Origin of the sequence: Desulfobacter sp., assembly GCA_028768545.1 — a bacterium.
Taxonomy (GTDB): Bacteria; Desulfobacterota; Desulfobacteria; order Desulfobacterales; family Desulfobacteraceae; genus Desulfobacter.
Map to the genome: position 1 here is coordinate 2,638,913 of CP054838.1, position 55,814 is coordinate 2,694,726.

The 55,814-nt window shown below is 47.2% G+C and carries 66 protein-coding genes, 1 tRNA gene and 4 pseudogenes (2 of these 71 running past the window's edge); 42 read left to right on the top strand and 29 right to left on the bottom strand.

Annotated features, from left to right (window positions below):
• The 10 genes and pseudogenes from HUN05_12670 to HUN05_12715 form a co-directional block, all read right to left on the bottom strand.
• Positions 1 to 25, bottom strand: the start of a protein-coding gene (locus HUN05_12670) for an ABC transporter ATP-binding protein (protein ID WDP85881.1). The gene continues 959 nt to the left of window position 1, outside the view; the window shows 25 of its 984 coding nt (coding positions 1–25); it begins with the start codon at positions 23 to 25; the stop codon falls past the left edge of the window.
• Positions 25 to 885: an ABC transporter permease gene (locus tag HUN05_12675; protein WDP85882.1), complete on the bottom strand. Its 861-nt coding sequence runs from the start codon at positions 883 to 885 to the stop codon at positions 25 to 27. The genes HUN05_12670 and HUN05_12675 overlap by 1 nt, the downstream gene beginning before the upstream one ends.
• Before the next feature lies 1 nt (position 886).
• Positions 887 to 1,807: an ABC transporter permease gene (locus HUN05_12680; GenBank protein ID WDP85883.1), complete on the bottom strand. Its 921-nt coding sequence runs from the start codon at positions 1,805 to 1,807 to the stop codon at positions 887 to 889.
• Between the two features lie 27 nt (positions 1,808 to 1,834).
• Complete coding sequence (locus HUN05_12685; GenBank protein WDP85884.1) at positions 1,835 to 2,809, bottom strand: hypothetical protein; 975 nt, start codon at positions 2,807 to 2,809, stop codon at positions 1,835 to 1,837.
• Between the two features lie 24 nt (positions 2,810 to 2,833).
• Complete coding sequence (locus HUN05_12690; protein WDP85885.1) at positions 2,834 to 3,400, bottom strand: hypothetical protein; 567 nt, start codon at positions 3,398 to 3,400, stop codon at positions 2,834 to 2,836.
• A gap of 80 nt (positions 3,401 to 3,480) precedes the next feature.
• Positions 3,481 to 4,418: pseudogene (locus tag HUN05_12695) on the bottom strand (isoaspartyl peptidase/L-asparaginase).
• 53 nt (positions 4,419 to 4,471) lie between these two features.
• A complete protein-coding gene (locus HUN05_12700) occupies positions 4,472 to 5,329 on the bottom strand; it encodes a MurR/RpiR family transcriptional regulator (GenBank protein ID WDP85886.1) in 858 nt (285 codons plus the stop codon).
• A gap of 79 nt (positions 5,330 to 5,408) precedes the next feature.
• Positions 5,409 to 6,446 carry a ketopantoate reductase family protein gene (locus tag HUN05_12705; GenBank protein WDP85887.1) on the bottom strand — a complete coding sequence of 346 codons (1,038 nt, stop codon included), beginning with the start codon at positions 6,444 to 6,446 and terminating at the stop codon, positions 5,409 to 5,411.
• Positions 6,447 to 6,460: 14 nt separating this feature from the next.
• Entirely contained in the window at positions 6,461 to 7,660 is a 1,200-nt protein-coding gene (locus HUN05_12710; GenBank protein ID WDP85888.1) for an aminotransferase class I/II-fold pyridoxal phosphate-dependent enzyme, read from the bottom strand.
• Complete coding sequence (locus HUN05_12715) at positions 7,648 to 8,241, bottom strand: creatininase family protein (GenBank protein WDP85889.1); 594 nt, start codon at positions 8,239 to 8,241, stop codon at positions 7,648 to 7,650. Before HUN05_12715 ends, HUN05_12710 begins: the two co-directional genes overlap by 13 nt.
• A gap of 294 nt (positions 8,242 to 8,535) precedes the next feature.
• On the opposite strand from HUN05_12715, the gene HUN05_12720 reads away from it, so the two are divergent.
• From HUN05_12720 to HUN05_12740, 5 genes and pseudogenes are all read left to right on the top strand, one after another.
• Positions 8,536 to 8,784 carry a hypothetical protein gene (locus HUN05_12720; GenBank protein WDP85890.1) on the top strand — a complete coding sequence of 83 codons (249 nt, stop codon included), beginning with the start codon at positions 8,536 to 8,538 and terminating at the stop codon, positions 8,782 to 8,784.
• A gap of 56 nt (positions 8,785 to 8,840) precedes the next feature.
• Positions 8,841 to 9,023, top strand: coding sequence for a hypothetical protein (locus tag HUN05_12725; protein WDP85891.1), 183 nt, complete (start codon positions 8,841 to 8,843; stop codon positions 9,021 to 9,023).
• A gap of 56 nt (positions 9,024 to 9,079) precedes the next feature.
• Complete coding sequence (locus tag HUN05_12730) at positions 9,080 to 9,379, top strand: hypothetical protein (GenBank protein ID WDP85892.1); 300 nt, start codon at positions 9,080 to 9,082, stop codon at positions 9,377 to 9,379.
• Between the two features lie 180 nt (positions 9,380 to 9,559).
• A complete protein-coding gene (locus HUN05_12735; GenBank protein ID WDP85893.1) occupies positions 9,560 to 10,240 on the top strand; it encodes a hypothetical protein in 681 nt (226 codons plus the stop codon).
• Positions 10,241 to 10,264: 24 nt separating this feature from the next.
• Positions 10,265 to 10,456: pseudogene (locus HUN05_12740) on the top strand (hypothetical protein).
• Between the two features lie 54 nt (positions 10,457 to 10,510).
• Here HUN05_12740 and HUN05_12745 read toward each other — a convergent pair.
• Together HUN05_12745 and HUN05_12750 are read right to left on the bottom strand one after the other, a co-directional pair.
• Positions 10,511 to 11,833 (bottom strand): (Fe-S)-binding protein, encoded by a 1,323-nt coding sequence (locus tag HUN05_12745; protein ID WDP85894.1) that lies wholly within the window; start codon positions 11,831 to 11,833, stop codon positions 10,511 to 10,513.
• A 21-nt stretch (positions 11,834 to 11,854) separates the two neighbouring features.
• Positions 11,855 to 12,199, bottom strand: a complete 345-nt coding sequence (locus tag HUN05_12750; GenBank protein WDP85895.1) for a CGGC domain-containing protein — start codon at positions 12,197 to 12,199, stop codon at positions 11,855 to 11,857.
• Between the two features lie 308 nt (positions 12,200 to 12,507).
• Here HUN05_12750 and HUN05_12755 point away from each other — a divergent pair, with 308 nt between their 5' ends.
• The 5 genes from HUN05_12755 (at position 12,508) to HUN05_12775 (ending at position 16,232) form a co-directional block, all read left to right on the top strand.
• Positions 12,508 to 13,377, top strand: a complete 870-nt coding sequence (locus tag HUN05_12755) for a D-alanyl-D-alanine carboxypeptidase family protein (protein ID WDP85896.1) — start codon at positions 12,508 to 12,510, stop codon at positions 13,375 to 13,377.
• A gap of 16 nt (positions 13,378 to 13,393) precedes the next feature.
• Positions 13,394 to 13,612, top strand: a complete 219-nt coding sequence (locus HUN05_12760; protein WDP85897.1) for a hypothetical protein — start codon at positions 13,394 to 13,396, stop codon at positions 13,610 to 13,612.
• Positions 13,581 to 14,807 (top strand): deacylase, encoded by a 1,227-nt coding sequence (locus tag HUN05_12765; GenBank protein ID WDP85898.1) that lies wholly within the window; start codon positions 13,581 to 13,583, stop codon positions 14,805 to 14,807. The genes HUN05_12760 and HUN05_12765 overlap by 32 nt, the downstream gene beginning before the upstream one ends.
• Before the next feature lie 110 nt (positions 14,808 to 14,917).
• Complete coding sequence (locus HUN05_12770) at positions 14,918 to 15,529, top strand: tetratricopeptide repeat protein (GenBank protein ID WDP85899.1); 612 nt, start codon at positions 14,918 to 14,920, stop codon at positions 15,527 to 15,529.
• A complete protein-coding gene (locus HUN05_12775; protein WDP85900.1) occupies positions 15,516 to 16,232 on the top strand; it encodes a M48 family metallopeptidase in 717 nt (238 codons plus the stop codon). Before HUN05_12770 ends, HUN05_12775 begins: the two co-directional genes overlap by 14 nt.
• Before the next feature lie 16 nt (positions 16,233 to 16,248).
• On the opposite strand, the gene HUN05_12780 is transcribed toward HUN05_12775, so the two are convergent.
• From HUN05_12780 to HUN05_12825, 10 genes and pseudogenes are all read right to left on the bottom strand, one after another.
• Positions 16,249 to 16,758: an alpha/beta hydrolase gene (locus HUN05_12780; GenBank protein ID WDP85901.1), complete on the bottom strand. Its 510-nt coding sequence runs from the start codon at positions 16,756 to 16,758 to the stop codon at positions 16,249 to 16,251.
• A gap of 36 nt (positions 16,759 to 16,794) precedes the next feature.
• A complete protein-coding gene (locus HUN05_12785) occupies positions 16,795 to 17,082 on the bottom strand; it encodes an alpha/beta hydrolase (GenBank protein WDP85902.1) in 288 nt (95 codons plus the stop codon).
• Positions 17,082 to 17,612 (bottom strand): isochorismatase family protein, encoded by a 531-nt coding sequence (locus HUN05_12790; GenBank protein ID WDP85903.1) that lies wholly within the window; start codon positions 17,610 to 17,612, stop codon positions 17,082 to 17,084. Before HUN05_12790 ends, HUN05_12785 begins: the two co-directional genes overlap by 1 nt.
• A 90-nt stretch (positions 17,613 to 17,702) precedes the next feature.
• Positions 17,703 to 18,971, bottom strand: a pseudogene (locus tag HUN05_12795) (diguanylate cyclase).
• Positions 18,972 to 19,129: 158 nt separating this feature from the next.
• A complete protein-coding gene (locus tag HUN05_12800; protein WDP85904.1) occupies positions 19,130 to 20,248 on the bottom strand; it encodes an ISAs1 family transposase in 1,119 nt (372 codons plus the stop codon).
• A gap of 597 nt (positions 20,249 to 20,845) precedes the next feature.
• Entirely contained in the window at positions 20,846 to 21,727 is an 882-nt protein-coding gene (locus tag HUN05_12805) for a hypothetical protein (protein WDP85905.1), read from the bottom strand.
• A 463-nt stretch (positions 21,728 to 22,190) separates the two neighbouring features.
• Positions 22,191 to 22,826, bottom strand: coding sequence for a flavodoxin family protein (locus tag HUN05_12810; protein ID WDP85906.1), 636 nt, complete (start codon positions 22,824 to 22,826; stop codon positions 22,191 to 22,193).
• 361 nt (positions 22,827 to 23,187) lie between these two features.
• Positions 23,188 to 23,278: transfer RNA gene (locus HUN05_12815), tRNA-Ser, on the bottom strand.
• 44 nt (positions 23,279 to 23,322) lie between these two features.
• Positions 23,323 to 24,045: a methyltransferase gene (locus tag HUN05_12820; protein ID WDP85907.1), complete on the bottom strand. Its 723-nt coding sequence runs from the start codon at positions 24,043 to 24,045 to the stop codon at positions 23,323 to 23,325.
• On the bottom strand, positions 24,026 to 24,346 hold the full coding sequence (locus HUN05_12825) for a DUF721 domain-containing protein (GenBank protein WDP85908.1): 321 nt from the start codon (positions 24,344 to 24,346) through the stop codon (positions 24,026 to 24,028). Before HUN05_12825 ends, HUN05_12820 begins: the two co-directional genes overlap by 20 nt.
• Before the next feature lie 253 nt (positions 24,347 to 24,599).
• Between HUN05_12825 and hflK the strand changes: the two genes are divergently transcribed.
• Together hflK and hflC are read left to right on the top strand one after the other, a co-directional pair.
• The gene (gene hflK / locus HUN05_12830) at positions 24,600 to 25,685 is read left to right on the top strand and encodes an FtsH protease activity modulator HflK (GenBank protein WDP85909.1); all 1,086 of its coding nucleotides are present in this window, start codon (positions 24,600 to 24,602) and stop codon (positions 25,683 to 25,685) included.
• Positions 25,686 to 25,687: 2 nt separating this feature from the next.
• On the top strand, positions 25,688 to 26,644 hold the full coding sequence (gene hflC / locus HUN05_12835; protein ID WDP85910.1) for a protease modulator HflC: 957 nt from the start codon (positions 25,688 to 25,690) through the stop codon (positions 26,642 to 26,644).
• Positions 26,645 to 26,750: 106 nt separating this feature from the next.
• Here the strand turns inward: hflC and HUN05_12840 are convergent, their stop codons facing one another.
• Positions 26,751 to 26,846, bottom strand: a complete 96-nt coding sequence (locus tag HUN05_12840) for an AURKAIP1/COX24 domain-containing protein (GenBank protein WDP85911.1) — start codon at positions 26,844 to 26,846, stop codon at positions 26,751 to 26,753.
• 113 nt (positions 26,847 to 26,959) lie between these two features.
• On the opposite strand from HUN05_12840, the gene HUN05_12845 reads away from it, so the two are divergent.
• The 22 genes and pseudogenes from HUN05_12845 to HUN05_12950 all read left to right on the top strand — a co-directional run bounded on the left by HUN05_12845 (position 26,960) and on the right by HUN05_12950 (position 45,149).
• Entirely contained in the window at positions 26,960 to 27,499 is a 540-nt protein-coding gene (locus tag HUN05_12845) for a hypothetical protein (protein WDP88050.1), read from the top strand.
• A gap of 106 nt (positions 27,500 to 27,605) precedes the next feature.
• On the top strand, positions 27,606 to 27,875 hold the full coding sequence (locus HUN05_12850; GenBank protein WDP85912.1) for a zinc ribbon domain-containing protein: 270 nt from the start codon (positions 27,606 to 27,608) through the stop codon (positions 27,873 to 27,875).
• Positions 27,876 to 27,942: 67 nt separating this feature from the next.
• Positions 27,943 to 28,230: a co-chaperone GroES gene (gene groES, locus HUN05_12855; GenBank protein WDP85913.1), complete on the top strand. Its 288-nt coding sequence runs from the start codon at positions 27,943 to 27,945 to the stop codon at positions 28,228 to 28,230.
• A 44-nt stretch (positions 28,231 to 28,274) separates the two neighbouring features.
• Entirely contained in the window at positions 28,275 to 29,924 is a 1,650-nt protein-coding gene (gene groL / locus HUN05_12860) for a chaperonin GroEL (protein ID WDP85914.1), read from the top strand.
• A gap of 178 nt (positions 29,925 to 30,102) precedes the next feature.
• Positions 30,103 to 30,807, top strand: a complete 705-nt coding sequence (tolQ, locus tag HUN05_12865; GenBank protein ID WDP85915.1) for a protein TolQ — start codon at positions 30,103 to 30,105, stop codon at positions 30,805 to 30,807.
• On the top strand, positions 30,807 to 31,223 hold the full coding sequence (gene tolR, locus HUN05_12870) for a protein TolR (GenBank protein WDP85916.1): 417 nt from the start codon (positions 30,807 to 30,809) through the stop codon (positions 31,221 to 31,223). Before tolQ ends, tolR begins: the two co-directional genes overlap by 1 nt.
• A 10-nt stretch (positions 31,224 to 31,233) precedes the next feature.
• The gene (locus HUN05_12875) at positions 31,234 to 32,163 is read left to right on the top strand and encodes a TonB family protein (GenBank protein ID WDP85917.1); all 930 of its coding nucleotides are present in this window, start codon (positions 31,234 to 31,236) and stop codon (positions 32,161 to 32,163) included.
• 37 nt (positions 32,164 to 32,200) lie between these two features.
• A complete protein-coding gene (tolB, locus tag HUN05_12880) occupies positions 32,201 to 33,544 on the top strand; it encodes a Tol-Pal system beta propeller repeat protein TolB (protein WDP85918.1) in 1,344 nt (447 codons plus the stop codon).
• 32 nt (positions 33,545 to 33,576) lie between these two features.
• Complete coding sequence (gene pal / locus HUN05_12885) at positions 33,577 to 34,140, top strand: peptidoglycan-associated lipoprotein Pal (protein ID WDP85919.1); 564 nt, start codon at positions 33,577 to 33,579, stop codon at positions 34,138 to 34,140.
• 90 nt (positions 34,141 to 34,230) lie between these two features.
• A complete protein-coding gene (ybgF, locus tag HUN05_12890) occupies positions 34,231 to 35,082 on the top strand; it encodes a tol-pal system protein YbgF (GenBank protein ID WDP85920.1) in 852 nt (283 codons plus the stop codon).
• 12 nt (positions 35,083 to 35,094) lie between these two features.
• Positions 35,095 to 35,574, top strand: a complete 480-nt coding sequence (locus tag HUN05_12895) for a crossover junction endodeoxyribonuclease RuvC (GenBank protein WDP85921.1) — start codon at positions 35,095 to 35,097, stop codon at positions 35,572 to 35,574.
• 2 nt (positions 35,575 to 35,576) lie between these two features.
• Positions 35,577 to 36,203, top strand: a complete 627-nt coding sequence (locus tag HUN05_12900; GenBank protein ID WDP85922.1) for a Holliday junction DNA helicase RuvA — start codon at positions 35,577 to 35,579, stop codon at positions 36,201 to 36,203.
• A gap of 8 nt (positions 36,204 to 36,211) precedes the next feature.
• The gene (gene ruvB, locus HUN05_12905; protein ID WDP85923.1) at positions 36,212 to 37,252 is read left to right on the top strand and encodes a Holliday junction branch migration DNA helicase RuvB; all 1,041 of its coding nucleotides are present in this window, start codon (positions 36,212 to 36,214) and stop codon (positions 37,250 to 37,252) included.
• 5 nt (positions 37,253 to 37,257) lie between these two features.
• Positions 37,258 to 38,019 (top strand): L,D-transpeptidase family protein, encoded by a 762-nt coding sequence (locus HUN05_12910; GenBank protein ID WDP85924.1) that lies wholly within the window; start codon positions 37,258 to 37,260, stop codon positions 38,017 to 38,019.
• Between the two features lie 9 nt (positions 38,020 to 38,028).
• Positions 38,029 to 38,556, top strand: a complete 528-nt coding sequence (locus HUN05_12915; GenBank protein ID WDP85925.1) for a nuclear transport factor 2 family protein — start codon at positions 38,029 to 38,031, stop codon at positions 38,554 to 38,556.
• Positions 38,557 to 38,603: 47 nt separating this feature from the next.
• Positions 38,604 to 39,431 (top strand): hypothetical protein, encoded by an 828-nt coding sequence (locus HUN05_12920; GenBank protein WDP85926.1) that lies wholly within the window; start codon positions 38,604 to 38,606, stop codon positions 39,429 to 39,431.
• Complete coding sequence (locus HUN05_12925) at positions 39,431 to 40,927, top strand: succinylglutamate desuccinylase/aspartoacylase family protein (protein ID WDP85927.1); 1,497 nt, start codon at positions 39,431 to 39,433, stop codon at positions 40,925 to 40,927. Before HUN05_12920 ends, HUN05_12925 begins: the two co-directional genes overlap by 1 nt.
• 122 nt (positions 40,928 to 41,049) lie before the next feature.
• Positions 41,050 to 42,219, top strand: a pseudogene (locus tag HUN05_12930) (IS4 family transposase).
• A 51-nt stretch (positions 42,220 to 42,270) separates the two neighbouring features.
• Positions 42,271 to 42,693: a polymer-forming cytoskeletal protein gene (locus HUN05_12935; GenBank protein ID WDP85928.1), complete on the top strand. Its 423-nt coding sequence runs from the start codon at positions 42,271 to 42,273 to the stop codon at positions 42,691 to 42,693.
• Positions 42,694 to 42,764: 71 nt separating this feature from the next.
• A complete protein-coding gene (gene rplM / locus HUN05_12940; GenBank protein ID WDP85929.1) occupies positions 42,765 to 43,199 on the top strand; it encodes a 50S ribosomal protein L13 in 435 nt (144 codons plus the stop codon).
• A gap of 23 nt (positions 43,200 to 43,222) precedes the next feature.
• Complete coding sequence (gene rpsI / locus HUN05_12945; protein ID WDP85930.1) at positions 43,223 to 43,618, top strand: 30S ribosomal protein S9; 396 nt, start codon at positions 43,223 to 43,225, stop codon at positions 43,616 to 43,618.
• A 91-nt stretch (positions 43,619 to 43,709) separates the two neighbouring features.
• Positions 43,710 to 45,149 (top strand): exodeoxyribonuclease I, encoded by a 1,440-nt coding sequence (locus tag HUN05_12950; protein ID WDP85931.1) that lies wholly within the window; start codon positions 43,710 to 43,712, stop codon positions 45,147 to 45,149.
• On the opposite strand, the gene HUN05_12955 is transcribed toward HUN05_12950, so the two are convergent.
• The 3 genes from HUN05_12955 to HUN05_12965 form a co-directional block, all read right to left on the bottom strand.
• Positions 45,123 to 45,296, bottom strand: coding sequence for a hypothetical protein (locus HUN05_12955; protein WDP85932.1), 174 nt, complete (start codon positions 45,294 to 45,296; stop codon positions 45,123 to 45,125). The two genes, HUN05_12950 and HUN05_12955, sit on opposite strands and share 27 nt — an antisense overlap.
• A gap of 26 nt (positions 45,297 to 45,322) precedes the next feature.
• On the bottom strand, positions 45,323 to 45,829 hold the full coding sequence (locus HUN05_12960) for a hypothetical protein (GenBank protein WDP85933.1): 507 nt from the start codon (positions 45,827 to 45,829) through the stop codon (positions 45,323 to 45,325).
• Positions 45,830 to 45,961: 132 nt separating this feature from the next.
• Positions 45,962 to 46,231, bottom strand: coding sequence for an HU family DNA-binding protein (locus HUN05_12965; GenBank protein ID WDP85934.1), 270 nt, complete (start codon positions 46,229 to 46,231; stop codon positions 45,962 to 45,964).
• A gap of 204 nt (positions 46,232 to 46,435) precedes the next feature.
• Between HUN05_12965 and HUN05_12970 the strand changes: the two genes are divergently transcribed.
• Positions 46,436 to 46,906: a chemotaxis protein CheX gene (locus tag HUN05_12970; GenBank protein ID WDP85935.1), complete on the top strand. Its 471-nt coding sequence runs from the start codon at positions 46,436 to 46,438 to the stop codon at positions 46,904 to 46,906.
• Positions 46,907 to 47,040: 134 nt separating this feature from the next.
• Here the strand turns inward: HUN05_12970 and HUN05_12975 are convergent, their stop codons facing one another.
• Positions 47,041 to 47,826, bottom strand: coding sequence for a prepilin peptidase (locus tag HUN05_12975; GenBank protein ID WDP85936.1), 786 nt, complete (start codon positions 47,824 to 47,826; stop codon positions 47,041 to 47,043).
• 258 nt (positions 47,827 to 48,084) lie between these two features.
• Between HUN05_12975 and lon the strand changes: the two genes are divergently transcribed.
• From lon to HUN05_13010, 7 genes are all read left to right on the top strand, one after another.
• The gene (lon, locus tag HUN05_12980; protein ID WDP85937.1) at positions 48,085 to 50,460 is read left to right on the top strand and encodes an endopeptidase La; all 2,376 of its coding nucleotides are present in this window, start codon (positions 48,085 to 48,087) and stop codon (positions 50,458 to 50,460) included.
• 6 nt (positions 50,461 to 50,466) lie between these two features.
• Positions 50,467 to 51,147, top strand: coding sequence for a tRNA (adenosine(37)-N6)-threonylcarbamoyltransferase complex dimerization subunit type 1 TsaB (tsaB, locus tag HUN05_12985; GenBank protein WDP85938.1), 681 nt, complete (start codon positions 50,467 to 50,469; stop codon positions 51,145 to 51,147).
• A 74-nt stretch (positions 51,148 to 51,221) separates the two neighbouring features.
• Positions 51,222 to 51,884, top strand: a complete 663-nt coding sequence (locus HUN05_12990; GenBank protein WDP85939.1) for a phosphatidylserine decarboxylase family protein — start codon at positions 51,222 to 51,224, stop codon at positions 51,882 to 51,884.
• 379 nt (positions 51,885 to 52,263) lie between these two features.
• A complete protein-coding gene (gene greA / locus HUN05_12995; GenBank protein ID WDP85940.1) occupies positions 52,264 to 52,731 on the top strand; it encodes a transcription elongation factor GreA in 468 nt (155 codons plus the stop codon).
• 38 nt (positions 52,732 to 52,769) lie between these two features.
• Entirely contained in the window at positions 52,770 to 52,979 is a 210-nt protein-coding gene (locus tag HUN05_13000) for a DNA-directed RNA polymerase subunit omega (GenBank protein WDP85941.1), read from the top strand.
• A 6-nt stretch (positions 52,980 to 52,985) separates the two neighbouring features.
• On the top strand, positions 52,986 to 53,720 hold the full coding sequence (locus HUN05_13005; GenBank protein ID WDP85942.1) for a tRNA 2-thiocytidine(32) synthetase TtcA: 735 nt from the start codon (positions 52,986 to 52,988) through the stop codon (positions 53,718 to 53,720).
• Positions 53,717 to 54,493: a GTP cyclohydrolase I FolE2 gene (locus tag HUN05_13010; protein ID WDP85943.1), complete on the top strand. Its 777-nt coding sequence runs from the start codon at positions 53,717 to 53,719 to the stop codon at positions 54,491 to 54,493. The genes HUN05_13005 and HUN05_13010 overlap by 4 nt, the downstream gene beginning before the upstream one ends.
• 6 nt (positions 54,494 to 54,499) lie before the next feature.
• Here the strand turns inward: HUN05_13010 and HUN05_13015 are convergent, their stop codons facing one another.
• Together HUN05_13015 and HUN05_13020 are read right to left on the bottom strand one after the other, a co-directional pair.
• The gene (locus HUN05_13015) at positions 54,500 to 55,684 is read right to left on the bottom strand and encodes a D-alanyl-D-alanine carboxypeptidase (GenBank protein ID WDP85944.1); all 1,185 of its coding nucleotides are present in this window, start codon (positions 55,682 to 55,684) and stop codon (positions 54,500 to 54,502) included.
• Between the two features lie 16 nt (positions 55,685 to 55,700).
• Positions 55,701 to 55,814, bottom strand: partial view of a hypothetical protein gene (locus tag HUN05_13020; GenBank protein WDP85945.1) — the 3' portion only. It continues 138 nt past the right edge of the window; only the last 114 of its 252 coding nucleotides appear in the window; its start codon lies off the right edge, out of view; its stop codon occupies positions 55,701 to 55,703.

The following is a 55,814-nucleotide window of genomic DNA, read 5'->3' on the forward strand; positions in this document are numbered from 1 at the left end:
TTTCCAGCAATGGATTTGGGCGCATCAGTTCACCTTCATTTTCGGATCTAAGGCGTCCCGCAGTCCATCGCCCAGAAGATTGAATCCCAGGACGGCCACCATAATGGCAAATCCCGGAATGGTGGAGACATGGGGGGCCACCATTAAAAAGTTACGGCCAGAACTGATCATCTCCCCCCAGGACGGGGTGGGGGGCTGGACCCCCAGGCCCAGGAAGGACAGGGCCGCCTCCATCATGATGGCATTGGCCATGAAAAGGGTGGCATAGACGATCACAGGGGAGACAAAATTGGGAATGATGTGGGAAAAGATGATCCGCATTGACGAGGCCCCCACGGCCTGGGCAGAGGTCACGTACTCCCGGGTTTTAAGGGAGAGTACCGACACCCTTACCATCCGGGCAAATGTGGGCAACGCCCAGATCCCGATGGCCAGGGTGGTGTTGAATACCCCGGAGCCAAAGGCGGTGACCAGGACAATGGCCAACAGCAGATAGGGAAAAGAGAGCAAAAGGTCCATAATCCGCATGAGCACGGTATCCCATGCCCCGCCGACATAGCCTGCCACCACCCCCACCAGGATCCCTCCGGCAAGGGCGATGATGATCGACCCCACGGCCACGGTCAGGCTGACCCTGGATCCGTAGATGAGCCGGGACAGGATATCACGTCCAAACTGGTCCGCCCCCAGGACATATTTGCCAAACGGCTTGTCCCGTTTGTCGAACAGATGCTGTTCTGTCGGGTCATGGGGTGCCAGAACCGGGGCTGCCAGGGCACAGGCCGCTATGGTGATCACCAGAATCAGGCCCACCACGGACAGGGGGTTTTTTATAAAGCGGTTCAGGGCCTTGTGTCGGTTTAAAAATGTTTTTTTATCCGTCATTCTATGATTCCACGATTCTCGGGTCGATGAGCCCATAGGACAGATCCACCAGCAGGTTGATAAAAATATAGGCAGCGGAAAAAACCAGGATGGTGCCCTGGAGCAGCAGAGAATCCCGGTCCATGATCGCCCCCATCATGAGCCGGCCAAGGCCGGGCCATGCAAATACGGTTTCAGTGAGGATGGCTCCGCCCATGAGATTGCCCACCTGCATGCCGAACACCGTGAGGATGGGGATCAGGGCGTTGCGGAATCCATGGCGCCAGACCACCAGCCAGAAGGCCAGGCCCTTGGCCCTTGCCGTTCTAACATAATCTTCGGATAAAACCTCCATGAGGCTGGATCGGGACATCCGTGCAATGGCCGCCATGGTATAGGCGGCCAGGGTGACAGAGGGCAGAACCAGATGGGAAAAAGACCCGGTTCCGCCCACGGGAAACCAGCCCAGCCTGAAACTGAAAAAATAGATCAGAATCAGCCCGATCCAGAACACGGGCATGCACAGCCCCAGAAGGGAGGTGATCCGGGACAGGTGGTCCACCCAGGACCCGGCCCTGGCACCGGAGACAAGCCCCAAGGGGATGCCGATAACCAGGGTTAGGAACATGCCTGCGGCCGTGAGAACCAGGGTGTTGGGCAGGGTGTCGCCGATGAGAGTCGCCACCGGGGCCATTTCCCTGACAGACCGGCCCAGGTCCCCGTGGGCCACGTTCCAGATATAGTTGGCATACCGGATTAGCAACGGCTGGTCCAGGCCCATCTGACTGCGCAGTTCCAGGATCATTTCCGGTGTGGCATTTTCTCCCAGCATCATGGCTGCCGGATCACCGGGGATGATATCCATGATGAGCATGACAAAGAATGCCATGCTCAGAATCACGGCAATGGAGGCCAGGATGCGTTTGACAATGAAAAGAATCATTTTTCCTGTCTCTTGCTCAAGGGATTACTATTCAAGATGCACACCCTTCAGGGGTAAAAGATATTCACTGGGATTGGGTACAAATCCTTTGACCCGGTTGTTCAGCACAAAGATTTCCTTGGTGTTGTACACGGGAATCCAGGTGGCGGACTGGGCAATGATTTCTTGGGCTTCGTCATAGTAAAGTGCCCGTTTTGCCCGGTCCTGGGAGGATCTTGCCTTGACCAGAAGTTCGTCCACCCTGGCATCCTTGAACCGGTCATTGTTCCAACCCTTGGGAGAAAACTGGCTGGAATGAAACATGGCGTAGAGGGAGTAGTCGGCATCGGCATTGGTGGTCAGCCATCCCAGGGTGAACATGTTGTATTTCAGGTCAGCCTTTCTCAGGGCGGTGAATGTGGTGGCCCATTCAAAGAAATCTAATTGGGCATCCACGCCAATGGCCTTGAACATGGCCTGGGCAGCCTCGCATACCTCGGCATCCATGAGATACCGGCCCTTGGCGCCCAGGAATTTGATGGTCAGCTTTTTGCCGTTTTTGTCCAGGATTCCGTCCTTGTCTGTATCCTTCCATCCGGCTTCGGCCAGAAGGGCTTTTGCTTTTTTAGGATTGTAGGGAAACCGTTTGTCAAGTTCCATGTCCTTGAATCCAAATACGGCCGGGGCCAGGTAGCCTTTGGGGGCCACGGCTGCGCCTTCCAGAATATTTTCAACGATGCCGTTTACATCCACGGCCATGGCCAGTGCCTGGCGGACCTTGGGATCGTCAGTGGGGAATTTTTCATTGTGAAATCCCATGTAAAATACCCGCAGTCCCATGGTTTCGGCCACATTAAATTTTTTGTCTGCTTTGAACATGGGAAGTTCAGCCGGGGTGGGCTGCATGGCCATGTCAATGTCACCGGTGCGAAGGGCCATCATCCTTGAACCGGCCTCTGGAATCACCTTGAAGATGACCTTGTTCAGTTTTGCCTTTGTTCCCCAGTAATTTTCATTTTTCACCAGGGTGATATGATCTTTTGTTTTTCATTCTGAGAACTTGAACGGTCCGGTTCCAACTGGATGACGGCCATAGTCGTCTCCGTATTTTTCAACGGCGGCAGGGCTGACAATACCGGTATAGACCATGGCCATGGAGGCCATGAGGGGGCCGTAGGGAACGCTGGTTACGATGTCCACGGTATACTCGTCCACGATCTGGGCTGCCTTGATGGGTCCAAACAGGGCTTTCCACCGTGCCGGCTGGTTAATGGCCCGGTCAAAGGTGAATTTAACAGCCTTGGCATCAAGGTCGGTGTTGTCATGGAATTTAATGCCCTTGCGGATGAAGAACCGGATCCGCTCCGGGGAGATCACTTCAAATTTATGGGCCAGGTTGGGCTGGACCTCGCCGTTCTTGTCAATGACAATAAGGGGCTCGATGATATTGCCGTAGACAATGGCCCCGGGAGCTGTGGTTTCGGTGTTTGAATCCAGGGAAATGGCATCGGAGGGCCTGCCGATGACCAGGGTGTCGTTCTGGGCCATTGCCATGGGGAGTCCCAGGGCTGCGACGGTGATCAGAACCGTCAGGCCGGCCAATAATTTTTTCATGGTGTTCTCCTTTGTTTGAATTTGGGTCGGCATTTGGCCAACCCAGTGGGTTTATAAGATGAAATCCTGGGGCTTTGAGATTATTCCCATATCCGGATATAGGCATCCGAATCCTGGGTTTTAACGCCTCGAAACATCCCCGGGGTATTGTAGGTCATGGTGAAATTTCCGTTTCGGTCCAGGGCAATGAGGCCCCCTGTTCCCGGTTCAAGGTGTTCAAACACCACCTTTTTGGCCGCCTCTTCCAGGGAGAGTCCCTGGTAGATCATCCGGGCGTGGAGATTGTAGGCGGCCACTTTTTTCATGAACTCTTCTCCGAATCCGGTACAGGATACTGCACAGGTGCGGTTGTCAGCATAATTTCCCGCCCCGGGAATGGGAGTATCCCCCACCCGGCCGCAGGCCTTGTTGGTGGTGCCGCCGGTGGTGGTTGCCGCGGCCAGGTTGCCTTCTGCGTCCAGGGCCACAGCCCCCACGGTGCCCATGGGTTTTACCGGTTCAATGTCGTGGTCCCTTACAATGGTGTTGGTGGCCTTGGCCATCTTGAGTTGCTCATACCGAAACTCGTTGTCAAAAAAGGAATTGTCCACAAATTCAAGACCCTGTTTCCGGCCAAACGCTTCGGCCCCTTTACCGGATAAAAATAGGTGCGGGCTGTTTTCCATGATGGCCCGGGCCAGGCAGATGGGGTGCTTGATCTGACTGAGGGTGCAGGCCGCCCCGGAGTTCCGGGTCCTGCCGTCCATGATGGCGGCATCCAGTTCATGGGTTTCATCGGCGGTGTACACCGAGCCTACGCCGGCGTTGTACAAGGGGTTTCGTTCAAATTCCAGTACTGCTGTCATGGCCGCGTCCAGAGCGGTTCCGCCTTTTTTCAAAATCTTAAAACCTGAGTCAAGGGCGGTTGCCAGGCCTTGTTTATATTGTTCAATTTTTTTTGGGGGGTGTTTTTGGAAATGACACCTGCTCCCCCGTGAATTACCAAAACCTGGTTCAAATCTAATTCTCCTGTCTCAATTATCGGTTCAGCCCGGCCAGAAGGCGGGCAATGTTTTACAGGGTGCAAGCCCTTTATTGTTCCATATTGCGGATGGCCTTGACGCTTCTGATCCCCTCTTCTTTGCAGTACAAGAAGAACATGTCGGTGATGACCTGGGTCACGGCAGTAATGGCCACATAGGAATTGGCAAGGGTCAGGGAGTTGCTCTCGCAGAGGAGAACGGCATCGGCCATGTCATAGAGGGGACATTCCGGTGACTCGGTGAGCAGGCAGAGGATGCCTCCCTGGTTTTTGACGTATTCAGCCAATTGGAAATTTTCCGCTGAATAGGTGGGCAAGGTCAGGATAAAAACCACATCCCCCTTGGCCAGAGATGACAGGGCCGGTGAAAAGTCAGAGACCGCTCCGGTGACCTGTTCAATGCGTTTGTCTGTAATGATCTTCAGGGAATGGATAAACTTTCTGGCCACCGGGCCGCTCCCCCCGAATCCGCTCACAAAGATTTTGCCGGCAGCGCCCATATGCGCCACGATTTTCATGACCATGGTCACATTCAGGCTGTTCAGGGTTTTGTTCAGGTTGGTGATTTCGTTGGCCACAAGTTTTTTGAGCTGCTTTTCCTTGGACATCATGTCAAGATCATTGAACAGGATGTTGGAATAGGGGCTGAGCTGCTGCTTGAGTTCTCGCTGGATGGCCTGTTTGAACTGGTTAAACCCCTCAAACCCCAGGGCCTGGGCAAACCGGACAATGGAGGCCTTGCTCACCTTGGCCTGGTCGCTCAGGGTCGTGACCGAGGCAAACCCGATGTCATGCTTGTTTTTAATGACAAAACAGGCAATTTTATGATTGGCAGGAGAAAAGCCCTTCATCAGCGAGGCGATCTTGTCAATGACCGAGATCTTTTCATTGGGTTCTGTTTTTTTCATTTTATCCCCTGTGCAATCGTTGGATGTTATGGCAATGAATCATTTGTTTCGATCATCATAGATTTATGAAACAAATTTTTCAAGCTCTATTTTTTTTATAGGCAAGGGCCATCTGGTCCATGTGAAAATCATTTTGGACCGCCTTGCCGGATTCAATTTTGTGGACGGCATCAATGACCTGGCGGGTCAGGGGAATGTCGATTCCATGTTTTTCGGCCTTGGGAATCACTGCTCCCATGATGGTGTCCACCTCGGTTTTGCGTTTGTGTACGGCCAGGTCTCTCCATACCCCGCTGTGGGTCTTGGTGTGAGGCCGGTTGTGTTCGGCCAGGGCCTCAAGAGATGCCCTGCCTGCTGCCTGACCCGCACCCGGTTCAAAGGCTTTGGGGTCAAATCCGTTAAAGGGCAAAAGCCGGATCCCTTCTGCCCGGGCTACAGCCACGATTTCGTGGCCCAGACCGATGAGCAGATCATGCCATTTTTCCATTTCAAACATCTCTGTGATTCCCCGGTTGGATGTGGCTTCGGCAAAAAGCATGGACCCGTACTCGATTTTGCTCCATAGGTACCCGAAAATATTGTCCGTGAGCACGGAGTCCGGATTGAAAATTTTCATATGTTCATGAAGGCGCTGGATGCGGTCACTGGTCCTGCCGTCCAATTCTCCCACCACCGTGGTTCCCCGGCCCCCGAAATGGATGACCCCGGGCTCTGCCACATCTGCACTGAAGTTGATAAAAGATCCAATGGTCCGGTCTTGGCCTGCTGCTGCTGCGATGTCATCTTCGTTGAGTCCGTTTTGCCAGGACACGATATATCCGTCCGGGGCCAGCAGGGGTACGATCTGTTGGACGGCCTGGGCCGTATGAACGGATTTGGTGGCCAGATAGACCTTTTTCAGGGGGCCTTTAGCCTGCTCCGGGGTGATGATGTGCAACGGCTGGGTAAATTCTTCAATGGGGCCGGTGATTTTTATGCCGTTTTCGGCAATGGCCTTCACGTGGGCCCGGTTATTGTCCACGCAGGTGACGGACATCCCTTGTCGTGCCCAATAGGCGGCCATGATGCCCCCCATGGCCCCGGCGCCCCAGATGACATGTGTGTTGAGTTTTTCCATTTGGTTTTTTCCTTTTAGTCTATCCACAATCCCGTGGGCAAATTGACCACGGTCCTGGCAATTTCCCATCCAATGGGAATGTCAAAAATTTCTCTGTTGTTGGGGTGGCAGGGGGTCTGGAACCAGACCCCGGGCTCCATGGCCAGGTCTTTTTCAATCCAGGAGGTATCGGTTTTGAGGTGCTCGGGCACGATGACCGGGTATCGAAGCCAGGTGCAATAGCTGTCGTCTGCGGGGCTGGATATCCCGTATCCGTTCGATACGGCCCATTGTTCCCATTTTCGGGCCGCTGCCTGGCGAAGGGGGATAAAGGTTTCAAATTTTTTTAATTGATTCAGGGCCAGGGCACCTATGGGCCCGGGCATTTTGCATGCGTACATGGGTTCAAATTTGCCGAGGAGCTCCAAATCGGTCATCTGGGGGATGAGGTTTTGCCCATAGATTTTTCGGGCCCAGTCAAATCGATTTACCCGGTTCTTGTGGACCTTGGTATAATAACAGAACAATAGGGTGTTTAGGATATCTTTGATTTTATCAGCCGAGGGATATCCGGCACTGTCATACACCTGCTTGAGCCCTTTTAAGATGGCCGGGTTGGAGGTGGCGGCAAATCCCCCGTGGATGGTGTTGATCATCTTGGTCCGTTCCGTGGAGAAAAATGCCACATCCCCAAAGGTGCCCAGTTTCTGCCGTAAAAGCCTTCCCCCCAGTCCATGGGCCACATCTTCGATCACCATAATGCCGTGGGATTTTGCCATGGCCAGGATGGCCAGGGTATCCCGGGCCGGGACCCCGAAGGTATGCTGGAGAAGGACTGCCCGGGTTTTTGGGGTGATTTTCTCTGCAAATCGCTGGACATCCATGTTAAAGGTGTCCCTCTCGATATCGGCATGGACACAGGTTGCCCCGTTGTACTCAAAGGCGTTGACCACCACCTGGCAGGTCAGGCCGGGAATGATCACTTCATCCCCTTTTGAAAGTCCCATGGCCTTGGCTATGGCATAAAGGGCGGCCCGCCCCCCCATGAACCCAAAAACCTGTTTCAAATCCAGCCAGTGGGCCAGCCATTTTTCCGCCTGGTCCACTGGGGCCGGGTCCTGCCATTTGTCCTCTATTTTGAGCAGATCCCGGGCCATTTGGGCATCGTCGGGTCCCAGGGTGTTGCACATGATAGGGGTGATTTTCTGGTGCCGGGGCATGGTCAGTCGGCCCAACCGGTTTCCAGCATGGACCGGGTCTCATCCACGGCAATTTTCCAGATTTGAGTCATGAGTTCTGGTTCGCGTTTTTCCATGCCCCCGAAATTGCCGTCCTGAACAAAGGCCCTGGTATCTTCAGGTCCTAGCTGGTGAAGGATGTCAAGGTCCAATGGGGGTTTGGAATTTTGAGTTTCATAATCCACACTGGAAATTTCAGTCCAGGGGAAATTTTCCATCCAGGATGCATGGGAAGATCCTCTTTCCGCTTCCTGGACCTTTGCCCAGGTGTTCGGGGCCGCCCACCAGTTGTGCAACCTTACCCGGGCATCCCCATGGGTCATGAGCCATTCCTGGGCAAATCCTCCCACAAATGAGTTTCCCCCGTGGCCGTTGACAATGAGGATCTGCCGATGGCCGGACCGGTACATGCTGTCCAGGATATCCCCCACCACCCTCAGATAGGTCTCCATTTTGATGGTAACCGTTCCCAGGCTGAGCTTGCCATGCTGCTCCACGCTGCCTAGGGGGAGAACCGCTCTTTTTTCTGTTTTTACAAGGGTTTCCACCATTGCCCAGGTCATGTCTTGGATTTTCATTGATTGTCCTTATTTAAGGCATGGGTTAAAAAAATAAAAAGCTATGAATCATTTGTTTCATTAAAATTATGATTATGAAACAAAAAATTCAAGATTTTTTTGTGAATATCATTAAAATGGTCGTATTTTGCATTTTGAAAAAGGCGGTAAAGTCGGTATGGAATGCTATTCCATCATTCTTATCCTGGCATCAAAAATTTATTGGAAATCGGGAAATAAAATCGTTGCCGGGTTGCACTAAAGGGCGCGAACCCTTATGATCTGATTTCATATCAACTTTTAAAGAGGACTTTTATGGCACTTTTGCTCAACATTCTTTGGTTTGTTTTTGGCGGTGGTTTTTTTGCCGGCCTATTATGGGTTTTGACCGGATGTATTCTAATGCTTACGATTGTGGGAATTCCCTTTGGATTTGCCGCTTTCAGGATTGCAGGGTTTGCGGCCTTCCCCTATGGAAAGGAATTGGTGGATGCAAGGGTCGTGGGAGAAGAACGGGTAGGGCGCATTCCCATTTTCCCGGTTTTAAAAAGGCCTGTCTTTTAGAGCAAAAAGAATGATATCCTCTGTTACGCTGAAATGAACATAAATGGATTGTGCTAATGAAGAAAGCTGAAGATTGTAATACTGTTGATGAAGTCCTTGCATGCCTCAAAGAACTGGAAGAAGATCCAAATCGCTTGGTTCGTAACGCTAACGAATTAGAACAGATGGAGCAGGAAATCCTTGAGTATACAAATCGGATAAGCGCCTTTTTTTTAAAAAAAAGATCCAGGCCTCAGTAGATTCCTCTGAACAGGTCGACCAAGAAAAAGAATTGATGTCCAATTGGCCGGGACGGATGAAAAGCGAAGGGCTTGAGACCGTTTGGATTCAGCTTTGTACAGATAGTTCGGTTGATATTCATGTTCGATACTATCGAAGGTCCTGTGACCGCCGAAAAGGAAAAAGATATAAAGGTGCATACGCTGGCTTAATCCTTCTTGGAATCCATGATCGCTGCTCGCCTGCTTTGGCTTCTATGGTGAGTTCTTGGTCAGCCTTATTAAGTTCTTTTGAAGAAGTCCGTCAAGTGCTTTGTGACCGTGGGATGACGTTGGGTATAAAGGTCATCCGTAAACTGACCTATCGGTACGCATAGCGGGCTCGAGCCGAACAACAAGCGGGCCGAATCCCATTAAATGATAGAGATTTACTTGAAGGGCGGCGAGTCGTTATCAGCACTGATGGTGGCCGCACTCGGCTCAGAGAGAAGAAAAGGGGACCAAAAACCCAAAAGGATAGAACCCGATTTCGTGGGGCATGGCGAGAACCCAAGCTTTTGATCATTTATGTAGTGGACGCCCATGGAAAACAAGAAAAAAGCTTTTCACCATTTATTGATGGCTGTTTCAATGGACCGGATGGTGTATTCCACTTGTTAAAGGGTTATTTGAACTCCCTTCATATTCAGAACTCAGACAAAATACTGTTTGTTGCAGATGGGGCACATTGGATTTGGAATCGAATCCCCGGACTGCTAAAAGCATTGGGTTTGGCTCCTGAGCGTGTGTATGAACTTCTCGATTTCTACCATGCAGTTGAGCATCTGGGTACAGTAGCAGGCTTAAGGAAGACCTGGTCATCCAAGGAACGCAAACGCTGGGTATCGAAGCAGCGAGGTCTTCTGCTGAAGGGAAAGGCGATTGAGGTGGTACAGGCCGTCCAGAAGCTTTGTAGAGGCAGAAACAGTAAGGCTATCAAGACGGAACGGGATTATTTTGTGCGCAATGAACTGAGGCTTAATTTCTCAACTGTAAAAGCGTTGAACTTACCTATTGGCAGCGGTGCTATTGAAAGTTCGATTCGGAGAGTCGTGAATTTACGTCTTAAAGGTCCATGCATCTTTTGGTATCGGGAGAATGCAGAAAAAATGATTATGCTGCGATCATTTTATAAAGCAGGGCGTTGGAACTGCCTGAAGCAGATGGCAAACATGCACAATCCAGTGCCAGCGGTATAACCGGGAAAATGGGAATGCGCCCAACGGGTAACCGGCACTGGGTTGGCCAATTTTTTATGGGTTGTTCTGGCGGGCATCTGGCTGGCCATTTCTCACATCCTGGCCGGAATCAGCCTGTGTCTGACCATCATCGGCATTCCCTTTGGCTTTGCCCATTTTAGATTGGCCGGGGTTTGTTTTTCACCTTTGGGAAAAAGAACGGTTGAGAAAGGATAAAAAAAAGCTGCCGAAAATATCGATGGATTGATATTTTCGGCAGCTATAAAAAAACTACATGGCAGATTCCGGGTGGAATACATTGACCTCTTTGAGGTCATCCCCGAGATACTCCCTTTCATTGGGGCCAAGGATGCCTAAGGAAAGGCATATCAAGGTCCACATGTGAACCACGGGGTAGTTGCTCCCGTAATGCTCGGATAGTTCGTGGATCTGGGCATGGCAGTTATGGCAGCCGGCAATGCAGTAGTCTGCGCCGGTGGCCTTGATCTGATCGTCTTTGAGTTTACCGTATTTGAGACGTTCTTCTTTAAATCCGGATTGGAGAAATCCGCCGCCGCCGCCGCAGCAATAGTTGTTGGAGCGGTTGGGCTGCATATCAATAAAGTTTTCCTCGCCCACAACGGATTTTACGACAAATCTTAAGTCTTCGGCAATGGGATCTCCATAGCTTTTCCTTACGATCTGACAAGGATCCTGTACCGTAAATTTGATCCCAAGATCCTTGTTCCAGTCGGAATTAACCTTGAGTTTGCCTTCACGGATCCATTTGGCATAGTATTCGTAGATATTTTTGACTTGGAATTTATGTTCCAGGTTGTATTTTTTCAGTCCGGCCCGGACTGAGAATGTGACGTGGCCTCACTCGGTGTTGAGAAAGGTTTTCACCCCCAGTTTGTTGGCCTGGTCAGCCGATGTTTTGGTGACATGTTTCCAGTCATCATCATCTGCCAGGAACATGCAGTAGTTCTCTCCTGCCCAGCCTTTACTGCCGTAAGTCCAGTTGACGCCGGCAAGATGAAGGATTTTCCAAAGGGGGACCATTTCATCGGGTTCTGTGACCGGTTCCCTGGAGTTCTGGTTCAGGAAGAATTCAGCGCCTTCCTTGTCAATGGGGGCCTGCATATCTGCAAATTCAGGCTGGGATTCCTGGTATTCTTCCAGTACATCCTCAACCACAAATTCAAAATCCTCTTCAGTGGTACCCATGGCCGAGGTGGTATCATTTTTAAGTGCCATGTTACAGGATTCCAGGATACCTTTAGGTCTTTCCTCTCTTGGGCGAAGTGCCCTTGCATTGAAAACCAGCTGGGGAATATCAATTTTCATGGGGCAGACATAGATACAGCGCATGCACATGGTACACATCCAGGGCCAGTCAGAAGCGGCGATTTCTTCGTCCATTCCAAGAGCAGCCATACGCAAAAATTTTCTGGGATCCATATCTGCCAAGCCTGTTGCCGGGCACCCTGATGAACAGGCACCGCAGGTCAGGCAGGCGTTGAGATTCCCACCCTCGGGCAGGATTTCTTTAACCTTGTCTAAAAATGTTGAGGCCTTTTTCTTACGGCCCAGTTTGATGACAGCTTCTGCCATGGTGTTTCCTTTCCTAGGTCTTTAGTGGTAGTCGTGGGTTCCTATTATAACGTCTATACCCGTTTTATCTTTTATAATACCGGCCAGATCTTCGGCACTGGTATACGGGCACTGCGGAACTGCGTTAGCCAGGCAGGAGCTAAGATAAATCTTGTCTGGTTTAATTTCAGACAATTTTGCGGCCATGCCAAGGCTGGGAACGACAGTTCTGCCCGGGCATTGGCATTTGACAAAAGAAACTACTGCAGATGGGGATTCAAATTTGCCATCTCCATTGGCAGCAGCTTTCAGGCATCGCCATTCACCGGGACAACCATATCCTTGATCAATATACGAGCCACAGCCTACAATTGCAACCTTTTCCATTTGTTATCTCCTTTAAGATTCTAAATGGTTTGATTCTCTTTGAGTCTCCGTTCAATCGTTTAATCGGAATTAATGCAGCATAATGCATGCCAGGAAGAATAAGAACCATGTTCTTTTTGAGAAAGATCTTTTAATTCAATGTATTGGCTGAAATGAAAACTGAACCAGGCTTTTTTTGCAAGTTGCAGGTGTGCTACCCTTGGGTGTGGCAAAGTTTCAAACCTGCAACTTAGGGTTAATGCCATGGAGAAAAAAACTCTTTTCTTTGAACCCGGGGATAGAGTACAATACCCTGAATTTTATACCAGATGAACGTGAGGAAAATGGATCGAAGGGCTTTTTTTAAAATAACCTGTGCTACATTCTCCCTTGGTGCTATGTCTTTGTGGGCGGTGCCAGAGTTTGAATGCCATGGAAAAGATTTTCAGAAATGCAACCATGGGCCATTGCCGGATCAGGCGGTTAAGGACCGGCTGGTCAAAACCCGGCTGTTTGACCAGCATTTTAAGGATGATCTTTTTTTGTCATCAGCCCAGATGGGCCTGCTTCACTCCTGCCTGGTACGGATGAAACGGATTCAGCGGGTGATGGGGTATGGCCATTTTTGTCTGGCTGGGTTTGACGATGCCTTGGCCTATGCCGGATCCTATGCCAGGATAGGAAAGTTTACCACCCAGGAAATTCAATTTCTTGAAGATCTTTTTTATACCCCTGCAGGGGCGTACGGATTTATGGGAGAAAAACCCATTCAAAAAATCACCATGAAGATCAACAGAAAAAAGAGTGTTAAAATTCCCGGGACAGGCCATTACCTTTACAGGGGCAAACCGGTTCAGATGTACAAGGATATTCAAAAAAAGATCGGGCCGGAAGCGGTTCTCACCTCTGGAATTCGGGGGGTGATGAAACAATTTTTACTCTTTTTGAATAAAACCGCATCCAGCCGAGGCAATTTATCCATGGCCTCCCGATCCCTGGCTCCACCGGGATATTCATTCCATGGAACAGGTGATTTTGATGTGGGAGAAAAAGGGTTCGGGGTTGATAATTTTACTGAAAAGTTTATCCAGACCCGGGTGTACAACCAATTGTCGGATTTGGGATATATAAAATTTAGATATGATAGGGAAAATGATCTTGGCGTCCGGTTTGAACCATGGCATGTTGAAGTGGGCTGATAAAGGCCGGAACCGGTTGGGTTTCAAGTCCATGACGGTGTATGGGATTATTCTTTTGGCATGCCTTGTCAGCCTTTGGCCTTTAAGGGCCGGGGCCAAAGGGCTGGATCTTGAATTTTCCGTTCATACCCTGGCCTCGGGTCATCCGGGTGCCACGGCAATGATTGTGGGCGGGATTCAGGGGGATGAGCCCGGCGGATTCAATGCCGCAGCCCTTATTGCTACCCAATTATAGGATAATTTCAGGAAAGGTTATTGTTGTTCCCAATTTAAATTTTTCAAGCATTATCATGCGTTCCAGGGGAATACATGGGGACATGAACCGGAAATTTGACCAGCTGAATTCCAAAGATCCCGAATCAAGGACCATTGACCGGATCAAAACCATAATGCTGGACCCGGATGTGGATTTTATCCTCAACCTTCATGACGGCAGCGGATTTTATTCCCCGGTCTACGAGGAGCGGCTGCGCTGTCCGGACCGTTGGGGACAGAGCATCATTATTGACCAGGAAAAAATGGCCTTGCTTCCCCAGAACCGTCAGGGGCTGTTTACAGACCTTGCCCGGGCCGCCGCTCAATGCGCTCAAGATGTTAATCGAACACTGCTGGATCCCTCCCACCGGGTTCATGTGAAAAATACCCGCACGGCCAAGGGGAATCGTGAAATGGCAAAAACCCTGACTTTTTTTGCCCTGAAACACCAGAAACCCGCCTTTGGCATTGAAGCCAGCAAATCGTTTTTAACCCCCACCCGGGTGTATTACCATCTTGCGGCCATTGAATCTTTTTTTACCCAGGCCGGTATTGAGTTTGAACGCAGGTTTGTCTTGGACAAAGCCGGTATTAAACGGGCCATGGACCAGGATATTGCCCTGAGCATGGGCGATCGCAGAATCCTGCTTTTTGCCGAGAATATCCGTCGCACAATCAACTATATCCCCATGAAAAAGACAGATAATATCAAATTCCAAGTGAACCATCCCCTATTGACCCTGGTGCCCAGCGGCAAGGGCTACAATCTTTTCCACGGGAATCGGAGACTGACCCGGCTGTCGTTTCAGTATTTTGACTGTGACCTGGGCCTTGACCGGATTGAGATGGTGGTGGACGGCCGGCCCCGGTTGATTTCTTTTGGGTCTATCGTGCCGGTAAAAGACAGATTCCTGGTAAAACCCATCCCGGATCATCGGGTGAACGTCATTGGGTTTACCCGGAAAAATACAGCCAATGAGTCAGGGCTTGTGATTGAACGGCCCAATTTTGCCAAGCGGTTTTCCATAGACTGGGACGGCCGTATTTTCAGAATCGAAGTCTACCGGCAGGGCAAATTTACCGGCATGGTTCTGGTGGATTTTCGAACCCGGCCCTCTGCCTTGAAACTGGCCCGGTCAGATGAAAATTCAGTGTACTTGGACCAACGGTTTTAATTTTCCATGGGGAAAATATGGCCACTGGCCATGGACGGGTACTTTTTTTATTGATTTGGTATTTTCTATGATTAGATTATTGGGAAATCGAATTTATCAAGCGGGGTAAAATGGGAAAAAAAAATGAGACGATGGTGAGCAAACAGACCTTTTACATGGCAATTTTGGTCTCTGTCACTTTTGGGTTTATGATCGGGGCTGTATACACCTCTTTTAAGCTGGCCAACAAGGGGAATACAACTAGCCATGTCGATGCCAAGGATCCCCACGCAGGAGAGCAACAGGCCCGGATCGGGGCCAGTATTCTCAAGCTGGAGACCTTTTTAAAGGAAAATCCTGACAATGTGGAGGCCTGGATCCAGCTGGGAAATCTTTTTTTTGATTCCGACCGGTTCAGTGATGACATTGACGCCTATGAAAAATCTTTGTCCCTGTCTCCTGGCAATTCCCATGTTCTTACGGATCTCGGGGTGATGTACCGGCGAAACAAGGCCCCTGAAAAAGCCATTAAAGCCTTTGACATGGCCATTGCTGCCCAGCCGGGATTTGAAACCCCCATGTACAACAAAGGGATTGTGTTCATGCACGACCTTGGGGATCTATCCAGTGCCATCAAGGCCTGGGAAGCCCTGGTTGCCGTGAATCCAGCGGCAAAAGCACCCAATGGGAAACTGGTCAGTACCCTGGTCCGGGAACTTAAGATCAAGCATGAGGGATCTTAAGGCCTTTCTGGCTTCAGCACCGGATGGCTGGAGCATTGAAATTATAAAAAAAAATATAAGTCACATTTATTTTAGGGTATATCCGGACAAAAAGCAGGTCAGGGTTTCAGCACCGCGCGCAATCAGTTCTGATGATCTGAAAGCGGCGGTATCGGCCAAATCCCCATGGATACTTAAACACATTTGTTTTCCCAGAAAAACAATTCCCCTGGCCTGGGAGACTCCCAGCTCACAAAAAGTATATTTTAAAGGCCAGGCCTATGCTCTGGTCGACTGCCAAAGCCCATCGTCTGCCCAGGTGGTGCTGGACCCTGAAAAAGGGGTTATGGTCTATTCCCGGCCCAATGCCTCTGATGACAAAAAAGCAGGTCTGCTTTTGCAATGGTACAGGGATTGTCTTGACCAAGAGATTTCAATCCTGGTGGACAAGTGGGTGCCTGTCATGGGTGTTACCCTGGGCCAGTTTCGAATAAAAAAAATGAAAACCCGGTGGGGAAGCTGTAACACAAGGGCGAACCGGATCTGGATCAACCTGGCTTTGATCCGGCTTTCCCCCTGTTTTTTAGAGTATGTTCTTGTCCATGAATTGGTTCACCTGCTTGAACCCTCTCACAATGCCCGGTTCTATGGACTAATGGATCAATATTATCCGGACTGGCCAAAGGTAAAGGCCCGGTTGAGGCAATATTCTCCCGGGGTATGAGTGTTTTTTGGGGGGGCTATATCCTTTTTTGGAGCCAGTCTGTCATATCTGAAAAGACCTGATCATATCCGGGGTCATTAAAAATTTCATGAAATTTATTGGGATAAATTTTTAATGTTTTGTCTTTTGATCCCAGGGCGTCATGGAAAAGAGTGGCCCCTTCAGGGTCTACCAGGGCATCGGATCCGCCCTGAAGAATAATGGCGGGAAGCGTAATCCTGCCGGCCCCTGCCATGACACGTTCACAGGCATCCAGAATTTGTGCGGCCAGCCGGGCGGTTATTTTTCCCGTGGAGACCAGGGGGGCATTCACATAGGCTGAGACCACGGCGGGATCGCGGCAGATGTCTGAGGCTTCAAGTTGTTTGATACCAAGGCCCGGTGCGATCCAGGAGAAAAACCGGGCGGCCATGCGGGTGGCCGGGGTGACATGGTCCGGGATTTTTACCCCGGGGCTTGAGAGGACGGCCCCATCCACCTTGTCCTGGTGATCCATAAGGTAGGCCGCGGTGATCAATCCGCCCATACTGTGTCCCACAAGGAAAACCGGTTTGTTGGGTTCCTATTCTTTGACCTGATCGATAAATTGATCCAGGGTACGGGTAAAGAGTTTAAAATCAGGCACAAACAATCGTTTCCCCCCTGATTTTCCATGGCCGTAGTGGTTCTGGGCGTAAACTGAGAATCCCTGGGGCACAAGGCTGTTCACAAGATTCATATACCGTCCGCTGTGTTCGGCAAGACCGTGAACCGCAATCAGGACTGCCCCTGCCTCTGTTTGGGGCAGCCAGCATTGATAAAAAATTTTTGTCTCTTTGGGGCCATTGAAATATCCGTTTTCCTGCGCCATTAGATCTCCTCTATAAGGGTGTGGGTGTCAGCGACCCGGATTCTGCCCTGTAAAAGAATCAGATTCTCCCAGGACCAGTTATGGTGGGTGATAATGGTTCTTGCATCCAGATGGGGCCGGTCTGCCGTGGTGTGGGCATCCCTGGCCACGATGACTTCAAATCCTTTGGCTGCTGCGGAACGGATGGTGGTATCCACGCAAAAATCCGTGGCACAGCCGGTAATGATGACCCTGTTCGTGTTGAGTTTTATCAGGGTTTTGAGCAGGGGGGTGTCGACAAATGCGTCACATGATTTTTTTCGAATCACCAAATCTGTATCCTGCCTGTCAAGTGAGTTAATCAGTGCCCATCCCGGAGTCAAAGGTTCAAGGAGATCTCCTTTGGGCCCGTCGTGCTGGATAAAGATGATATTTCCCTTGATTTTTCTTATTTTTGCCACAAGGTGATTGATCCGCCGGATCACCTTGGACGCCTCATATCTGGGGGTCTCAAACAGGCCTTTTTGCATATCCACAACCAGAAGCAGCATGGGGTATCCTTAAATTATGGGACTGAGTCTACACATTTTAACAATCAGATTTCAGGATGGAAAAATGTCGGCCTTCCTGAATGCATAAGGTCAACTGAATATATAAAATCCCAGGTTTTTGGCAAAGGGCGGGGGATTGTAAAAATCCGCATGGATATAATTGCCCTTGATCTCCCTTACCACGATTCTGCGTTTGATCAATGATTTTTTAATGTCATCCAGGATAAACTGGACATCCAGAAAATCGTTGAGCTGGATGCGGTGGGATTTTGAAATTCTGAATCCAATTGCGGCCAGGGAGACCTGCTCAACACGTATGCGACCTGTTTCACCGGTTTTAAGCCGTTTGAAATTCCCCCCCAGGGAGACGGTTTTTCCGATTTTTTTCTGGGGATTTTGTTTGTTTTCTGCCCGTTGCCGTTCCTGTTCCAAAAGGGGGTGGAGATTGTCCTGGATATCCACAATGTCTTCCTGGCTGACCATGGGTTTGGATTTGGCCAAAGCCTTTGAGACCAGAGGTTTTAACTGGTCGGCATCTTCTCCGCTCATGGTGTAGGGTTCAATGGTCAAAGAGATGGCGGAAAGTTGTTTTTGGGAAATGGTTTTGGAAATGGCCTTTTCGATCCTGAGTTTTGCCTGTTCCGCACCGTCTGAATAGGTCAGGGGCAATAGTTCGAGAAAGGCGTTTTCTCCATACCTGAAGAGAATGTCGTCCCTGCGTTTAATTTTATTCAAGATAAGGGCCAGGGTTTTAATGGCATGATTGCCCTGTTGTTGTCCCATGTTGTCCATGAACTGGTCGTAATCGTCAACGGTGATCACCAATATGGAAAAGACACTGCCGTACTGGATCTGAAAATCAGTCTTGTTGGACACGGCCCGTTCAAAACTCCACCGGTTTTTGAGTCCGGTCAGAGAATCCTTGGTGATCAGGTTGGTCAGGGTCTGGTTGTAATAGGATCGTTCAATGGCAATGGCTGCATATTCGGCAATGGAGGAGAGCAGCGTCAGGTCCTGGGTTGAAAAAGGATCATCCGAGATCCTGTTGATCAGCTCAATGACCCCGAATATTTAATCCCCTGTTTTTAATGGGGTGCCGATGATGGACTGGGTTTTGAAGCCTGAGTATTTGTCCACCCGGCTGCTGAACCGTTTGTCCTTGGATACGTCATCAATGATCAAGGATTCCCCGGTTTCCATGATATGGCCGGCAACCCCTTCCCCCTTGGGCAGTTTGGTTCCCTGAAGTTTGTCCTTGTTGGTTCCCACAACCACTGAAAAGACCATGTCCGATGTTTTGGGGTCCTTGAGAAGTACGGACCAGTGGCGAGGCTGGAAAATTCGTCCCACCTGAAACATGACAATATCCAGCACCTCTTTGATGTTTTTCGCCTTGGCAAGGGGTTTGCCAAGCTCAAATCCCAGATCGGCAGATGAAAAATCATCTCTTCTGGACGGGCTCAGGGCTCACGCATGTAAATATTGTAAAGTGCCTATAGTTTTGATTGGTTCAAGTATCATCCAAACATAACTTCCTCCAGATATTTGATATCCATAGCAGCATTCAACCTTTTGGTTTTTACACTCCCTTTAAATGTCTTATTGTTCCGTAATAAATTTAATGCAATGTGCCGAATCGCTGCAAAATTCTCAGGAGAGTTCCCCTTTCTGACTCTGCTTTCGTCTTCACGGAACGCAATATCCAATACCCAATGCACTGAATTTTCAATTCCCCAATGCCTCCTGACAGCATTACCAAAAATATTGGGGTCGCTATCCAGGCTCGATATATAATATCGCTTTTCATGACTGATCTGGCCGTCCATTTCCCGGGTGGATTCAATCATTCCAATACTTTTCAAACCTTTCCAACTTTTTTTATCTTCAAACCAATCAATATCAGAGGTTATCACAGCCCTGCGCGTTTCGACTCGACCGTGCCCTCCGTCAACACTGGTCTGTTCATTAAACTGGTACCCCTGATTTTTCATTTCTTCCATTTTATTGAAAAAAAGTACCGCTTCATCATGCAAGGTTTTATGATTTTCTTTCAGGGCAAGGACATAGTCACACCCTTTGTTTATTATGGTTTCAGCGATTTTCTTTTGAGTGCCCATGGCATCAATGGTTATAATGCAGCCCGAGATATCTAAAAGTTTTAAAAGATTTGGAATGGCCGTAATTTCATTTGATTTTTCTTCGGTTTTTAATTGCCCTAAAACCACTTTATTAGACGAAGCCCACGCACTGATCATATGAATGGCTTTCTTATCATTGGAGGTATCGTGTGAACGCCTTAGAGTTTTGCCGTCGATTGCAATGACTTGACCTTTGGTCATCTTTGCAACCGACTGAACCCAGTGCATAAAACTGCTCTGAAATTCATTCGGGTTCATCCTTTCAAAAATTCTGCCAAAGGTGTCATGGGAGGGTATCCCATGGGGAAGGCTTAGAAATTTTGACAACCACCTTTTTCTCTTTTTGCCAAAGTTTTCAATTTGCTCATAAGTGTCTGCGCCAGCAACTACCGCACAAATTGCGATGATGACGACATCAATTAAATTATGAAGCTTATTGTGGTGTCTGGGGTCCTGAATATTGTCAAAAAAAGTTTCAAGAGATTTTTTTTCGTTCATTGGCAACTCCTTGTGTTTATTGCCATATATATCGTATCTGTGCAGCGATGTCTAGGAAAATTTTGTTCGATGCTCATATACTATAACAAGCCAGGAGAGCCAGGCTGGGATAGGGTGAAGGGGGTGGAGTGGCGTAAATGAGCGGCCCGCCAGGACGGCATAGGTCCGATCATTTCCGCTTCTTAAGCGGTCAGGACGACCGCTTAAGATTTAACGGAATCCCCCTCACCTATTCCAGCCGGGTAAGGACGAATCTTAATAAAAGTTACATGCGATGACCCTGCAATGGTGTGGGCCTGATCCATCATCAAGGCACCATCTTCTGCGCTGCCTTTGCTTGCTCCTGGCTTATACACCTTACTCGTCGCTCGTTTGGCGCCGTAATATGGTACTTTTCTGGTGGCCAGGAAAGCACGGAATATCCCATATTCGAGCAAATATAAAATTAGGCGGTGGATTTGGGTGTGGTTAAAGACAATTTCAAACCCCCCGGGGGATTTAAATATCTGGCCCTGGACCCTGTTCGAGTTGAGGCTTATTTATACCCTCTGGGGGTTAACCGGAGGGTTTCATTGAACCTGACAATCGGCTCAGACTTTAAAAGGGCTGCCCAAAGGTCATGTAAAATCCCTGGTTTCCCTCTTTTCCAATGGCATATTCTGCCCGGCCAACCATTTTTTCATCATTGAGCAGATAGGAAATCCCCCCTCCCCCGGCCGGAAACAGGTCCTCTTTCTGATCACGGTTTCTGTCATTGCCATAGAGCCCGGCCACGCCTCCAAAGGCCACAAGACCCCATTTTTTATTTAGGGAGAAGCGTTCTTCAATTTCCATCATTGTCATGTGGGGTGCCAGGTATTGCCCCCTGACATATCCCCTTAACCCGACAGAAGAATATCCGCTTGAAGGGGCATTGTGAGACCACCGGCCCTGGATGTGAAAGGCCAGAACATGGTCTTTGCCGTGGCCAAGGAAAAATTTATAGTCTGCATGATAGGCATCAAAAGAGGTTTCACCGCCCAGGCTTTGGCGGTAGGCGATGTTGTGGAGCTGAAACACCTGGCCCGAGGACGGAGAGTTCTGGTTGTCCCTTGAATCATACTGAAGGGCCAGCCCGAGTCCGTTGGACTTAAACCCGGTCATCCCGATCAGCTCTATGATTTTTCCGGACAGCCAGTTGTCTCCGGAAATCGCATAGTTTGTTGAAATTCCCTGGGGCCCTAAATACCAATTGCCTTTTATCCTTTTATAATACCGCAGGGCAAGGACATCAAGGTCGTCTGTGGTCTGGACCGGAAGGCCTGAGCCCAGAAAATCATCATAATTGTTTCTGACCTTTCCCTTGCCGATCCCCCCGAGCAGTCGATGGTCATCCCGGCCGAAATGGAGTTTGGCAAAGATGCCGTAATAGTAAGAGTCCGTGGTGCTGTAGGTGGCTGTGCCGCCCATGATGGACGCAGGGGAGTGTTCATCAATCATCAAACTGATACATGTATGCGGCCATACCCCCGCCGGCTGTTGAGAGTTTCGGGTTGCTGCTCAATACCGGGGTGAACAGCCACGGGGATGTCTTGTCGTCTGCTTTTGTATCTTCTTTGATTAAATTTTCTGCCCGAATCTGTGCGGGTATTGCCAGGAGGAGACAAAGTAAAGCCAGGAGTCCGATAAGGGTGTTTTTGAATTTAAAAGAATTGCGGCAGCCAGGCGGATCAGGACATGTTTTTGTGTTCATGGCATCCTATCACGAATTTGGGTCTGTAGTTATGACGCCCGTTTGGATTTGTGATGATCATTTCCTATCAAGTATTGGCCAAAACATCAAGTTCAGGCCTGTTCAGAAATAGAGGGATGATCCCCCAACCCTTGAGCTGAGCGAATCATTCGTCCCCAATTATGAAAAAAATATAAAAAAGGGAAATTTTTCAATTTCCTTTTTTAATCACTATCGAATAAAATTGGTCAGTGTTTTGGCCACGGGCTCAGGAGCTGGAAATTGTTTTTTTCCATGCTCGATAAGGGTCATGATCCATGCCATGTTTTGGCCTAAAACTTCCAGGATCTGTTTGCCTTCGCCGTCCTGCTCCATTTCACCCGGGTTAAAGCCATGGGCCACATTCCAGTAATTTGAGGAGGGCATGATCATTTCAGAGTAGTTGATATAGTGATTAAGGGTATCAACCGTGGGAATGCCTCCGGATCGTCTTACCGCAGCAACTGCTGCACCGACTTTATGCCGGAACAGACCGTCGTTAACCGAGGATACAAAAAAAGCTCTGTCGAGAAATGACTTCATTGTGCCTGCAACACCGGAAAAATAAACCGGAGAGCCTAAGAGAATGCCGTCGGCGTCTTTCATCTTCTGAATCCATTCATTTACCGGGTCATCCTTGAGGGCGCAGGCCCCATCCTGGTTTTTGACACATTTGTAGCAGGCAACGCATCCCCGGACCTTTTCTTTGCCGACTTGGATCATTTCCGTTTCAATTCCGGCCGTTTCCAATTGGGCTAAAACTGTGTTCAAAGAACAGGCGGTATTTCCTTTTTTCCTGGCGCTGCCGTTAAATCCAACAACTTTCATGTATTCTCCTTTTTTTGGGGGTGACCATTATGATGGTTAAATTCACGATGAAAAAGATTTTTTATATAAGTCATAATTTTTTAGCACAGGGTTTGGCTTTGCCAATTGGCCAACCGACAAGGATGTTAATTTTTTAAAATAATCAGTTTCAGAGAATTTAGCAAGAAAACAATGGCGGTTTTACTAAAATTTGGAGATTAACATGAACTCGGATACGAGGTTGGCATTTTTTAAAAGATCATAAACAAGTTTTTTTCTGGCCGTGTCCATATCTGGCGGGGCGACTGCTGTGAGATGGGGGGTAAAACATTGGGGCTAAAATTAAAAAAAGCCGCTGTAATCACAGCCGCTTCAAAATAATTGGCGGAGAGGGAGAGATTCGAACTCTCGGTACCCGGTTAGGATACACACGCTTTCCAGGCGTGCACCTTCAGCCGCTCGGTCACCTCTCCGCAATCAATTAACCCAGGCAAAATAGTATCTTTTTTAAATTGTGTCAAGGATTAAAGAGGGCATGGTATGTTTTTGTGGGCTTATTTTTTTTATCATACAGGTGTAAGGGGGCAAGAACCCTGCAGGATGGCCCGGTGTTTTTAACTCCTGAAAAAATGACCCGCTTGGCGTCTTGTCCATGACGGGTATGGACAAACCGGAACCATTCAGGCCGGATGGCGGTGTCGTCCATGGCGCAGGTCAGATCAACGAGACGGTCTGCCGGAAAGATCAGCATAAGTTTACCCCCGGGCTTGAGCAGTTCTTCTGCCTTGGCAAACAGGGCGTGGATGTTTAGCTTGACCTCATGCCGGGCAATGGCCCTCTGGTCTATAGGGGGCAGTCGGCCGGTACCGGCTTTTTGATACGGGGGGTTGGCGATGATCAGGTCAACAGGACCTTTGGTTTCTATGCCCGAGACATGGGAAATGTTTTTGTGAATAATGGATATTTGTTTTTCCATATGATTTTCAAGAACATTTTTTTGGGCAATTACGGCAAGCGCTTCCTGTATTTCAACCCCGAGGATAAGGGTTTGAGGATATCTGAAACCCAGGATTAATTCCATGATGCCGCAGCCGCAGCCAATATCCAGGATTTTTGATCCGGGCAGGGGGATTATCTGGCTGCAGAGGATCACAGGGTCTATGGTGTAACGATAGCCGGTTTTGGGCTGGGTTAATCTGAGCTGGCCGTTGAAAAAGGATTCAACTGTGAATTTTTCCAATTTTAAACCGGATTTGGGTAATTAAGGGGGTGTCCATGGCTTTGTTTAGATTGGCGATTATCTCTTTTTCAAGGAATTTGAGTTGGTGAATCCATGCGGAACTGGAGACGTTCACCGATAATATGCCGTCTTTAAACGCATCTGGTTTGGCATTCATGGCAATGGGCCGGCCAACGGCCTGATCCCAAAGATCCCAGATCAGGGTCATCTGGGTATCTTTTGCCGGCCGGTATTTGCCCAGGGCCCGGGTCAGGATATCACCGATGTGAATCAGTTTGCCATTGTCATCCTTTTGGGTCACATTTTTTTCCTTATACGGTTGGTCTTTGTTGATCTGTTTAAGATGTCATACCATAGAATAGGGCTGGAATATACCCCCAAATTAATATCGGGTAAATGGATTTTAAGCCCGGTCCTGCCAAGGGGTTCCTCAAATAAATATTGCGTTTTGGCCTTGATAATTATAAATAAAGTCATATTGTTGCCTTGACAATGTTTCAATTAAAATTAACCAGATAACCGCTGCACAGAACGCTGAGTATAGGATATTATTTATGAATTGGGATTGGGAAAAACTAAGAGAAAATCAGCAAAAATACGAGCAAAAGCAGGGGGGTGGTCCGGGGATGCCCAAACCGCCTCAGTTTGATGACCTTGTGAATCGATTTAAGGGGTTTAAATTCCCGGGTATTTTTTTTGTCGGTATTTTGCTGGTCGTTGTTTTTTTGGGGTCGTCCATGTTTTTTACAGTGGGGCGAAGTGAAGTAGGGGTGATCCAGCGGTTTGGCAAATATGACCGCCTGGTCCAGCCCGGCCTGAATTTTAAACTGCCTGCGGGCATAGAAAAAGTCACCAAGGTCAATGTCAGACAGCCTGAAACCGAAGAGTTCGGGTTTAAGACCTATGGGAGTAACGGCACGTACAGGACATCTTCTGACACCTCCCGTCAGGAATCATCACTCATGCTCACAGGAGATTTGAATGTGGCGGTGGTTCCCTGGATTGTTCAGTATAGGCGGTCAGATCCCAGAGATTATCTTTTCAATGTCGAGGATGTAAAATCCCTGCTTCGCCACATGTCCGAAGCCAGCATGAGAACCGTGATCGGTGACCGCAGCATCAATGAGGTGATTTCAAGCCGGGCGGAAATTGCAAATGCTGCCAAGCAGATGCTTCAAACCGAAATGGACAATGCCCAGGCCGGGATTAGCATTGTTAATATTGAAATGAAGAAAACCAATGTGCCCGAACCGGTTCAGGCCTCTTTTAACGAGGTGAACCAGGCCATTCAGGAAAAAGAACAGACCATTTATAAAGCCCGTGAAGAATACAATAAGGCGGTTCCCCTGGCACGGGGCGAGGCCAAGCGGCGTATCAAGGATGCCGAAGGGTATGCCATTGACCGTGTCAACCGGGCCCAGGGTGATGCCACAAAATTTGAGGCGGTTTACAAGGCCTATGCCCAGGCAAAAGATGTAACCAAAAAGCGGATGTATCTGGAATCCATGCTGGAGGTTCTGCCAAAGGTGGGCAATAAGTATATCATTGATTCGGATCAGAAAAATCTGCTCCCGTTTTTGAATATGGGGGATAAAGCCAAGGGCCTGCCCCAGGACAGATATCTTCAGAAGGGTGAATAAGAATGACTAATAATATAAAAATCGGAATTCTGGTTATTGTTGCCGCGGTGATTGTCCTGGTTTACGACTCAGCTTATGTGGTGGATGAAACCGAACAGGTCGTGGTGACCCAGTTCGGTCGTATTGTGGGCGATGCCGTAAAAGAGCCGGGATTGAAATTCAAGCTGCCTTTTATTCAAAAGGCCAATATCTTTCCCAAAAATCTTTTGGAGTGGGACGGAGACCCGGGTCAGATTCCTACAAAGGATAAAACCTATATTTGGGTGGATACCTTTGCCCGGTGGAAAATCTCTGACCCCATTGTCTATTTCCAGACGGTCAAAGATGAATTTTCAGGCCTCAAACGCCTGGATGACATTATTGATCCTGCCATGCGGGATTTGATTTCAGCCTACCCCCTGGTGGAAAGTGTCAGAAACACTGCCCGTCCCATGGATACCTTTGATGCCATTGGTGCCGGCAGTGAAGATAAGAACACAAAACGAATGGTCCGGTATAAGGTTGATCTGGGCAGGGCTGAAATTGCACGCCAGATTGAGAAACAGGCCCGGGAGAAACTGGTTGAATTCGGGATCGAAGTTGTTGATGTGAAGATCAAACGGATCAACTATATCGACAGTGTCAGGCGCTCTGTTTATGACCGGATGATTGCCGAAAGAAACCAGATTGCTGAAAAATTCCGTGCAGAGGGCAAGGGAGAGGCCAGCAATATAAGAGGTGAAAAAGAAAGGGAACTCCAGGTGATCAAGTCTGAAGCCTATCGCGAGGCCCAGACCCTAAAGGGTAAGGCTGATGCCGAAGCCACCCGTGTCTATGCCAAGGCTTATGGACAGGATCCTGAATTCTATGCCTTCTTAAAAACCATGGAATTGTACAAGAAAACCCTTGAAAAGGATAGTACCATGGTGTTGTCAACGGATTCGGAACTGATGAAATATCTTAAAGGAAGTAATCAATAAAAAAGTAATGGGATATGAGTATTGAGTTGACTCAACTCAATACTCCCCATGATCTTAAAAAATAACCCGACAGGTCTTGCTCGGTAAGACAAAATCGGGTTAGACTTTATTTCTTTTTTCTCTGATGTCTGGTCTTGGCAAGGAGCTTTCTATGTTTATGCTTGCGCATTTTCTTTCGTCTCTTCTTAATAACGCTGCCCAAAAAAATCACCTCCTTTAATGTATTGATAGTTTCTTTAACATGCTAACTTGTTACTATAGCATAAATTTTTAGGGGATGTCTATTCTTTTATTCCCTGGCTGGGGTTGGAAATGATGGGTCCTTTTTTTAATAGATACGAGCTTGAAACGGTAGATCTGGCGGTTCTTCGTGCCGAAGAAATGGTGAACAACTATTTTAAGATTTCTCCGGCCCTGTGGCTGAAAAACAGGTATGATATCAAGACCGGTGCCAGCCTTGCCCCCCACGAACAGGTGGAGGGGCCCTTTGCCCAGGTGGTTAAATATGAAGGCCGTAAAAAGGATGTGCCCCTGGGATCTACAAGTTTTAGTCTTTACCATGTCTGTCTCCAGGATCCTGCCATCCTGAATCTTTTGTCCCGGAATTCCAAAATTGGTCTTGCCCCGTTTTTATTGTATGTCCTGATTCATGAGTTGGTGCATGTGGTCAGGTTTTCCCGCTTTGAGCACCGGTATGAAAATGCCTCCGAAGCGGATGTGACCCTGGAAGAAGAAAAAAAAGTCCATGGTCTGACCTTTGATATTGTCTCCTGTGTCGCGGTGCAGGGGCTTGGTGAAGTCGTTGAATTTTATAAGGAATGGCACGGGTTTTCCAAGGGGGGGCGCCTATGGTAAAAAATTTGGACAGACTGCCTTGACAAGGGTGAAAGACTTATTATTTTATTTTTGATTTTTCAAGCACTAACATGGCAACCAAGAACAACGTAAGGAAATGATAGCAATGCCAGTTTATGAGTACCAATGCCAGGAATGCGGACGTATTGAAGAGGCATTTCAGAGAATTTCAGCCCCCCCCCTTGAGGTGTGCCCCCACTGCAGCGGAAGGCTTAAGAAGTTAATTTCCCAGAGTTCTTTTCATCTTAAAGGAACCGGGTGGTATGTGACGGATTACGGCGGAGCAAAGTCCGGTACCCCAAAAGGGTCTGAGGCCAAGGGAAAATCCACAAGCAAGTCAGAAAAATCAACGTCTAAATCAAGTGATTCAAAATAAAGACGTTGGTTTAATCCACAATAAAACTTAAGAGAGCAAACATTAATACCTAAAGGAGAATTGTATCATGAGTTTGAGACCATTGAGTGACAGAATTTTGGTTGAACGGGTTGAAGAAGATGAAAAAACCAAGGGCGGTATTATTATCCCGGATACAGCCAAAGAAAAGCCTGCCGAAGGAAAAGTTGTTGCAACAGGCAACGGACGTATGGGTGAAGACGGAAAGCTGCTTCCCATGGATGTAAAAGTCGGAGACCGCGTATTGTTCAGCAAATACGGCGGCACTGACGTGAAGATTGATGGTATTGATTATCTTATCCTGCGTCAGGATGATGTTCTGGGTGTAGTGGAATAGTCTGAACATAACGAATTTAAAGAAATAAATGGAGATTAAATAAAATGGCCAAAGAAATTAAGTACGATGCCAAAGCACGTGAAGCAATGCTCAAAGGCGTTCAGGCGCTTGCCGATGCAGTAGTGGTTACCCTTGGACCCAAAGGTAGAAATGTTGTTATTGAAAAATCCTGGGGATCTCCCAACGTAACCAAAGACGGTGTTACTGTTGCCAAAGAGATTGACCTTGAAGATAAATTTGAAAACATGGGCGCCCAGATGGTTAAAGAAGTGTCTTCCAAGACCTCTGACATGGCCGGTGACGGAACGACCACTGCAACGGTTCTTGCCCGTGCTATCTATGAAGAAGGCCAGAAACTGGTTGTTGCCGGCAACAACCCCATGGGTATTAAAAGAGGTATTGACCAGGCAGTAATCAAGATTGTTGAAAATCTTGAAACCCTTGCCAAACCGACCAAGGATCAGAATGAGATTGCCCAGGTCGGCACCATTTCCGCCAACAATGACGAGACCATTGGTAATATCATTGCCGAGGCCATGGACAAGGTGGGTAAAGAGGGCGTCATCACTGTGGAAGAAGCCAAATCCATGGACACCACCCTGGACGTTGTTGAGGGTATGCAGTTTGACCGCGGATACCTGTCTCCTTACTTTGCAACAGATACCGAAAAAATGGTTGCTGCCCTGGAAAGCCCCTTTGTCCTGATTTGCGACAAAAAAGTCTCTTCCATGAAAGATTTGCTTCCCGTGCTTGAAGAAATTGCGAAAACCGGCAAACCTCTTGTGATCATTGCCGAAGACGTTGAAGGCGAAGCATTGGCCACCCTGGTTGTCAACAAGCTGCGCGGCACCCTGAATGTGGCTGCTGTTAAAGCCCCTGGATTTGGCGACAGAAGAAAAGCCATGCTCGAAGATATTGCCATTCTGACCGGCGGTCAGGTGGTTTCCGAAGATATCGGCATCAAACTTGAAAATGTGACCATCCAGGATCTTGGCCAGGCCAAATCCATCACCATTGACAAGGACAACACCACCATCGTTGACGGTGCCGGTGCCAGAGAAGCCCTTGAAGCAAGGGTAAAACAGCTTCGTGCCCAGGCAGAAGAGACCTCTTCTGACTATGACCGTGAAAAACTTCAGGAGCGTCTTGCCAAGCTGGTCGGCGGTGTTGCCGTGATCAATGTCGGTGCTGCCACTGAAACTGAGATGAAAGAGAAAAAAGCCCGTGTTGAAGATGCGCTGAACGCGACCCGTGCTGCTGTTGAAGAGGGTATCGTCCCTGGCGGCGGTGTTGCTCTGGTTAGAAGTATTGCTGCCCTGGACAGCCTTGAGCTGGTCGGTGAAGAAAAACTCGGTGTTGAAGTCATTGCCAAAGCCATTGAATGGCCCCTTCGCAAAATTGCTGACAATGCCGGTGTTGAAGGCTCTGTTGTCATCAACAAGATTAAGGAAGGCAAAGGCGCTTTTGGCTACAATGCCAGAACCGATGTTTACGAAGACCTGATTGAAGCAGGGGTCATTGATCCTAAAAAAGTGGTCCGGTTTGCCCTTCAGAATGCAGCCTCTGTTGCTTCTGTTATGCTGACCACCGAAGCCATGATCGCTGAGATTCCTGAAGAAGGCGGCGGCGGAATGCCTGGTGGAATGCCCGGCGGCGGAATGGGCGGAATGGGCGGAATGCCCGGAATGATGTAAGCATATTTTAAAAAATACGAGCCTCATTTTGTTCATATGAATGAGATAAAAGCCCCTTTGCCTTTGGTAAAGGGGCTTTTTTTGTTTTGACAGGGGCCGCCTGTTCATATCCGTAGATTTATTGGATTTTATCTGATATGTTTCCCCTTGGAAAATAATAAAGATTAAGAGAGGATCTATGACCGCGGAATCTGTCGGCCTGCTTCACATGCTCAACGATGCAGGGCCAATTGTAAAATTTGTCATGCTTTTGCTGCTGTTTTTTTCAATTATTTCTTGGGCCATTATGTTTATAAAATTTCGCTATATCCGGACGGCCTATAAAGAATCTGCAGATTTTACAGAAGTGTTCTGGCAGTGTAGGACCCTGGCAGATGCCTTTACCAAGGCCAAAGCGCTTAGGGCAAGCCCTGTGGCCCGCATCTTTATCACCGTCTATATGGAGGTGGCAAGAGGGGATGCTAAAGAAGGTCAGGGCTTTAAACGAACCGAGACCTCTTATCTTCAGTCCATGGGGTCTGTGAAAAGGACATTGCGCCGGTCTATCAATGTGGAAATCAGGCGGCTGACCCAATTGGTCCCCTTTTTGGCCACAGCAGGCAATACCGCCCCTTTTATCGGGCTTTTCGGGACGGTATGGGGGATTATGGATACCTTTCAGGGGATCGGGCTTTCCGGTTCGGCCAGCCTTGCCGTTGTGGCGCCTGGTATATCAGAAGCATTGGTGGCAACGGCCGCAGGCCTTGCCGTGGCCATACCTGCGGTGATTGCCTATAATTATTTTACAGACCGGATTCGTGTTCTGGATTCGGAACTGGAGAGTTTTTCCTCGGATTTATTGAATATCATTGAGCGTGATATTCAGAAAAAAATGGAGGCATAATGCAGCTGGGTTCCGGTAATAATCAATTTATGTCTGAAATCAATGTCACCCCGTTTGTGGATGTGATGCTGGTTTTATTAATCATTTTTATGGTCACGGCCCCCATGATGGTTCAGGGTGTGGACGTGGATCTGCCTGCGGCAACTTCGGAGGCGCTTCCGTCCAATGAAGAGAATCTCATTGTATCCATTGATAATGATTTAAAGGTTTATATTAATGACCTTGAAGTCAGTGTGGCATTTTTGTCAGAAAAACTGGATGCGGTCTTGGAAAATCTGGATAAAAAAAATGTCTATCTCAAGGCGGACAAAAAAGTGCCCTACGGGGTGGTGGTCAATGTGATGTCCCAGATAAAGAAAGCGGGGATAGAAAGCTTGGGCATGATCACCCTTCCCGAAGAACAGGCCTCCATCTGATCGATTGATTATGGGTATCCGGACTCAGATCCAAAATAGGAACCGTTTCGTAAATCCGTTTCCCGGACATGGGAGAAAAGGGTTTGCCTGGGTCTGCATCGTTTCCATGCTCGTGCATCTGGCCTTTTTTGCCGGTATATTCTGTTTCCATGATTTTGAATTTTCAGCGCCCAAACCCCAGGTGGTCAGGATTGATCTGGTCTCCTTTGTCCCGGGTCCTGTTGGCGGGGCAGCCCCGCTGGAACCTGCGCCTGTTGATCGCGCCAAACCTGAGACAGAGGCTGTGAATTTGAACACAGCCCCCCTGGCCAAAACGCCTGAAGCGCCTCTTGTTGTGCCCGTGCTCAAGCCCGAGATCAGCCTGAAATCCAAGCCCAAAAATATCAAAGATCTTATGGCAAAAAGAAAGGCCAGGCAAAAGCCCTTGGAAAAGGAAAAAACCCAAAAGCTTAAGCCAAAGCCTAAGAAAATCCCTGAAAAGGATCTTAAAAAGGCAAGGGAGGCCCTTGCCAAAAAGGTGGAAGATCAAAATCAGGAAAAGATCAACCAGGCCCTTAAAAGGATGCAGGCTGCCATTGATACCCAGGGCCAGCAGCCCACAGGGGGGAAAACCGGAAATGGCCAGGGCACCGGCATGGGAAATCAGGGAAGCAATCCCCTTGTCCTTTACCAGATGGTGCTCAAATCTGCCATTGAACAAAATTGGATATTCAACGATACCATGGCCGGGATCAATCAAAATCTTGAGGTAAGATTGTTCATAAAGATTTTAAAAAGCGGAGAGATCAGAGATATTTCCTATGAAACTCGGTCGGGAAATCTCTATCTGGACGAATCTGCAAAAAAAGCGGTCCGAAAGGCCAGTCCGCTGCCGGAACTTCCCAAGGGGATGCCCTCCTATGAATTAGTGCTTGGGTTTACTCCCAGGGGGCTGAACTAAACTTATAGTGGTTTACAAGGAGTCAAAAAGGATTCATATGCAAGCGTTTAAGTGGAAAGCCAACCTTTTGTGCTGGATACTGGTCTGCGTGTTCTTTTCTTCTGCACAGGGCAAAGAGTACGACTATATCAATATTTCCAGTCCGTTTTTAAAAAAGACCCCTGTGGCCGTTACCCGGTTCAAAGCTTTTTCAGGACATGAGGCAGAGGTGAAAGGCGGGCTTCGGGCCGAGCAGATTTTAACGGACGGGCTTGATTTTACAGGCTACTTAAAGGTGATAGATCCCAATGCATTTTTATCTGATCCGGCCGAGACCGGAATTCAGCTGGGGCAGATCAACTTTAAGGACTGGACCGGCATTGGTGCTGAACTGTTGGTCACCGGAGGCATAGAAGAGGTTGACGGCCGTATTAAATTAAAGCTTCGGCTTTTTGATACCTTTAATACCCGGCTTTTGGTCGGTAAGATTTACTCAGGCCGGTTTGATCAGATCAGGGAAATGATTCACATGTTTTGTTCGGAAATCGCCTTTAAGCTGACCGGCAATTACGGGGTGTTTGGCAGCAAGATTTCCTTTGTTTCCACAGTGAACGGGAAAAAAGAAATTTTTATCTGTGATTTTGACGGGTATAATCCCAAACAGATCACCCATCATAAGAGTATTTCCCTTTCCCCGGCATTGTCCCATGACGGGAAATGGCTGGCCTATGTCTCTTATGCCAAGGGCAAACCTGATATTTTTATAAAACAGCTTGAGGAGAACAGAGGCGCCATCATCAATTATGATGGCATAAACATATCTCCAGACTGGATGCCCGGACAGCTAAAACTTGCGGCAACCCTTAGTTTTTCAGGCAGTCAGGAAATATATTTGTTGACCAAAAAGGGAGAAATTATTAAAAGGATTACCAAGAGCTGGGGGGTAAATGTCTCACCGAGATTTTCTCCGGACGGGAAAAAAATTGCTTTTACTTCCAGTCGGGGGGGAAATCCTCAGATTTATATCCAGGATCTTGAGTCAGGAGAGGTTAAGCGGGTGACGTATACGGGACGGTATAACACTTCACCTGCATGGTCTCCGGACGGCAGGAAGATTGCCTATGTGGGGATAGATAAAAATAAGATTAATATATTTGTGATCTCAGCAGAACCGGGTTCCGGTCTTCCGGTTCAGCTGACAATGGACCAGGGAAGCAATGAAGATCCAACCTGGTCTCCGGACGGCAGCCTGATCGGATTTAAGTCGGACCGTGAAGATAGAACAAGGTCCAGGCTTTATGTGATGACGGCTGCGGGTACAGACCAGAGACGTCTGCTGACCCTTAAAGGAAAGCAGAGCCAACCCCATTGGTCCGGATCAATGGGATTTGAAGACAGGTAATAATTGTTAATTAACATAACCAAGGAGGTGTAATGAAAAGAAATTTGTGGATGAATCTGATGATGGCAGTGCTGGTGGCAGGCCTTTTTATGACAGTTTCCTGTTCCCAGAAAACAATGGTAAAAGATCCCACAACCGTTGAAGATCAGGCCAAGGCAGATGCTGAAAAAGCAGCAAGGCTTGAGGCAGAACGCATTAAAGCTCAAGAACTCCAAGATAAAATGGCCAGGGAACAGGCTGCCAAGATTGCCGCAGCCAAGAGCCGTTTTGTGAATCAGAATATTCATTTTGACTACGACAGTGCAGAACTGAGCACAATGGCCAAGATGCTGCTCAAGGAAAAAGCAGAATGGCTGACAGCCAATCCTGCCGTTACCGTTGTTGTTCAAGGGCATTGTGATGAGCGGGGCACAACCGTATACAATTTGGCTTTGGGCGAACGGCGTGCGCTGGCAGCCAAGTCTTACCTTGAAAATTTAGGTGTTTCAGAAGGCCGTCTGGATATGATCAGCTATGGCGAGGAACAGCCCCTTGATCCTGCACAGACAGAAGCGGCCTATCGTAAAAACAGACGGGCGCAATTTGTAATCAAATAATTATTGCAGGTATAATTCTAACCTTTCGGGCAGACCGGCATATCCTATGGCAGGTTCTGCCCGAAAATTTAACTTTTCTTGGGATTTGAGATGAAAAAATCTTTCCTTTTTTATTATTGTCTTTTTGGTTTGGCTGTATTGGTATCAGGCTGTGTGGCACCGGATCAATACCAGATACTGGAAAACAGGATTGCTGCCATAGAAAGGGCGAACAATCGTCAGGCATCTTTGCAAAAGGGGAAAACCGTTGATCTTGAAAAGTTAGCGGCAAATTTGGACCAGTCGTCTAAAAGCACAAGGGAAAATTATGCTGAAGTCAAATATGATGTTCAGCAGCTCAAAGAGCAGTTTTACCGGGTGCAAGGACAGATTGAAGAGCTCCAGCATCATTTTGGGACCAACGATCAAACCCGGCAGGAAAGTCTTGAAAAAAGGCTGGAACGCCTGGATAATGCCATTTCAAGAAATTTTGAAAAAGTCATTGCCCTGGAAAAATATATGGGGTTCGAACCATCTGACACCCTTAAGACCGAGGATCAGCAAAAAAAGTTGAGTCTTGTGCCTGGAGATTCAGAACAGGGCCTGTATGATTTTGCCAAAAAAAAGTTTGATCAGGGGGAGAGAGAAGAGTCCAGGATCCAGTTTGAAAATTTTATCAACAAGTATCCTGATTCTCAAAAAGCGGATAATGCAAGGTTTTGGATTGCCGATTCATACTATGCTGAAAAATGGTATGAAAAAGCAATTCTGGAATATCAGAAGGTGCTGGAAATCTACCCTGATTCCAATAAAACAGCTGCGGCCAGGTTAAAGCAGGGATATGCCTTTGCCGCTCTGGGGGAAGCTGCCAATGCCCGACTGATTTTAAAAGAGTTGATCAAACGCCACCCCAAGTCCAAAGAAGCCCAGTATGCCCGTGAAAAACTTAAGGGGCTGAATTGAGTTTGTTTTCCAATGATGAAAATTGTTGGTATTGATCCCGGACTTGCGGGTACGGGTATCGGGGTTATTCAGGGGACCAGCCGTGAAATCACCGGGTATTCCTTTGGCAGTATATCCACCGATGCCAAAGATTCTGCGCCTGCCAGGCTTCACCACATTTACTCAAAAGTTAAAGATTTTTTAGCAGACCAAAGACCCGACCTGGTGGTGGTTGAGGATATCTACTCCCTTGAAAAATACCCCGGATCAGGTATTATGTTGGGAAAAGTGTCAGGGGTTTTGCTCCTTGCTGCCTTTAAGGCGGGTGCCCGGATCCAGGAAGTCTCGGTCAGGGAGGTTAAGAAAATTGTTTCCGGTAACGGAAGTGCAGATAAATACCAGGTGGAGCGGTCTGTGCGTCACCTGTTGAACCATGACGGGCCCATACGGCCCTTTCATGCATCAGATGCCCTGGGCCTGGCATTAACCGGCATGTATAGGTATGGAAAATAATTATGATCGGATATCTTGAAGGGCGTATACTTCGCCGGGAATCAGAGAGCATTCTTCTGTTGGCCGGTCATATCGGTTATGAGGTCCTGCTGGACCCCATAACTCTGGTAAGGGCGGTTTCCCTTGAATCAGAGCAGGATACGCTGGGATTGTATATTTATTACCATGTGACGGAAAGACAGCCCAAGCCTGTGCTGATTGGTTTTCTGGCTCCGGAAGACAAGGAGTTTTTCCAATTGTTTATCACGGTGGCGGCCATAGGCCCCATGAAGGCGGTCAAGGCATTGACAAAACCTGTGGGGGTGGTGGCAAGGGCCATTGAAGACAAGGATACGGCGTTTTTATCCCAATTGTCCGGAATCGGTAAGCGGACGGCTGATAAAATTATCGCCACCCTCCATGGAAAGGTGGCCCACTTTGCAGAGACTTCAGCTGCCAAGCCAGATGAAACAGCCGCTGAAATTCCTCGGGAAAAAGAGGATATTTCACAGCAGGTGGGCGATGTTTTGGTGGAACAATTGGGGCATTCCACCGCTTCTGCCCGGCGGATGATCAAAGAGGCATTGGAGCGCAACCCCGCCATTAAGACCCCTGAGGATTTATTTGATGAAATTTATCAGGAGAATTAGCTAATATTATGGGCTCGGATATACTTTCCTTTTCCTCTGATAAAAAAGGGGTGGTTTCAGAAAAACCTAAATCTGAAGATTATTCTCCTGAGATTGTCTCTTTGCGGCCTCGCATGTTCCAGGATTATGTGGGTCAGAAGGCTGCTGTTGAAAGCCTTAAAATTGCCATTCAGGCGGCAAAGATCAGGCAAGAACCCCTGGATCATATCCTTTTGCACGGTCCGCCAGGGCTTGGGAAAACAACGGTCTCCCATATTATTGCCAACGAGATGGAAAAAGAGCTTACCGTAACGTCAGGCCCCACCCTTGAAAAGGGCGGGGACCTTGTGGGGATACTCACCCATCTAAAGGAGGGGGATATCCTTTTTGTGGATGAAATCCACAGGATACCCAAGGTGGTTGAGGAGTTTTTATATCCGGCCATGGAGGATTTTGCCGTTGATTTCGTATTTGACAAAGGCATTCATGCCCGAAGTCATCGATATAGGTTAAAGCAATTCGTGCTTATCGGCGCAACCACCCGGGTGGGATTGCTCTCGGCACCTCTCAGGGACCGGTTTGGCATATTTCGCACCCTTGATTTTTATTCAAATGAAGAACTCATGGTGATCATCAAGCGGTCTGCCCGCATATTAAATACCCATATTCTGGATGAAGGTGCCATGGAGCTTGCCAAAAGATCCAGAGGCACTCCCCGGGTGGCCAACAGGCTGCTCAAACGGGTCCGGGATTATTCCCAGGTAAAGTATCAGGGCCGGGTCACCCTTCGGGGGGTTAAAGAGGCCCTGGATCTTGAAGGGATTGATGCGCTCGGGCTGACCCGCCTTGACAGAAGTTATTTAAAAACCATAGTCCAGTTTTATGGGGGCGGGCCTGTCGGCATTGAAGCCATTGCCGCAACCCTTCAGGAAGAGACCGACACCCTGGTGGATGTGGTGGAACCCTATTTGTTGAAAATCGGCCTGGTGTTAAGAACCTCCAGCGGCAGAAAAGCATCTGAAAAGGCATATCAGCATTTGAAACTTGATTGTAAAAAGGTAGACGAGTAAGACAGATGAAATTATTGCAATATATCGCTATGTTTATCACGGTATGTCAATTTGTTTTTCCAGGGGCAGCCCTGGCCGGCGAGGCAAGCTTGCCAGCCGCACTGATTTTAATGCCCCAGAATGAAAATGCCATTATCGTGGAAAAAAAGCCCCAGACCCTTTATGTGTACTCAGGGCATCAGGACCGAATTGATATGGCGTTTAAGGTGGACTGTTCTACAGGAGAGGTGGCAGGACCGAAAACAAAGGCCGGAGACAAAAAAATACCCGAAGGCATTTATTTTCTCAAGGATGAGTTCGAAGATCGTTATCTGACCCCGGTATATGGGAAAAAGGCCTTTCCTTCTGATTATCCCAATCTTTTGGATCTGCGCCAGGGAAAACAAGGATCTGCCATTTGGATTCACGGTACGGATAAAACTTTAAAACTCATGGATTCCAACGGATGTATTGCCCTTGAAAATGAAAACATTATGGCCCTGTCCGAATATATTCATCTGGATGCCACCCCCCTGATTATTGTTGAACAGATTAACCATCTTCCCCTGGCCCGCCTTGGAGAACAAAAAAAACGTATCCTTGCCCTGATTCAAGCCTGGACCCAGGCCTTGGAAACAGGCAGTTACCACCAATATCTTGCCTTTTATGATTCAGGTTATCTTCCGGACATCTCCTGGTGGGAATCCTGGCTTCAAGCCCGGAACAATGCCAAATCCTTAAATCAGGTATTTAAAATTCAGCTGGAAAATACAGGGATATACACCTAGGAGAATGTGGTGGTTGTGCTTGGGGATATGGTGGTTTCTGTGGGCAGTGAAAAACGGTATCTTGGCAGGCGGCAGTTGTTCATCAAGGCCGGGGCCGAACGGATTGTCGGAGATCTGTTTCAAAAAAAGGCAAAACCGTATGGGATGGGAGAACCTCCCCTGGTGGCTGCGGCCCGGGAGTTGGTCCGGGATAATGCTGCGGATATTGCCGTTGTTGAGACCGTCGAGCAATGGCTGGCGGCCTGGTCTGCAAAGGATATGGCTGAATATGCGGGATTTTATGCCAATGATTTTATTTCTGACGGTTTGGGAAAGACCGCCTGGGTCAGGCGTAAAAAAAGGCTTGCCAGGCAATCTGATTATATTTTGGTGACAGGTAAAGATTATAAGGTGGTACAAAAAAAAGATGGTTATGAGGTCAGTTTTCTTCAAAACTATGAGTCCAGCGGGTTTTCGGCCAAGGGAAGAAAAGAGTTGAGGCTTGTTAAAAAAGGTGGCGTATGGAAGATATTTCGAGAGAATTGGAAAGGGAAATAGCACGGGCAAAACCTTCCCCTTACAAAACGAAAAAAAATAAGAACGTTTTGGTTATCGATGATTTTGGTGAGCTTACATCGGGCGCGCATTTAAAGACCCTGGTATATATCTTTTCAGGCCTCAGTCTTGTCGGCATCTTAGGCACCATTGGCTTTTATTATCTCTTTGGTGCGGCAAGCAGTGAAAATAAAGTGCTCAAAGAAAAATTAACCGTACTTGAAAAAAAAGCGGACCGCCTTGTGAACGACAAGGAAATTTTAATGGCAAGGCTGGTCATGTCCGGAAAAAAACCAGAGCTTACAAAAGCGTCATCCCCTCCGGGCAAGGCGCCGGGCAAGGACGTCCGGGCCGGCATCATTCCAAAACCCGGCCTTGAAAAAAAGGGCGGCACTTCTGTGATTCCTGAAAATATTCCTTTTGAGCCTATCCCAACGGCTTTAAATGGGAAATCTGTATCCGAATCCCTCCCTAAAAAGGAGTCAAAAGAACCAGAGCACCAAAAGGTGGTCTCGGTTGAAAAATTTTTGGTGCTTCAGGGAAAAACCAGCGAGGAACTGGTGGTCAAGTTTAATATCCGGAATATTGCAACAAATTCCAAAGAGATTTCCGGCCGGATTTTTGCCGTTTTAAAACCCGGGACAAACCAGGAAAAAGACTGGGTCATTGCCCCCCGTGCCGATTTAAAAGATGGAATACCAACCCCCTATCGCAAGGGGCAGTATTTTTCCATTTCCCGGTTCAAGCCGGTTCGGTTGACCATTAAAAATCAAGCGGCTCCGGACAGTTTTGTCAAGGCATCCATATATATTTTTGGTGATAAAGGTAAGATCCTTTTTGAAAATACCATTAAAATTAACGGGGCGGACAAAGGCTGATGCGCTCTGGGTATAAAATAGTGCATATCCTGATCGGGGTGATGCTCTTTTTTGGGGGGATATCCGGAGTAAAACAGGGCTTTGCAGGGCAGAAAACCCATACGGTGTTTTTTGAAGGGGAGCAAAACGAACTGCACGTTTATCGGATTTTTGGATCCAGCCCCGGGAAAACCCTGTTGATTATCGGGGGAATCCAGGGTGACGAACCCGGCGGGTTTATTGCTGCAGATTTTTATGTGGACATGTCCATTGAACAGGGCAATCTCATTGTGGTGCCCCGGGCAAATTTTCCGTCTATTTTGAAAAAAGAAAGACAGATCAACCAGGATATGAACCGTAAATTCATGGATGACGCCATTGGCAATTATGAGGCAAAAGTGGTGAATGTCTTAAAAAAGCTGATCTGTGAAAGCGATTGCTTTTTAAACCTCCATGAAGGCTCTGGTTTTTATTCTGAAACCTGGGAAAGTGCTGACAGGAATCCTAAAAAATTCGGACAGTCCGTTATTGCGGACGAGGCCTTTCTTGAAAAAGGCGGGACATCCAGTGCTGTAGACTTGGAGAAGATGGCCCTGGAGGTGGTGGATAAAATCAACGCATCCATGAAAGATGAGTCCCATTATTTTCATTTTAACAACTATAAAACCAGTCACCCGGATTCCCTTCATAAGGAGCAGCGAAGATCTGCCACCTACTACGCCTTGAATGTCTGTAAAATACCTGCCTTTGGTGTTGAGTCGGCTAAATCCCTGCCCCTTGAACAAAAGGTACGCCAGCATATTCTTGCGGTTGACGGTTTCATGTTCCTTCTGGGTATTGTTCCCAAAACACCGGGGGGTGATTTAAAAAAACCACAGATGCAATATATGATCATTTCTGTGAATGATTCAATCCCTGTGGTGGTTGGAAAAATGCAGCGTTTGAAGATCAGACGAGGAGATGTGATCCAGGTCCATGATATTGTGGCCAATTATGAGAGAGGGCTGAGCGTGGATGTGATCGGGCTTGGAAATGAATTCAACGATATGAAAAAAAAGCTTAAGATTTTCGAGCCGACCCGGATAGAGGCCAAAAAGGATTTTTATGCCTGCGGCAGTGTTTTTTTGGATATTGAAACACAGCGGGAAACAGGTCGTCTTGGGCCCTTGTCCTTGAGCAATTCACAAAAGGCGGACCAGATCCAATTTAAGGTCAAGGTGAACGGTGCCACTCAAATCGTTGATAATTTCAGCCGTATCAATTTGAAATACGGGGATAAAATGGTCATTGTTGACATTATCACAGGGGATGTGGACCCTTCGGAATATATCGTTAATTTTAAGGGCTTTGTGGGAAATAACAGCCATAATACAGGAGAGGACAGGGGCTATGTCATTGATACCGGAGCCGGTGTCCTCATGCCCAAGTATTCCATTGAAAAAAAAGGGATGCGTTACCAAATCATTACAACGCTCAAGGGCAAAAAAGTCGGGAAAATATTTATTGATATTCAGTAGTGTCCGGTTAGGTTGTTGCATATAAAAAGCATCTAAAATCATTGAAAAAACAGTCTGTTTTGTGTTGACAAATGTGCGTAAAAATTTTTGTGCGCCTTGAAAATTTAACTCAAGGAGCTCAAATGACGCACATCTCAGTCCCTAAAAAACAACTACGGTCCCTGAACTTTGACAATTTCAGGTGCCCTCTGATAAAGTCACTTTCAAAAGCACCGGAATTACAATCTTGAGGAGACCGCCCTTTAAAAATGACATTCGAAGACCAGATAAATGCTTTGGTTTATTTCCATCTTCAGGAGCACAAGTCTGCCCGACATTTAATTCAGGATCTCAAGGAGAATGTTTTTGCTAAAGAAAATATTGCGCCAGACGGTGGTATCAGCCGTAGTAGTTTCTGTGAAGCCATCAATCACAGGGGACTCGAACAACTGCAATTTATCTTTGAGGATCTTTATAAACAGGCTCTTGAGTGTCATCCGGGTGAACACGCCGAGTTAGGAGAGTTGGTTTCCATTGACGGTAGTCTCATAAATGCAGTCCTTTCAATGCACTGGGCGAACTACAGAAAAGGAAGTAAAAAAGCCAAAGTACATTGCGGATTTGACATTAATCACGGAATCCCAAACAAAATCTTTTTGACTGAAGGCAACGGCGCTGAACGCACTTTTGTTCCCAAAATACTTTCCAAGGGGCAAACAGGTGTTATGGATCGTGGATATCAATCCCATAAAGAATTTGACCTGCTTCAGGAGCAAGGCAAACATTTTGTCTGCCGTATAAAAACCAGGACAACAAGAACAATTATTGATAACCACGAGACCCCTTCCGACAGCTACATTTTTTATGATGCACTGGTTAAACTTGGTACTCCGAATCAAAACCAGACGAAAAGGCCTGTTCGGGTTGTTGGCTATAAAATTGCTGGCGTCAAATACTATGTGGCAACTGACAGGCATGATTTAACAGCGGAACAAATAGCAACAATTTATAAACTCCGGTGGACCATTGAGGATTTTTTCAAATGGTGGAAAGAACATCTGAAGGTATATCATCTCATTGCCCGCAGTGAATACGGCCTTATGGTTCAGATTCTTGGCGGCCTTATCACTTACCTGTTACTGGCAATCCATTGCCAAAAACAGTTTAATGAAAAGGTCACGATCAAAAGAGTTCGGCAGCTGCGAACCGCCATTCTAAATGACCTGTTTGGCTGCGAGGAGCAGGGCTCTCATAGTTCAAACAGGGACAATATTGTCAAAGATCAAAAAATTATTGAGCAAGCAAAAACCTAACCGGACATCACTGATTGATATTCAATCATAAAGATATTGAGGAGGCGTGCTGTGGGGAAAAAAGACAGGAAAAATTTAAGCATAATTGATAAGGAATTAAAGATTGACGGCTCCATATCCAGTACAGGAAAACTGATCATTAAAGGGCAGGTAACAGGGACCATTGCCGGTGACGTCGTGATTATTGCAGAAGACGGGCTTGTGAATTCAAGTGCAACAAAGGTTTCCAGCCTTACCATTGGCGGTAGTTTTCAAGGCGAGGTCTTTGCATCCAAAGAGCTGATCATTTTATCCACAGGGATCTGTGCCGGTAAGGTGGTGTGCCAGGATTTGATCGTTGAAAACGGGGGCGTGCTGAATGCAGATGTGTCTTGCAAAACCTCTTCCAAGATGTCCGGGGCTAAAAAAGATAAAAAGTTCTTTACCCCGACTCCGAAAATACAGGCAAATGATGAAAAACAGATTGAATTGTAAAATTTGCTTGACATAAAAATAAAAATTATGTAAATATCGCTGATTGTGTTTATTGAGAGGAGCATGGAACATTGAAAAAGTATACATACAGTGCTAAACGATCGGATAATCAGGAAAATTGGTGCGTGATTGACGCAAAAGACCAGGTGCTTGGCCGGCTTGCATCCCAGATAGCATACAGGATTCGCGGCAAGCATAATCCTTTGTTTACCCCCCATGTTGATATGGGTGACTGGGTGGTCGTGGTGAATGCGGACAAGGTCCGTCTGACCGGGAATAAACTGGATCAGAAAACCTATTACCGCCATTCCGGTTACATTGGTGGGATCAGGTCTTTGACTGCCAAAGAAATGTTTGAGAAAAAACCTGAGGATGTCCTGCGCAAAGCGGTTCGGGGAATGCTCCCTAAAAACCGTTTGGGACGGAAACTGGGTAAGAAATTATTTGTCTATGCAGGCGACCAGCATCCCCATGCTGCTCAAAAGCCTGAAGTTGTTGAAATTTAAGATATAAGGACGCGATACTATCAATGGAAAGTGGAAACGTTTTTTACGCAACAGGTAAACGGAAAGATTCTGTCGCCAAAGTATGGCTTTTGCCTGGTACAGGAAAAATTGTTGTAAACAATAGAGAGATGGAAGATTATTTTGACATCTCCGTAAACCAGAACCTGTTGGTCTCTCCTCTGGTGCTCACCGATAAAAGTGATACCTTTGATATTCGGGTCACGGTTATGGGCGGCGGACAGAGTGGTCAGGCTGGCGCAGTTCGTCAGGGCGTTTCCAAGGCGCTTGTTCTGGTAGATCCCGAGTTGAGAGGTGTTTTGAAAACCGCCGGGTTCCTGACCAGAGATGCCAGGAAAAAAGAACGTAAGAAATACGGTAAAAAAGGCGCAAGAGCCAGTTTCCAGTTCTCAAAGAGATAGTCTTTTTTTACTATAGTAAATTGCCTGGAGGGGGGATCAAATTTATTTGTTCCCCCTTTTTGGGTTTGTTTTTTACACAGGAGGTATGGGGATGAAGTCTTTTCTTTTCTACGATATTGAGACTTCCGGGCTCAACCCTGCATTTGATCAGGTTTTGACCTTTGCCTGCATCCGAACCGACCTTTCTTTGACAGAGTTGTCCCGTGAGGTCATTACGGTTCAGCTTCGACCTGATATTGTCCCGTCTCCCGGGGCGTTTCTTACCCACGGCCTGACCCCGGAAGAACTTGAAACCGGCATTGTGGAATACCAGGCAGCCTTGAAAATCCATAAATTGTTCAACACCCCGGAAAGTATCTCCATTGGATATAACTCCCTCGGGTTTGATGATGAGTTTTTGCGGTTTTTATTTTATCGTAACCTTCTGGACCCATATTCACATCAGTTCGCCCATGGCTGTTCAAGAATGGATATGCTCCCGGTCGCAGCTGTTTATTATCTTTTCTGCAGCCAGGCCCTGTCCTGGCCCGTTTTAGAAGGGGGAAAGCCCAGTCTGAAGCTGGAGCATTTATCCCGGGAAAACAAGTTCGTGGTTTCGGGCAAAGCCCATGAGGCCATGGCCGATGTCGAGGCTCTGCTGAGTTTGTCCAGAAAATTTGCAGCACAAAAAGAGATTTGGGAATATGTACTTGGTTTTTTTGACAAAAGAAAAGATGTAAAGCGAATAGCAGGCCTGAAAAATGCGGTTTATGTTGAGAATAATCGATTTGAGCTCGGGTTGATGGTCTCGGTATCTTTTGGTGCGAAAATGAATTATATCGCACCTGTCATTCATATCGGCGGTTCTATTCCCTATAAGAACCAAACCCTTTGGATCCGGCTTGATCAAGAGGGCCTGCTGGATGGGACAGATGAGGATCATGGGATTTACGATCTTTTTGTGATCCGCAAACGGCCCGGGGACCAGGTCTTTGTTTTGCCTTGTCTGGATCGTTTTATGGAAAAGCTTACCCCTGGTGCCAGGTCTGCCAGCAAAAAGAATTTAAGCTTGATCAAGGGTGATTCTGAACTGTTCATAAAAACAGCATCCTATCATAAGTCGTTCAGGTATCCGGAGATTCCGGATATTGATCCAGATGCCGGTTTGTATGAAAAGGGGTTTTTTTCTCCTGGAGAAAAACAGGAAATTGCACGGTTTCATCAGTCGGATGAAAAAAACAGAAAAAAGGTTTGCGGCACCTTTAAAAGTGCCCGGGGCACTACTTTGGCCCAGAGAATTCTGGCCAGGAATTTTAATCACACCCTGTCACCCCCGCACGAATTTTCATCCCATATGGCAAGGCTTTCAGGGGAAGGGGACCATCAGGTTAAAGGCTATAAAAATGATGTTAAATTTACCTGTGCCCATGGATTGGCAGAGATAGAGCAGATAGAGGCTAAAGAAGGGCTTGATCCGGCATCTCAAAAAATGCTTGCCTGGTTAAAGCGCCATATCGTTGAGTTGTCAGCCTCGTTTGCTGAGCCATTTTAGGTCGTCGACCTGGGCATTGTGGATAAACTGGTTGAGAAGGGCTTCTCCCTCCTTGGTAATGCCGGTGATTTCCAGTCCGATCAGGACATGGGTTTGGGAGTAATTCTGATTTACCCTGACCACCCGGGTTTTGACGGGGAATGCCATTGGCGGTCCTTTTTGTTCCTTATCCACTAAAATGATACCAAAATGATACCAAAGGTAAGGCTGGTGCCCGACTTGATATTAAGCAAGGGGTTAGGCGCCTTGTTGCCTATGTTTTTTCGTACGACCAAGCCGATTCCGGCAAAAGAGATACCTTTGATTTTAAAATCCCTGGACGTATAAAATTCTTGTTTGTCGCAGCGCATTTTGGCTTTAACATCGTGCAGGGAACTCAATGGAAGTCTGAAGGCGGACCGGATATTGGTTTCAACGGCAGGCAGCTGATATTCAATGACCAGGGCCTTTGTGACAGCCTTGTTGGCCAGCTGGTACTTGTCGATAAACTGGGTGGGGTGACAAGGGATGCCTACGCGTATTTTTCTGTGTTCTGTATGGATAATGGTTGTCAAGTGGAGTTGGTCGAAACGGGTCTCATTTGTAATGGGCACACGGGGTTGGGCAATGGTAATGGTCTTATCATCGTGGTTTGTGTCATGAATGATAGATGATTTTGAAATAGGGGTCATGGTGTTCATATTGAACACCAGATCTACCCCAACAGAGGGGGGAAATATTTTTTTTACGTCGAATCCCATATGGTCAAATCGATTCAGGCAGTATTGACATGGGCAAATACTGCCTGAATTATTTTGCTACAAAGGATTTGCTTATTTTACTGCATCTTTAAGAGCTTTGCCTGGAACAAATTTGGGAACATTTCTAGCTGGAATGTTGATTTCTTTTCCTGTTTGGGGATTTCTTCCCTTTCTGGCTTTTCTTTCTGCCGTTTTAAATGTTCCAAAGCCGACAAGTGTTACAGAGTCATTGCTGGAAAGTGCGTCTGTTACCGCTTTGATTATGCAGTCAACTGCAGCCTGAGCCTCTTTCTTGCTGTTCAAAACTTCTGAAACCTTGTTGATTAAATCGCCTTTGTTCATCGTGATCGCTCCTTTTTTTGGGTTTTAGGAATTCAACTAAAAAATAGAAAATTAAGATTCCTAAAAGTTGAATAAATTTAAATCAGCTTTTTGCGTACGTTACGTCGTTGAGAAGTGCGTGTCAAGTATTTATTCACATTTTTTGAAAATTTCATTGCCAGTTTTTTTTAAACAACATTTGATCAGGTCAAACAGGAGGAAAATATGGACGTAACACTTGTAAACCCTTTTATTGAAGGTACTTTGCACATTCTTGACACAACCGCATTTGTAAAAGTAAAATCAGAACCCGTTTTTTTAAAGAGAGATTCAGTTCAACAAGGCGATATTTCAGGGGTTTTGGCGATCAGCGGAGACCTTGAAGGGTCGGCCGCGATTTCCTTTACTGAAAAAAGTATTATAGGTATTGTTTCGGCCATGTTTGGCGAAGACATGACCGAGGTCAACGATGAAATCACAGATGCTGTTGGAGAAATCAGCAATATGGTTGCAGGCCATGTAACCACGAAGATTGCTGAGATGGGTAAGAAGGTAAAGGTTAAATTTGTCAAAGTTGTGACCGGAAAGGACCAGCACATTTCTCATATTGACAGCGGAAGCCAGATTATCAGCATACCGTTTCGGACCACCAAGGGGAAAGTCGTGATAGAGGTCTGCTATTCAGATGAACGGTGATAGGGTCCTTTGAATATTTTTTTGCTTTCAAGGCGCGGCCAAATGATCGTCGGAGCCGTATATTGAATATTTTGACGATTCAAATTTGTCTGGAACCCGGAGATCGAGCCGATAGGCAAGGATTGGACGTGGCCTCATGTCCTTCCTATGATATTGATATACCAGCGAATTATATTTTCGCCCCATAGCAGGTAAATAAATGCACCGGCAGATAAAAACGGACCAAAGGGGATTCTCATTTGCCGGCCCATTTTCCCCAAAATTATGGACAATACCCCCACAAAAGTTCCCAGCAAAGATCCTGTAAAAAGTGTGAATAAGACCCCTTTGATGCCGGTTGCAGCGCCGATCATTGCCAATAGTTTAATGTCTCCGCCGCCCATACCCTGGTGCCCTTTTAATAAATAATAGGCCAGGGCAACCCCATAGAGAATACCTCCCCCTGTCAATATTCCTGACAGGCTTGATATCAGGCTCATTTCAGGGAGGAAAAAAGCTGCGGTGGCAAAGATGAAAATACCCGGGATGGAAATGACGTCGTGAATAATCTGGTGGTCAAGATCGATAAACGAGATAACAATCAGAGCAGAGCTGAAAATAAACCAGAATACAGAGACTTGGCTGATCCCGAATTTTTGAAACACCATTAGGGCAGCAATCCCGGTCAACGCTTCAATGGCGGGATAGCGTATTGAAATCGGAATCTTGCAGAATCGGCATTTTCCCCTTAATAAAAGGTAGCTTACTACGGGAATATTCAGGTAAAATGGGATACTTTTTTTACACGCAGGACAATGACTGCCCGGGGATATAATAGAGGCCTTGGCCGGAAGTCTGAAGATGACAACGTTTAAAAAACTGCCGATGCAGGCGCCTATGATAAAAACAAAAACGGGGATGAAAATGGGGTATTGAGCCATGGATATATTCCTGATTTTTCTGGATTAAGTTTGGGCTGTTGGGTGTTTCCAATCTGTTTGAGTCTTAAATTTTGATCATTAACGGGTTATCTGATTTTAAAAATATTTTTTCAAGCATATTGTAAAAAAAAAAAACTGTTTTATTCTAACTGCAACTTATAAATGTAAAAACCAAACCCAAAGGGCAGATCAGCACCGGATGAAATCCACGAGGTAGACTCCATGGCTGATTCTGTTTATCTATTTGAAGGAGCATAAATGGCAGAAGCAGATATTGATGATCTGATCGAGATCATAGAAAAAGAAGGAAATTTAGAAGATATTCCAAAAACCTTACCCATGATGCCGGTCAGGGATGTGGTGGTTTTTACGGATATGCTGCTTCCCCTGTTTGTCGGGCGGGAAAAGTCCATAAAAGCCATAGAAGAGTGTTCTGAATATGACCGTTATGTCTTTCTTGCTGCCCAAAAGGATTCAGAGATTGAAAAACCTGGGCCGGAAGATGTGTATGAGGTCGGTACCATCGGCCGGGTTCAGAAAATGATTAAAATGCCTGACGGTCGAATTAAAGCGCTTGTTCAGGGCCTTGCCAAGGCAAAGGTGGTTGAGTTCGTCCAAAAAAGATCCTTTTTCAAGGTAGAGGTGGCGCTGTTGGTGGATGATGAGCCCAAGGACCTTGATATTGAGATTGAAGCCATGATGCGGAATGTCAAGGAGAACAGTGAAAAGCTTTTGGCCCTGAAAGGCGAGTTCTCAGGTGATGTGGGAGACCTTCTGGCCCATATTGAGTCTCCGGGAAAGCTTGCTGACCTTGTGGCCTCGAACCTGAATTTAAAGGTTGATGATGCACAGATGCTTCTTGAAAAGACCGATACGGTGGAGCGGCTCAAGCAGGTCAATGACCTGCTTGCAAGAGAGCTTGATCTGTCCACGGTTCAGGCCAAGATCCAGACCCATGTTAAGGATGAAATTTCAAAAAATCAGAGGGACTATTATCTTAGAGAACAGGTCAAGGCAATTCACAGGGAGTTGGGGGAAAGCGATGATAAGCTGGCTGAGATTGCAGAATTTCGAGCCAAGATAAAAAAATGCAAACTGCCCGAAACCTGTGAAAAAGAAACCTTAAAGCAGCTCAAACGACTGGAGCAGATGCATTTTGACTCTTCTGAAGCTTCGGTGGTCAGGACCTATCTGGATTGTATTGTTGAGCTTCCCTGGAGCCGGTCAACCAAGGATTTTTTGGATATTCAAAAGGCCGGAACGCTTCTGGATCAGAATCATTTCGGGTTGGACAAGGCCAAAGAAAGGATTTTAGAATATTTAAGTGTCAGAAAACTCAACCCCAAGAAAAAAGGACAGATTATCTGTTTTGTCGGCCCTCCGGGCGTGGGTAAAACCTCTTTGGGCCAGGCCATTGCCAAAGCCATGAAGCGCAAGTTTCATAGGGTTTCCCTTGGGGGGATCCGTGATGAGGCAGAGATCCGGGGCCACCGGAGAACCTATATCGGGGCCATGCCCGGCAGAATTTTACAGGGGCTGCGCCAATGCAACACCAACAATCCGGTGTTTATGCTTGATGAGATAGATAAACTGGGCAGTGACTTTAGGGGGGATCCTTCTTCGGCACTGCTTGAAGCCCTGGATCCCGAGCAGAATTCCGAATTTTCAGACCACTATTTGAATATGCCCTTTGATCTGTCAAAGGTGCTGTTCATATTGACGGCCAACATGGCAGATACGATTCCTTCGGCCCTAATGGATCGGATGGAGATGATTCATATTTCAGGATACACCCGCCAGGAAAAGATCGAGATTGCCAAAAAACATCTGCTTCCCCGAAAATTAAAGGACAACGGGCTGATCCGCCGCTCCATTCATTTCAGCCCCAATGCCATGGAGTCCATTGTCTCTGAATACACCCTGGAAGCGGGGCTGAGGGGGCTTGAACGCAAACTTGATTCCGTGTGCCGGAAAATAGCCCGGCAGATTGCAGAAGGGAAAAAAGGCAAATTTACCATTACCAAGCAGAATCTCACCAAATATTTGGGACCTCCCCACTATATCAACGAAATGGATCAGGAAGAAAGTCAGGTCGGCCTGGCCACAGGACTCGCCTGGACTGAATTCGGAGGAGAGCATCTTTATATTGAGATTTCACTTTTCCAAGGCAAGGGCGAACTGCTGCTCACAGGCCAGATTGGAGAGGTTATGCAGGAATCTGCCAGGGCGGCTTTGACCTATACCAAAGCCAACCAGGAGGCTCTCGGGATCAAAAAAGAAGATTTTGACACCCATGATATTCATATTCATGTGCCGGCAGGTGCCATTCCAAAGGACGGCCCTTCTGCGGGGATTGCCATGGCAACCGCCCTGGTATCCGCCTTTACCGGAAAAAAGGTGAACAATAAGGTCGGTATGACCGGGGAAATTTCATTGAGGGGAAGGGTGCTTCCCATTGGCGGGCTCAAGGAAAAAGCCCTTGGCGCCCTGAGAGCCGGAATTAAAGAGGTGATCATCCCTGAAAAAAATTATAAGGATCTCCATGACATTCCCAAATCCGTAAAATCCAAACTCAAGTTTACCTGTGTGAAAGACGTGAAAGAGGTGCTGGATATTGCCCTGGAAAAGGATTAAACGTCAATGAGGCTTTTTTCTCTGAGCACGGCAGAACAGGGGGCCAGCATGGCCATTTTTGACGGCCCAAATCTTGTCTGTGAATCCTATTGGGCAAGCCCCAAGACCCATTCCAAGTGTCTGATGTCAATGGTCGAGCAGATGGTGGTGGGCCAGGCTGGTCTTGTGCTTTCCGATATTGACGGGTTTATTGCCGCCAGGGGACCGGGCCGTTTTACAGGGCTTCGTATTGGTATCTCTGTGGTCAAGGGTTTGGCCTACGGGGTATCAAAGCCCTGTGCCGGGATTTCAAGCCTTGACGGAATTGCCCTCAGGTTTTCAAATGCCTCAATGCCGGTCTGTGTGATGATGGATGCCAAGCGCAAGCAGGTCTATTCGGCGTTGTATCAGTTTTGTGGGGGCAGGCTTTGTCAAAAAAGTGATGAGGTGGTCTGTGCACCCGAACATGCCGTTGATCGTGCCGGAACTTCTGCCTTGTTTGTGGGGTCAGGGTCAAAGGCATATCAGGAAATGATTTTGGCCAGGACGTCTGGAAAGGCATGCTTTTCCCACCCGTCCATGGATCATGTGAGTGCAACAGCCTTGGTCCGGGCGGCATTGGAAGCGGATCAGGTTTTTCATTCCCCGGATCATTTGCTCGTTCCGGTTTATTTGAGGAAATCAGATGCGGAGATTAATTTTTCTTGAAACAGGTGGTATCTTGACACATCACCAAACGATTTGATATAATCATAGGGCTATGGTTATGAATATGAGGGATTATGGATAAATCAAAGTGGCCGGCAAAGGCGGTATTGCCCATTGCTGTGCCGGGTGTAAAATTTGTAGTGTCAGCCATCCTTGTTACCGGGGTGTTTTTTTATTTCGGCTGGGTGATCCCGGGTTTGATTGCCCTGGTTGCCACCGTGTTTACCACCTGGTTTTTCAGGGACCCTGAGCGCAAGATACCCTCGGGGGAGGATGTGCTGGTCTCTCCTGCCGACGGCAAGGTGATTATTGTCGAAAAGCTTGCGCCCTGTGAATACATGGACGGGCCCTGTCAGAAGATCAGTATTTTTATGAACGTCTTTAACGTTCATGTGAATCGGATTCCCCTTGACGGTCTGGTGGAAAAGGTCAAGTATAATCCGGGCAAGTTTATCAATGCCTCCTTTGACAAGGCCTCGGTTCATAATGAACGCAATGCCCTGAAAATAAAAACAGATTCGGGCAAAACCTTTGTGGTGGTTCAGATCGCCGGCCTGGTAGCCCGCAGAATTGTCAATTGTGTAAATGCAGGGGATCGGGTGCAAAAGGGAGAGCGTTACGGCATGATCCAGTTTGGCTCCCGCCTGGACCTTTATCTGCCCCTGAGTTTTGACCCGGCTGTAAGCGTTGGTGATAAAACAAGGGCAGGAAGTACCATTATCGGTGTAATGCACTGATAATGTTCGGTTAACGACTAAGTACAAGGCGTTTTATGCAAAAACCGGAAAAACCGGAAAAATTTGTTTTTCCTGATTTGTTTAGGCCAATGAATTTTTCTTGCGGCTCTGGTTTTACATTTATCCGTCTTGAGTTTTAAGGGGCGGCCATTGCCATGATTATCAGCGGTGTTTTGATTTTTCTGGCTGTTGCCGCAGGACCCTAAATCATATTATTCGGGGTATTTTCTTTTTATGTGCTGTCAGGGCCTATGATGTCCCGGGCAGCCCATTTTTCCTTGAATCGGCTGGATAGAAAACCGTATGAATAAGGGGAAGCGGTTTTTAACATTGATGACCCCGAGTATTTCAATTTAATTAAACGGAGTAAATCGTAATTTTGGATCAGATACCTATTACAACACAGGGCTTTGAGGCCTTGAAAAAAGAATTGGAAAGATTAAAAACCATTGAGCGGCCTGAAAATATCAAGGCCATTGAGGTTGCCCGTGCCCACGGGGATCTGTCTGAGAATGCAGAGTACCATGCTGCCAAGGAAAGACAATCCTTTCTCGAAGGCCGGATCGGGGAGATTTCCTATAAGGTGGGCAATGCCAAAATTATCGATCCTGAAACGGTCCCCAAGGATGTGGTACGGTTTGCCAGCCGGGTACTTGTGGAAAATCTGGATTCAGAAGAAGAGATTGAATACATGATTGTGGGGGCGGATGAGGCTGATATTAAAAAAGGAAAAATTTCCTCGTCTTCACCTCTCGGCTCTGCTCTGATTGGCAAGGAACCAGGGGAAGAGGCGGTTGTCCATGCCCCTGGCGGTAAACGTATTTATGAAATTATTGATATATTATAACCCATGGGTTTAAAATACTCATATTGGAGGATACTGCTGTGGCTCGAGTAACAATAGAAGATTGTTTGAAAAATGTGGATAACCGATTTAGCCTGGTTCACCTGGCTGCCAAACGGATTCGTCAGGTCAGAGAAGGGGCAGACCTTATGGTCAAGCCCTCCAAAAATGAAGATGTTGTGACTGTCCTCAGGGAGATTGCCGCCAACCGAATCGTTGCCAAAAAAAGAAACATCAGCGAAGACGATTAAACCAACTTGGGTCGGGGGCTGCAAAAAAAAGTGAACCGCGGTTTTGGAAAGGCGGTTCACGACTGGAAAATGATTGCCGACCAGGACCGTATTCTGGTCGGGGTTTCAGGCGGAAAAGACAGCCTCATACTATTACACCTTTTAGCCTCCCTTAAAAAAAAAGCACCTGTTGAATTTGAACTTTTTCCCGTGCATATTGACCCTGGGTTTAAAGATTGCTTTGCCCCTGACCTTAAAAGATATGTAAATTCCCTTGACCTGCCGTTGCATATTGAATATACCGATTACGGCGTTCTGGCCCATTCAGACAAAAACAGGGAAAATCCCTGTTTTTTATGCAGCCATTTGAGGCGCAAATGCTTGTTTGAACTTTCCAGGACCCACCAATGCGGGAAAATTGCCCTGGGTCATAATAAGGATGATTTGATTGAAACCTTATTTATTAATATTTTTTATGCTGGCAAAATCGGCACAATGAAGCCCAAGCAATCTTTTTTTCAGGGATCTCTTGATATCATCAGGCCCCTGTCATATCTTGAAAAAGATGATATAACAAGGCTCTGCCGCATGCAGGAAATGCCTGAGTTTGTCAATTCCTGTCCCAGTGCGGATCTGACCAAAAGGGGTGAGATCCGTAAGATGTTGGAAGGCATGTACCGGCAGAATAAACATATAAAGGGAAATATATTCAGGGCAATGGGCAATGTTGCCTCGGATTATCTTTTAAAGACGCCATCATGATTGATATCCAGAATCAACCTGACTTTAGAAATATTCCCATCGACAAGGTGGGGATCAAGGGGCTCAAGTATCCGATTACCGTGAGGGATAAAACACGGGGGTCCCAGTCCACCGTGGCAGAGATCAGCATGTATGTTGATCTTCCCCACCAGTGCAAGGGTACCCATATGAGCCGGTTTGTGGAATTGCTCCATGTTTTCAGAAAACAGGTCTCTTTAGAGTCTTTGGCCAGTATTCTTGAGGATATGAAGACCACGCTTGGGGCCAAATCTTCCCATATTGAAATTTCTTTTCCTTATTTTGTTGAGAAAAAATCCCCCAGCACAGAGTCCAGGGGGTTAATGGATTATAATTGCACCATTGTGGGGTCCTCAAATTCAGAGAAAACAGCAGACCTTGTTTTAAAGGTGGCCGTGCCGGTCACATCGGTCTGCCCCTGTTCAAAGGAAATTTCAGATTATGGGGCCCATAACCAGCGCGGTGAGGTTCACGTGTCCACAAGATTTCATAAGTTCATCTGGATCGAAGACATTGTCAATCTCGTGGAGTTGTCTGCCTCCTGTGATATATTTTCAGTCCTCAAACGGGCCGATGAAAAATTTGTCACGGAAAAAGCCTATAACAACCCCAAGTTTGTCGAGGATATTGCAAGGGATGTGGCCAAGGTGCTCATCGAAGATGAAAATATCACCTGGTTTTCCGTGAGTGCGGAAAATTTTGAATCCATTCACAACCACAGCGCCTACGCGTATATTGAAAAAACAAGGCCCTGAAGTTTTTTAGAAGGTCTTGTTGTCCACCATGGCTTTTAGTTTCTGTTTGATCTCTGTGTATCCGGGATCTGTCCGGTTGAGCATGATCACAAAGGGGTAAAGTCTCTTGTCTTTGCCCTGGAAATACCCTGCCCGGGTTCTCACATCTGAGAGCGTCCCTGTTTTATAAAATTCATTTTTATCTTTTTGCATGAGATCATAAAAGGGCATAAACCCTTTGAGAATAACGAGCATCTGCTGGGCGGAAAATCTGTTCTGCCTTGAAAGACCAGATCCTTCTTTTAGGGTAAAATCCTTTAATTCAAGTGTTTCTCGTGCAAACTGTCGGATCTGTGCCATTCCTTTTTCAAGGGTTGCCGGCGGTCCTGATGCGTGGGCTCCCATGGTCAGCATGAGCTGGTTGGCCATAAAATTGTTTGAAAACTGCAGCAGTTTTGCAACGACTCGGTCCAGGGTAAAGTCAGATTCATACTCAAGAATGGACGAGGACGAGGACGAGGCCTCAAAGGTCCCGAGTCTGACAGCGCCGGTGACACGAATGCCTTTTTTTTCAAGAAACGCCTTGATCAAAAGCCCTGGATATTTTTTTCTTTGGTCATGGGATAATAAAATCCTGCCCCGGGCCTGCCCGGTGGCTCGAATCTGGTCTTGGAATATGTTCAGCAGGGGCGTCTGGGGCTCTGCACTGAGGTAACGGTCGGTTGTTCTGTCCCGTTTAAAGAAAACGGTGTTAAAATTTGCGCACAGGGCGCCGGTGGTGGCATCATAAGGATTCAGCGAGCTGCCCGTGCCCGGAATAATGATGTCAGGATGAAAATAATCATGGTCAAGAATGATATCATGAACATATTGAATCTTTGTCTCCTGGATGATCTTATCGGTTAAAACTTGAATTTTTTCTGAAATAAACAACGGATCCCCAAACCCTTTGATGTGCAGATTGTTGGTCTTTGTATTCAGGCTTGCCCATGTTTTGAATTGGTAATCCGGTCCAAGGGTTTTTAATGCCGTAAGGCTGGTTAAAATTTTGGTAATCGAGGCGGGGATAAGTTTTATGGTTTCATTTTCAGCATAAAGGATGTTTCCCCGGTCATCCGAGAGAATAACCCCGCAGGTTTTTGCCGGGCAATCGATGGCCGTACAAAGAATAGAAAGGGTCAAGAATAAAAGACAAAGCAGTTTGTGGGGCATGGCAAAAAAAAGAGGCCTATTTGAATAAAAGGATAAAATCATTGAAAATTTTTTTAATCTTAAGTTTTTGTTTCAAGGATTCCCATTGATCTGGAAATGCAATCGGGGCAAATTGAACCTGGGCGGTATA

Coding starts and splice junctions, on each gene's coding strand:
- HUN05_12675 (WDP85882.1), bottom strand. CDS start 885: ATGACGGATAAAAAAACATTTTTAAACCGACACAAGGCCCTGAACCGC.
- HUN05_12680 (WDP85883.1), bottom strand. CDS start 1,807: ATGATTCTTTTCATTGTCAAACGCATCCTGGCCTCCATTGCCGTGATT.
- HUN05_12690 (WDP85885.1), bottom strand. CDS start 3,400: ATGAAAAAATTATTGGCCGGCCTGACGGTTCTGATCACCGTCGCAGCC.
- HUN05_12700 (WDP85886.1), bottom strand. CDS start 5,329: ATGAAAAAAACAGAACCCAATGAAAAGATCTCGGTCATTGACAAGATC.
- HUN05_12705 (WDP85887.1), bottom strand. CDS start 6,446: ATGGAAAAACTCAACACACATGTCATCTGGGGCGCCGGGGCCATGGGG.
- HUN05_12715 (WDP85889.1), bottom strand. CDS start 8,241: ATGAAAATCCAAGACATGACCTGGGCAATGGTGGAAACCCTTGTAAAA.
- HUN05_12720 (WDP85890.1), top strand. CDS start 8,536: ATGGCACTTTTGCTCAACATTCTTTGGTTTGTTTTTGGCGGTGGTTTT.
- HUN05_12725 (WDP85891.1), top strand. CDS start 8,841: ATGAAGAAAGCTGAAGATTGTAATACTGTTGATGAAGTCCTTGCATGC.
- HUN05_12730 (WDP85892.1), top strand. CDS start 9,080: ATGAAAAGCGAAGGGCTTGAGACCGTTTGGATTCAGCTTTGTACAGAT.
- HUN05_12750 (WDP85895.1), bottom strand. CDS start 12,199: ATGGAAAAGGTTGCAATTGTAGGCTGTGGCTCGTATATTGATCAAGGA.
- HUN05_12755 (WDP85896.1), top strand. CDS start 12,508: ATGAACGTGAGGAAAATGGATCGAAGGGCTTTTTTTAAAATAACCTGT.
- HUN05_12765 (WDP85898.1), top strand. CDS start 13,581: ATGCCGCAGCCCTTATTGCTACCCAATTATAGGATAATTTCAGGAAAG.
- HUN05_12770 (WDP85899.1), top strand. CDS start 14,918: ATGGGAAAAAAAAATGAGACGATGGTGAGCAAACAGACCTTTTACATG.
- HUN05_12775 (WDP85900.1), top strand. CDS start 15,516: ATGAGGGATCTTAAGGCCTTTCTGGCTTCAGCACCGGATGGCTGGAGC.
- HUN05_12780 (WDP85901.1), bottom strand. CDS start 16,758: ATGGGCGGATTGATCACCGCGGCCTACCTTATGGATCACCAGGACAAG.
- HUN05_12785 (WDP85902.1), bottom strand. CDS start 17,082: ATGGCGCAGGAAAACGGATATTTCAATGGCCCCAAAGAGACAAAAATT.
- HUN05_12790 (WDP85903.1), bottom strand. CDS start 17,612: ATGCTGCTTCTGGTTGTGGATATGCAAAAAGGCCTGTTTGAGACCCCC.
- HUN05_12800 (WDP85904.1), bottom strand. CDS start 20,248: ATGAACGAAAAAAAATCTCTTGAAACTTTTTTTGACAATATTCAGGAC.
- HUN05_12805 (WDP85905.1), bottom strand. CDS start 21,727: ATGATTGATGAACACTCCCCTGCGTCCATCATGGGCGGCACAGCCACC.
- HUN05_12810 (WDP85906.1), bottom strand. CDS start 22,826: ATGAAAGTTGTTGGATTTAACGGCAGCGCCAGGAAAAAAGGAAATACC.
- hflK (WDP85909.1), top strand. CDS start 24,600: ATGAATTGGGATTGGGAAAAACTAAGAGAAAATCAGCAAAAATACGAG.
- hflC (WDP85910.1), top strand. CDS start 25,688: ATGACTAATAATATAAAAATCGGAATTCTGGTTATTGTTGCCGCGGTG.
- HUN05_12845 (WDP88050.1), top strand. CDS start 26,960: ATGGGTCCTTTTTTTAATAGATACGAGCTTGAAACGGTAGATCTGGCG.
- HUN05_12850 (WDP85912.1), top strand. CDS start 27,606: ATGCCAGTTTATGAGTACCAATGCCAGGAATGCGGACGTATTGAAGAG.
- groES (WDP85913.1), top strand. CDS start 27,943: ATGAGTTTGAGACCATTGAGTGACAGAATTTTGGTTGAACGGGTTGAA.
- groL (WDP85914.1), top strand. CDS start 28,275: ATGGCCAAAGAAATTAAGTACGATGCCAAAGCACGTGAAGCAATGCTC.
- tolQ (WDP85915.1), top strand. CDS start 30,103: ATGACCGCGGAATCTGTCGGCCTGCTTCACATGCTCAACGATGCAGGG.
- tolR (WDP85916.1), top strand. CDS start 30,807: ATGCAGCTGGGTTCCGGTAATAATCAATTTATGTCTGAAATCAATGTC.
- HUN05_12875 (WDP85917.1), top strand. CDS start 31,234: ATGGGTATCCGGACTCAGATCCAAAATAGGAACCGTTTCGTAAATCCG.
- tolB (WDP85918.1), top strand. CDS start 32,201: ATGCAAGCGTTTAAGTGGAAAGCCAACCTTTTGTGCTGGATACTGGTC.
- pal (WDP85919.1), top strand. CDS start 33,577: ATGAAAAGAAATTTGTGGATGAATCTGATGATGGCAGTGCTGGTGGCA.
- ybgF (WDP85920.1), top strand. CDS start 34,231: ATGAAAAAATCTTTCCTTTTTTATTATTGTCTTTTTGGTTTGGCTGTA.
- HUN05_12895 (WDP85921.1), top strand. CDS start 35,095: ATGATGAAAATTGTTGGTATTGATCCCGGACTTGCGGGTACGGGTATC.
- HUN05_12900 (WDP85922.1), top strand. CDS start 35,577: ATGATCGGATATCTTGAAGGGCGTATACTTCGCCGGGAATCAGAGAGC.
- ruvB (WDP85923.1), top strand. CDS start 36,212: ATGGGCTCGGATATACTTTCCTTTTCCTCTGATAAAAAAGGGGTGGTT.
- HUN05_12910 (WDP85924.1), top strand. CDS start 37,258: ATGAAATTATTGCAATATATCGCTATGTTTATCACGGTATGTCAATTT.
- HUN05_12925 (WDP85927.1), top strand. CDS start 39,431: ATGCGCTCTGGGTATAAAATAGTGCATATCCTGATCGGGGTGATGCTC.
- rpsI (WDP85930.1), top strand. CDS start 43,223: ATGGAAAGTGGAAACGTTTTTTACGCAACAGGTAAACGGAAAGATTCT.
- HUN05_12950 (WDP85931.1), top strand. CDS start 43,710: ATGAAGTCTTTTCTTTTCTACGATATTGAGACTTCCGGGCTCAACCCT.
- HUN05_12955 (WDP85932.1), bottom strand. CDS start 45,296: ATGGCATTCCCCGTCAAAACCCGGGTGGTCAGGGTAAATCAGAATTAC.
- HUN05_12960 (WDP85933.1), bottom strand. CDS start 45,829: ATGAACACCATGACCCCTATTTCAAAATCATCTATCATTCATGACACA.
- HUN05_12965 (WDP85934.1), bottom strand. CDS start 46,231: ATGAACAAAGGCGATTTAATCAACAAGGTTTCAGAAGTTTTGAACAGC.
- HUN05_12970 (WDP85935.1), top strand. CDS start 46,436: ATGGACGTAACACTTGTAAACCCTTTTATTGAAGGTACTTTGCACATT.
- HUN05_12975 (WDP85936.1), bottom strand. CDS start 47,826: ATGGCTCAATACCCCATTTTCATCCCCGTTTTTGTTTTTATCATAGGC.
- lon (WDP85937.1), top strand. CDS start 48,085: ATGGCAGAAGCAGATATTGATGATCTGATCGAGATCATAGAAAAAGAA.
- tsaB (WDP85938.1), top strand. CDS start 50,467: ATGAGGCTTTTTTCTCTGAGCACGGCAGAACAGGGGGCCAGCATGGCC.
- HUN05_12990 (WDP85939.1), top strand. CDS start 51,222: ATGGATAAATCAAAGTGGCCGGCAAAGGCGGTATTGCCCATTGCTGTG.
- HUN05_13010 (WDP85943.1), top strand. CDS start 53,717: ATGATTGATATCCAGAATCAACCTGACTTTAGAAATATTCCCATCGAC.
- HUN05_13015 (WDP85944.1), bottom strand. CDS start 55,684: ATGCCCCACAAACTGCTTTGTCTTTTATTCTTGACCCTTTCTATTCTT.